This is a genomic window from Curtobacterium sp. MCBD17_032 (genome assembly GCF_003234855.1).
Classification (GTDB): Bacteria; Actinomycetota; Actinomycetes; order Actinomycetales; family Microbacteriaceae; genus Curtobacterium.
On sequence record NZ_QKTO01000010.1, the window covers coordinates 1 to 56015 of the forward strand.

Consider the following 56015-nt stretch of genomic DNA (forward strand, 5'->3'; position numbering starts at 1 on the left):
TTCAATCCAAAAGGAATTGCTTCATGACCCGACCGGAAAAAACCGACCAGGCACGAGGTCAATAAAATTGGCATTGACAATGTGCACGCTGTTGAGTTCTCAAGGACCAGACGCACTCCCCACTCCACACCACCAGGATGCTTCGCCAGAGAGGCTGTCGCTCTCGATCCCACCGATGTCGTCGAACCCGCCAACACAACCGTGCAGTCAGATCCAGTGGCTCATCCCGAAGGAGAGAACCGGTGGAGTAGTCATCCTAAGCGTCGAAGCGACCCAGCACAAGGCCAGATCTGAACTCCAGTGGAGGATGGTCCCGCTTGAGGGCCGACGTGCTCTGGGCTTCCGCTCCAGCCGCTCCGCCGCACCTTTGGGGTGACGAGGGATTACTTTACGCAGCCCCCACACCCACCACCAACCCACCCCACATCCCGGGCGTGTCGCACCATGCAACACCGGTGCCGCTCCCCGAGACGCCGAACGCCCGGCCCCTCTCGGGACCGGGCGTCGGGACTGGTCGGGACCGGCTGCGTCAGCCGAGCGTGACGCCGGCCAGCGTCTTCTTCCCGCGACGGAGGACGAGCACGCCACCCGGCATGGCGAGGGACGCCAGCGTCGCGGCCGCGTCCTCGGCACGCTCGTTGTTGACGTACACGCCACCCTGGTCGATCGCACGCCGTGCTTCACCGAGGGACTTGACGAGTCCGGTCTCCACGAGGGCTCGCGCGACATCGGCATCCCCGCCCAGCGACACCGTCCCGGGCAGTTCGGCGATCGCGGCGCGCAGGGTGTCGGCGTCGAGCGCGGTCAGGTCGCCGTTCCCGAACAGCGCTGCCGACGCGTCGATCGCGGCCTGTGTCGCGGCCTCCCCGTGGACCAGTGCGGTGACCTCGAAGGCCAGGGTGCGCTGGGCCTCCCGGCGGAACGGCTCGTCGGCGACGGCCTGCTCGAGGCGCTCCACCTCGGCGCGCGACAGGAACGTGAACTCGCGCAGGCGCGCGACCACGTCGGCGTCCGCCGTGTTGAGCCAGAACTGGTAGAACGCGTACGGCGACGTCATCTCCGGGTCGAGCCAGATCGCGTTGCCCTCGCTCTTGCCGAACTTCGTGCCGTCGGAGTTCGTGATGAGCGGCGTCCCCAGCGCGTGCGCGGACACGCCCTCGGTCCGACGGATGAGTTCCGTGCCCGAGGTGAGGTTGCCCCACTGATCGGAGCCACCGGTCTGCAGCGTGCACCCGTACTGGCGGTAGAGCTCGCGGAAGTCCAGGCCCTGCAGGATCTGGTAGCTGAACTCGGTGTAGCTGATGCCGGCGTCCGAGTTCAGCCGGGCGGCGACGGCGTCCTTCTTGAGCATCGAGTTGACGCGGAAGTACTTGCCGATGTCACGCAGGAAGTCGATCGCGGACAGCGGCGCGGTCCAGTCCAGGTTGTTCACCAGCCGGACGCCGTTGTCACCGTCGGCGCTGAGGAACCGGGACACCTGGCCCTGCAGCCGTCCCACCCACTCCTCGACGGTCTCGCGGGTGTTGAGCGTGCGCTCGGCCGTGGGGCGCGGGTCCCCGATGAGACCGGTCGATCCGCCGACGAGCGCGAGTGGCTTGTGCCCAGCCAGCTGCAGTCGACGCATGGTCAGCAGCTGGAGCAGGTTCCCGCAGTGCAGCGACGGGGCGGTCGGGTCGAACCCGCAGTAGTAGGTCACCGGTCCGGCGTCGAGGGCCTCTTGCAGCGCGGTCTCGTCGGTGGAGACGTGCACCAGACCACGCCAGCGCAGTTCGTCCCACACCGAGGCGAAGGTGGGGTCGTTCTGCTGGCGCGTCAGGACGTCGGGATCGGTATCACTGGACACCCCGTCATCGTACCGGCGCGCTCGGTACCGCCTCAGCCGATCGCACCCTTGTGCCGGCGGTACGCCGAGACGGTCGGGTCTCCCGCCAGCCAGTACCGCCACGGGAACGCTGCTCCCCCGGCGACGCCACCCACGCCGGTCCGCGGACCGCGGGCGACCAGGCCGCCGGACAGGAGTTCGTCGACGACCCGCGCCACCGGGGCGGAGGTGAGCCGCGCCTCCAGGCCGGGGTCCAACCGGAGTGTGTACGGACCGGAACCGTCGAGGACTGAGGTGCCGTCGTCCGCGCCGAGGACCGCGCCGAGCGCGACGCCGAGGTTCCCCGGCCCGCGCGCGAGGGCGACGTCGGCCACCATGGGCCCGCGACGATCGCGGGCGACGTCGGTTCCTGCCACCACCGCAGCCCCGCGGAGCAGGGACCCGGACGACTGGCCGACGGGGCCACTCACGACGTTCACGCACGTGTGGATGCCGTACGACCGGTAGGCGTACAGCGTCCCGGGCGGACCGAAGAGGTGCCGGTTGCGCGGCGTCACGCCGCGGTGCCCGTGCGAGCCCGGGTCGACCTCGCCGGAGTACGCCTCGACCTCGGTGATCCGGAGCGCCACGCCCTTGCCCGTGAGCGTCGCACCGAGGAGCGCGGGCGCGCACACCGGTGCCGGCTCACGCAGGAGCGCGAGCAGTGCTTCCGCGGCGGTCCCGTCAGTGGACACGGGTCACCGGGTGAAGGGCGTCCCGGCCGCGATCTCCCGGACGGACCGGGTCAGGGCGGCGAGCTGTTCGGCGACGCGCTCCGGGGCCGTGCCACCGATCCCCCGACGGGACGCGACGCTGCCCTCGATCGTGAGGACCGTGCGGACCTCCGGGGTCAGGTGCTCCGAGACGGCGGCGTACTCCGCGTCCGTCGGGTCGTCGAGGTCGATGCCGCGCTCCTCGCAGTACCGGACGAGCGCGCCCGAGACCTCGTGCGCGTCACGGAACGGGACACCCTGTCGGACGAGCCACTCCGCGACGTCGGTCGCCAGGGAGAACCCCTGCGGGGCGAGCTCCGCCATCCGGGCGGTGTCGAAGGACAGGGTCGCGATCATGCCGGTGAACGCGGGGAGCAGGACCTCGAGCGTCGCGACGGAGTCGAAGACGGGCTCCTTGTCCTCCTGCAGGTCGCGGTTGTAGGCGAGCGGCAGGCCCTTGAGGGTGGCGAGGAGGCCGGTCAGGTTGCCGATCAGCCGACCGGACTTGCCGCGTGCGAGCTCGGCGATGTCCGGGTTCTTCTTCTGCGGCATGATGCTCGACCCGGTCGAGAAGCCGTCGTGGAGCCGGACGAAGCCGAACTCCTTCGTGTTCCAGAGGATGACCTCCTCCGCCAGGCGGGAGACGTCGATGCCGATCTGGGCGAGGACGAAGGCGAACTCGGCGACGACGTCGCGCGCGGCGGTCGCGTCGATCGAGTTGTCGGCGGGTCGGTCGAAGCCGAGCTCCTGCGCGATGGCGGCCGGGTCGAGTCCGAGCGAGCTGCCCGCCAGCGCGCCGGCGCCGTAGGGGCTGACGCTCGCGCGGCCCGCCCAGTCGCGGAGCCGCTCGAGGTCCCGCACGAGCGGCCATGCGTGCGCGAGCAGGTGGTGGGCGAGGAGGACCGGCTGCGCGTGCTGCAGGTGCGTCCGGCCGGGCATGATCGCGCCCTCGTGTTCGGACGCCTGCTGGCTGATCGCGTCGACGAGGTCGATGACCATCCGGCCGATCCGACGGCCGTGGTCGAGCATGTGCATCCGGCCGAGGGTCGCGATCTGGTCGTTGCGGCTGCGGCCGGCGCGGAGCTTCCCGCCCAGCTCCGGGCCGACGTCGGCGATGAGCAGGCGCTCGAGCGCGCCGTGCACGTCCTCGTCGGACTCGTCCGGCTGCAGGGAGCCGTCGGCGTGCGCGTCCTCGAGCCGGTCGAGGCCGGCGGTCATCCGCTGGAGTTCGTCGGCCGTCAGGTACCCCGCCACCTGCAGCGCCCGGGCGTGCGCGCGGGAGCCGGCGATGTCGTAGGGCGCCAGCTGCCAGTCGAAGTGCGTCGACTTCGACAGGGCGGCGAGTTCCGCGCTCGGACCGTCGGCGAACCGGCCACCCCACAGGGCGCCCGTGTTCGTCGCGTCGGTCTTGCTGCTGCTGTCGTCCGGCCGGGAGGCTCGGGGGGCGTCCGTCATGAGGGTCCTGCGTCGTCTCGGGTCGGGTCGGTCGGGGGGTAGGGGACCGGTGCGGTCCGGGGTCGGCGCGGTCCGGGCGGCACGCCTGCCGGACCGCGCCGACGGGACGGGCGCGTGCCGCGCCTCCCGTCCGGCGAGGACGGCGGGACCGACCGGTCCCGCCGCCCTCGGTCGGTCAGTTCGCCAGGTCGCGGCGGGCGGAGATCTTGCTCGGCAGCGACCACAGTTCGATGAAGCCCTTGGAGAGCGACTGGTCGAACGTGTCACCGGTGTCGTACGTGGCGAGGTCGAAGTCGTAGAGGCTCTGCTCGGAGCGACGACCGGTCACCGTGGCACGACCGCCGTGGAGCTGCATGCGGATGTCGCCGGACACGTACTCCTGGGTCGAGTCGATGAAGGCGTCGAGGCTGCGCTTCAGCCCACCGAACCACAGGCCGTCGTAGACCAGGTCGGCCCACTCCGACTCGACACCGCGCTTGTAGCGGTTGACGTCGCGCTCGAGGGTCAGGCTCTCGAGCTCCTCGTGCGCGGCGATGAGCGCCATCGCGGCCGGGGCCTCGTAGACCTCGCGCGACTTGATGCCGACCAGGCGGTCCTCGACGACGTCGATGCGGCCGACGCCGTGCTTGCCGGCGAGGGCGTTGAGTTCCTGCACGACGCGCAGGACGCTGAAGCGCTGACCGTCGATCGCGACCGGCACACCCTGCTCGAACGTGATCGTGACCTCGTCGGCCTCACGGTCGACGGCGGGGTCCTGCGTGTACGCGTACAGGTCCTCGATCGGGGCGTTCCACGGGTCCTCGAGGAACCCGGTCTCCACCGCGCGACCCCAGACGTTCTGGTCGATCGAGTACGGCGACTTCTTGCTCTGCAGGATCGGCAGGTCGTGCTCCTGCGCGTAGACGATCGCCTTGTCACGGGTCAGCGCGAGGTCACGGACCGGGGCGACGCTCGTCAGGTCGGGGGCGATCGCGGCCACGGCGGCCTCGAAGCGCACCTGGTCGTTGCCCTTGCCGGTGCAGCCGTGCGCGACGCTGTCCGCGCCGAGCTGCTTCGCCGTGGTGGCGAGGTGCTTCGCGATGAGCGGCCGACTCAGCGCCGAGACGAGCGGGTAGCGCTTCTGGTAGAGCGCGTTGGCCTTGAGGGCCGGGACGAGGTAGTCGTCCGCGAACTCGTCCTTCGCGTCGATGACGACCGACTCGACCGCGCCGCAGTCGAGCGCGCGCTGCCGGATGGCGTCCATGTCCTCGCCGCCCTGGCCGACGTCGACGGCCAGCGCCACGACCTCCTTGCCGGTGGCGTCCTTGAGCCAACCGATCCCGACGGAGGTGTCGAGCCCTCCTGAGTACGCGAGTACGACGCGGTCTGCCATGGGTTCTCTCCTGTGTGGTGGTGGTTGTCAGTTGCCGGGGGTCGCCAGGTGTGCGGCGGCCGCCCCGTCTGCGGCGGTCGCCCCGTCTGCGGCGGTCGGGGCGTTGGCGGCGAGGAGCCAGGCGAGCAGGGCCTTCTGGGCGTGCAGGCGGTTCTCCGCCTCGTCCCAGATGATGCTGCGCGGTCCGTCGATGACCTCGGCGGTGACCTCGTAGCCGCGGTCGGCGGGCAGGCAGTGCATGAACACGGCGTCGTCCGCGGCGTGCGCGAGCAGGTCGTCGTCGACGCGGTACCCGGCGAAGGTGGCGAGCCGCTGCTGCTTCTCGTCCTCCTTGCCCATCGAGACCCAGGTGTCGGTCACGACGACGTCGGCACCGGCCACCGCGGCGACCGGGTCGGTCACGACGAGCACGGACCCGCCGGTCTCGGCTGCGCGGTGCTCCGCGTCCGTCACGACCTGCGGTGCGGGCGAGAACTCGACCGGCGACGCGACGCGCACGTGCATGCCCGCGGTCGCGCAGGCGAGCAGGTACGACTGCGCCATGTTGCTCGCGCCGTCGCCGACGAACGCGATGGTCTGCCCGGCCAACGCGCCGCGGTGCTCGCGGATGGTGAGCAGGTCGGCGAGGAGCTGGCACGGGTGGAAGTCGTCGGACAGCGCGTTGACGACCGGCACCGTGGTACTCGCGGCCATCTCCTCGAGCCCGGCCTGGCCGTACGTGCGCCAGACGATCGCCGAGACCATGCGCTCGAGCACGCGGGCGGTGTCGGTCGGGGTCTCCTTGCCGCCGAGCTGGCTGTTCGCGGTCGAGATGATGAGCGGGCTACCGCCGAGGTCGCTGATGCCGACGTGGAAGGACACCCGGGTGCGGGTGGACGACTTGTCGAAGATCACGGCGACGCTCTGCGGACCGGCGAGGGGCTTGGCGCCCCACCGGTCGCGCTTCATCTCGACGGCGAGGTCGAGGATCGCGGACTGCTCGGCCTGGGTCAGGTCGTCGTCCCGGAGGAAGTGGCGGGTCATGCGGGGGTCTCCTGGTCGGCGCCCTCGACGGCCGCCATGCTCTGGGCGAGGATCGCGAGGAACGCGTCGATCTCGGTGTCGGACACGATGAGCGGCGGCGCGATGCGCAGGCTCGACTCGTTCGGGGCGTTGATGATGAGGCCGCGCTCGAGCGCTGCGGCCGAGACCGCGGCGGCGACCGGACGGCGGAGACCGACACCGATGAGCAGGCCGCTCCCGCGGACCTCCGCCACCAGGTCGGAGCCGAGCGCGGTGATGCCGGCGCGGATGCGCTCGCCCTTGACGACGGCACCGGCCACCAGGTCGGCACGCTCGATCTCGGCGAGCACCGCGTTCGCGACGCGGGTGCCGAGCGGGTTGCCGCCGAAGGTGGAGCCGTGCTGACCCGCTGAGAACAGGTCGGACGCCCATCCGAAGGTCACGAGCGCCCCGATCGGGAAGCCGCCGGCGATCCCCTTGGCGACCGTGATCGCGTCCGGGACGACGCCGGTGTTCTGGAAGGCGAACCAGGCGCCGGTGCGGCCGATGCCGGTCTGGATCTCGTCCAGGATGAGCAGGGCGCCGTGCCGCTCGGTCAGGGCCCGCGCGGCCTGCAGGAAGCCCTCGGGCAGGTCGACGACGCCGGCCTCGCCCTTGATCGGCTCGAGGATGAGCGCCGCGACGGTGTCGTCGATCGAGCGCTCGAGGGCCTCGATCGACGTCTCGATGTGCTCGACGCCCGGGATCATCGGCAGGAAGTCCTGCTGCAGGGCGGGCTTGCCGGTGAGCGCGAGCGCGCCCATGGTGCGGCCGTGGAACGCCTGCTGCAGCGCGAGGATCGTCGTCTTGCGCCCGTCCGCGCCGCGGTTCAGCCGAGCCAGCTTGAACGCCGCCTCGTTGGCCTCTGCGCCGGAGTTGCCGAAGTACACGCGGCCGGCGTCGCCCGCGCCGGAGATGCGCTTGAGGCGCTCCGCGAGCTCGAGCTGCGGCGGCGTCGCGAAGTAGTTCGACACGTGCACGAGCTTCGCTGCCTGGTCGCTGATCGCCTCGACGAGCGCCGGGTGGGCGTGGCCGAGCGAGTTCACCGCGATGCCGGCGAGGAAGTCGAGGTACTCGTTGCCGTCGACGTCCCACACCCGGCAGCCCTCGCCGCGCTCGAGCATGATCTTCGGCGGGGTCAGGGATCGCATGAGCGACGCCCCGAACCGGTCGTTCCAGGTCTCGGTCTGCGTCTCGGTGCTCACCGTGCTGTGCCCTTCTCGTCGTCGTGCGGAGTCGTGGAGTCGTCGTCGCGTCGGGCGACGTGCTGGCCGCCCGGGGTGTCGTCGTGGCCGCTGCCCGGGGCGTGGACCGCCGCGCGTCGGCCGATCTCGGCGTGGGTGTTCTGGTTCTCGGTCCGCCGGCTCGGGTCCGGGATGACCTCGGTGCCGGCGCCGCGGAGCGTGAAGACCTCGAGCAGGATCGAGTGTGGGATGCGGCCGTCGATGATGGTCGCGCCGCCGACCCCGCCGACCACGGCGTCGAGGCACGCGGTCATCTTCGGGATCATCCCGGACTCGAGCGACGGCAGCAGCTGACGGAGTTCCTCGACCGCGATGAGGTCGATGATCGAGTCGCGGTCCGGCCAGTTGCGGTACAGCCCGGGCACGTCCGTCAGCATCATCAGCTTCGACGCGTTCAGCGCGATCGCGAGTGCGGCCGCCGCGGCGTCCGCGTTCACGTTGAGCGCCTGGTCCGGGTGTGCGTCGTCGATCGCGATGCTCGACACGACCGGGATGCGGTCGGCACGGATCGCGGCGAGGACCCCGGACGGGTCGACGTGGGTGATGTCGCCGACGTGGCCGAGGTCGAAGTGCTCGCCGTCCACGACGACGCCCTTCTTCTCGCCGGTGAACAGCGATCCGCCGTCGCCGAACACCCCGACGCCGAGGCCGTCGCCGTGCTCGTCGATGAGATCGACGATCTCACGGTTCACCTCGCCGGCCAGGACGTCGCGGACGACCGTGATCGCCTCGGTCGTCGTGACGCGGTAGCCGCCGCGGAACTCGGACTGGATGCCCTGCTCCTTCAGCGCCGCGGAGATCTGCGGACCGCCGCCGTGCACGACGACCGGGTGCAGGCCGGCGTACCGGAGGTAGACCATGTCCTCGGCGAACGCCCGCTTGAGGTCGTCGTTCACCATCGCGTTGCCGCCGAACTTGACGACGACGATCTTGCCCGAGAACCGCTTCAACCACGGCAGGGACTCGATGAGGGTCGCGGCCTTGACGGTCGCGAGCTCGTGCTCTTCTTCCTTCGAGAGGTCCGCGTCGCTCATCAGCTGGAGTACGCGCTGTTCTCGTGGACGTAGTCGTGCGTCAGGTCGTTCGTCAGGATCGTCGCCGCGGCCGTGCCGACCCCGAGGTCGATGAGCACGTGCGTGTCCCGCGGGGTGAGGTCGACGTCGTCGCTCGGCTGGTCCGGGGCACCGGCGTGGCACACCCGCACCCCGTTCATCGACACGTCGACCGCGTACGGGTCGAACTCGGCGTCGGTCGTCCCGATCGCGGCGAGCACCCGCCCCCAGTTGGGGTCGTTGCCGAAGACCGCCGCCTTGAAGAGGTTGTTGCGGGCGACGCTCCGGCCGACCGTCACGGCCTCGTCCTCGCTGACCGCGCCGACGACCTCGATCGTGATGTCGTGCGCTGCGCCCTCGGCGTCCTGCTGGAGCTGGCGGGCGAGGTCGGCGCAGACGCCGGTCAGGGCCTGTTGGAAGGTCTCGGCGTCGGGGGTCGCGCCCGAAGCACCGGAGGCCATGAGCACGACGGTGTCGTTCGTGGACATGCACCCGTCGGAGTCCACGCGGTCGAAGGTCACGCGGGTCGCCGCGCGCAGGGCCCGGTCGAGCTCGTCCGCGGGCAGTGCCGCGTCGGTGGTGATCACCACGAGCATCGTCGCGAGGCCGGGTGCGAGCATGCCCGCGCCCTTCGCCATCCCGCCGACCGTCCAGCCGTCGACCGAGACGACGGACTGCTTGGGCTTCGTGTCGGTGGTCATGATCGCGGCCGCGGCGGCCGGTCCACCGTCGTCCGCCAGGGCGTCGGCCGCCAGGGTCACACCCCGGAGCACGCCGTCGCGGAAGGTCTGGTCACCGACGCCGATGAGGCCGGTCGAGCAGACGACGACGTCAGCCGCTCCGATGCCCAGCGCCTCGCCCACCGCCTCCGCGGTGAGGTGGGTCGTCTGGAAGCCGAAGGGACCCGTGAAGCAGTTCGCGCCTCCCGAGTTGAGGACGACGGCACGCGCGATGCCGTCGCCGACCACCTGGCGGGACCAGATGACCGGGTGTGCCTGCGCACGGTTCGTGGTGAAGACGGCCGCCACGGCGTCCGAGGGGCCGTCGTTGACGACCAGCGCCACGTCCGGCTTGCCGGTCGTCTTCAGGCCGGCGGTGACGCCGGCGGCACGGAAGCCGGCGGCGGCGGTGACACCCTGCAGCGCACCGTCGGTCGCCGGGAGGCCCGTGGTCGCGTCGGCGCTGTCGTTGCGGTCGGTCACGGGGCGACTCCGTCCACGCTGAGGCCCAGGGTCTCGGGGAGCCCGAGCGCGATGTTCGCGGACTGCACGGCGGCACCGCCGGTCCCCTTGGCGAGGTTGTCGAGTGCGGAGACGGCGACCACCCGGCCGGCGGCCTCGTCGACCGCGATGCCCACCAGAGCGGTGTTCGCCCCGATGGTGTCGGCCACCCGGGGGAAGACGCCCTCGGGCAGCAGGTGCACGAAGGGCTCGTCGGCGTAGGCCTGCTCCCAGGCGAGCCGGACGTCGTGCGCGGTCACCCCGGGGGCGAGCCGAGCGGACGTGGTCGCGAGGATGCCGCGGGCCATCGGCACGAGGACGGGCGTGAACGAGACCCGGACGTCCGACGCACCGGCCACGCGGAGGTTCTGCTGGATCTCCGGCACGTGGCGGTGCTTCCCGCCCACGGCGTACGCGCTGGCGGACCCCATGATCTCCGCCGCCAGGTAGGTGGACTCGAGCTTCTTGCCGGCACCGCTCGGTCCGACGCTGAGGACCGAGACGATGTCGTCCGACTCGACGAGGCCGGCCTGCACCCCTGGCTGGATGCCGAGCGTGACCGCGGTGACGTTGCACCCGGGGACGGCGATCCGCTTGGTGGCCGCCAGTTCGGTGCGCTGCCGGCCCTGCGGCACGATGTCGTCGACGTCCCGCCACTCCTCGGCCGCTCCCGGGGCGGGCGGCGCGTGCAGGAGCTCGGGCAGCCCGTAGGTCCAGGCGCCGTGGTACTCGCCGCCGTAGAACGCGGCCCACGCGGCCTCGTCCGTCAGCCGGTGGTCAGCGCCGCAGTCCACGACGAGCGTGTCCGCGTCGAGCTCCGCCGTGATCGCGCCGGACTGACCGTGCGGCAGGGCGAGGAACACCACGTCGTGCCCACGGAGGTTCTCCGGGGTCGTCTCCACGAGGGTCAGGTGCGCGAGCGACCGCAGGTGCGGCTGCGTCGCGATGAGCGGCTGTCCGGCGTTCGAGAACGCCGTCACCGTCCGCACGTCGAACTCGGGATGAGCGGAGAGGATGCGCAGCAACTCGCTACCCGCGTAGCCGCTGGCACCAGCCACGGCGACGGATACGGACATGGGTTCCACCTTTGGTCGGACTGTTCGTCGAGGGAGTCGGAGGCGGCGACCCCGGGCGGTGATCCGTCGTGGATCAGTCGCGCAGGGTCGCCCCGAATCGCTCGCCGGCACGTCGGACAGCGCCGTCACGGGCCTCGGAGGCCTCGGCAGCGGTCAGCGTGCGGTCCGTGGCGCGGAACCGCAGCGCGAACGTCAGGGACTTCTGTCCCTCGTCCAGGCCGGCGCCGCGGTAGTCGTCCACGAGCCGAGCATACTCCAACAGCTCCCCGGCACCAGCGCGCACCTCGGCGAGGACGTCACCGGCCGGGGTCGCGACGTCGACCACGAGGGAGAGGTCCTGCGTCGCCGCCGGGTAGGAGACGATCGCCGCGACCTCGACCACGTCCGGCGCCGCGCCCACGAGGGCGTCGAGGTCGAGTTCGACGACCGCGACCACCCGGGGCAGGTCGGCGTCCGCCGCCAGCTCCGGGAGCAGCTCGCCGGCGACCCCGACGACCGTGTCCCCGACCAGGAGCGACGCCGCACGACCGGGGTGCAACGAGGGGTGGGTCGTCTGCGCCACGGTGAGCTCGACACCGACGGCCCAGGCGACGGTCCGCGCGGCGTCGAGGGCGTCGGCGATGCCGAACGGCTCCGCGACCACACCCGGCTGCTTGACGACCGCGTTGCCGAGCAGGAGCGCGCTCAGGTGGAAGGGCTGTGCGGGGAGGGCCGCGTCGAGCGCGGCGAGGGTCTCGGGCGTCGGACGCTGTGCGCCGACCGGGACGTCGGCGGTCCCGAGCGCGACACCCTGCGCTGGCAGGAAGACCCGGGACGTCTCGTACACGGCGACGTCGACGAGCCCGCGCGACACGTTGCGACGCGCCACGTCGACGAGGGCCGGCACTCCGCTGCGGCGGAGGTGGTCCTGCGCGCTGTCGAGCGCGTTCGCGAGCACGACGCTCGGTCCGCCGTCGGCGTCGATGCCCGGGTAGGCGGCAGCGGTCGCGGCGGAGACGAACGGAGCGGTCACGACCTCGGTCAGCCCGGCGGCGGCGAGTGCTGCCGAGACCCGACGACGGGCCTGCTGGTGCAGCGTGAGACCACGGCCGGGAGGCGCGACGGGCAGCACGCTCGGGATGCGGTCGTAGCCGACGATGCGCGCGATCTCCTCGACGAGGGAGACGTCGTCCACCAGGTCGGGGCGCCAGGTCGGCGGGGTGACGGTGAGCACGTCGCCGCCGACCTCCACCGTCGCGCCGATCGCCCGGAGCGTCTCGAGGACCTCGGCGTCGGTGTACCCGACACCGATGAGCTCTGCGGCCCGGCCGGCGCGCATCCGGACGGTCGGACGGGGGCGGTCGTCGACCAGGGTGGATCCGAGCGGGTCCGGCGTGCCACCGGCGAGGTCGACGAGGAGCTCGACGGCACGGTTCGCCGCGGCCTCGGCGACGAGCGGGTCGACGCCGCGCTCGAACCGGCGGGAGGCCTCGCTCGGGAGCTTGTGGCGCCGGGCGGACCGGGCGATCGACACCTGGTCGAAGCCGGCGGCCTCGATGAGGACGTCGGTGGTCGCCGACGTGATCTCGGTCCGGGCACCGCCCATGACGCCGGCGAGACCGACGGCACCGGCGTCGTCCGCGATGACCAGGTCCTCGGCGTGGAGCGCACGGTCGACGTCGTCGAGGGTGGTCAGGCGCTCCCCGACGGTGGCGCGGCGGACCGTCAGCCCGCCCTGCAGCGCCGCGAGGTCGTACCCGTGCAGCGGCTGCCCGAGTTCGAACATGACGTAGTTCGTGATGTCGACGGGCAGCGAGATGGAGCGCACCCCGGCCAGGGTCAGGCGGGCGACCATCCACGCCGGGGTCGGCCGGGACGCGTCGATGCCGCGGACGACCCGGGTGACGAACGTGTGCGCGCCGACACGACCGCGGATCGGGGCGGCGTCGTCGACGGTCACCGGGAAGCCGTCGCCGGTGCGCGGCAGGACCCGGTCGGCCGGGTCGGAGAACGTGGCGCCGGTGGCGTGCGCGTACTCGCGGGCGACGCCGCGCATGCTCATGGCGTAGCCGCGGTCCGGCGTCACGTTGATCTCCACCGCGGCGTCGTCGAGGCCGAGCAGCGCGATCGCGTCCGCACCGACCTCGGGCTCCATGCCGAGGTCGGCGAAGCGCAGGATGCCGTCGTGCTCGTCACCGAGGCCGAGCTCCCGCGCGGAGGCGATCATGCCGTCCGACACGTGGCCGTACGTCTTCCGCGCCGCGATCGGGAACGGGCCGGGGAGCACCGCACCGGGCAGGGTCACGACGACGAGGTCACCGACGTCGAAGTTGTGGGCGCCGCAGACGATGCCGCGCGGCTCGGGCTCGCCGACGTCCACCTGGCACCAGTTGATGGTCTTGCCGTTCTTCTGCGGCTCGGGCACGCGCTCGAGCACCCGACCGACCACGACGGGCCCGGTCAGGTCGAAGGTGTGCACGGACTCTTCCTCGAACCCGACCGACACCAGGGCGGCGTGGACGTGCTCGAGGGAGACGTCGTCGGGCAGGTCGACGGACTCGCCGAGCCAGCGGAGTGGGACGCGCATCAGACCACCGTTCCGAACTGCTGCGAGAAGCGGAGGTCGCCCTCGAGGAAGTCACGCATGTCGTTCAGGCCGTTGCGGAACTGGAGCGTCCGCTCGATGCCCATGCCGAAGGCGAAGCCCTGGTACTCGTCCGGGTCGATGCCGGCGGCGCGCAGGACGTTCGGGTTGACCATGCCGCACCCGCCCCACTCGACCCACCGCGGGCCGCCCTTTGCGTTGGGCTGCCAGACGTCCATCTCGGCGCTCGGCTCGGTGAACGGGAAGTAGTTCGGGCGGAGACGGATCTGTGCCTCGGTGCCGAACACCTGGCGTGCGAAGTGCTCGAGCGTGCCGCGCAGGTGCGCCATCGTCAGGCCCTTGTCGATCGCGATGCCCTCGACCTGGGTGAAGACCGGCAGGTGTGTGGCGTCGAGCTCGTCGGCCCGGTACACGCGGCCCGGTGCGATGACGTAGAGCGGGAGCTCCCGCGTGAGCAGCGAGCGGATCTGCACCGGCGACGTGTGCGTCCGCATGAGCAGGTGCCGGTCGACCGGCTCGACGAAGACCGTGTCGGCCATCGCCCGCGCCGGGTGGTCCTGGTCGAAGTTCAGGGCGTCGAAGTTGAACCACTCGTGCTCGAGCTCGGGGCCCTCCGCGACCTCCCAGCCCATGCCGATGAAGACGTCGGCCACGGTCTCGTTGAGGAGCGAGAGCGGGTGGCGGGACCCGGGGGTGCGCCGGGACGGCAGGGCGGTCACGTCGACGCGCTCCGACTCGAGGCGTGCGCGTTCCTCGGCCTCGGCGAGCACGGCCTCCTGCGCTGCGATCACCTGGTTCACCTGCGCGCGGGCCTGTCCGACGAGCTTGCCCGCGGCGGCCTTCTGCTCGGGCGGGACGCTGCGCATCGACGCGTTCATCCGGGCGAGCGTCGACTGCTCACCGGTGTGCTCGGCGCGGGCCTGCTTCAGCTCCGCGACGGTGGTCGTGGCGCGGACGGCGGCGAGGGCCGCGTCCACGGCGTCGGCGACCGCCGATCCGCTGATCTCGAGAGGTTCTGACACGAGGACCAAGCCTACCGGCCGATGGGATACCGCCGTCCTGCACCGGACGGACGGTGTCCGACCGCGGTCAGTCCGCCGCCGGAGCGGACCGGCTCCGCTGCGCGAACGCGCTCTCGTACAGGCACACCGAAGCCGCGGTCGCGAGGTTCATCGACTCCGCCCGGCCGTAGATCGGAACCTTCACCGCGCGGTCGACGAGCGCCAGGTCCTCCGCCGTCAGTCCGCGCGCCTCGTTGCCGAACACCCACACGGTCGGTCCGTCGAGCATGCCGTCGGCGCGGACGTCCGGCAGGTCGTCACCGGACACGTCGGCGGCCAGGATCGTGTAACCGAGCCCCCGGGCGCGTTCGATCGCGTCGGCCAGGGACACCCCGACCGAGACCGGCACGTGGAACAGCGACCCCGTGGTCGAGCGGACCACCTTCGGGTTGTACGGGTCGACGCTCCGACCGGTCAGCACCACCGCGTCGGCCCCGGCGGAGTCGGCGGCCCGGATGATCGTGCCGGCGTTCCCCGGGTCACGGACCTCCTCGAGGACCGCGACCAGTCCGGGCAGGGCGTCCGAGGCGTCGGCGTCGACGCGGGTTTCCGCGCGGGCGTCGGGGAAGACGTCCTTCACCGACGTCGGGAACTGCTGGCACACGGCGATCACGCCCTGCGGCGTGACGGTGTCCGCCATCGCGTCGAGCACCTGCTCGGTGACGAACCACGTGTCCACGGGGGCGTCGTCCAGCCCGTGGCGCGCTGCAGCGGTCGGGGTGACGTACAGCTCGCGGAGGAGCTCGGGGCGGTACTCGATCGCCTCGCGCACGGCCTGCGGCCCCTCGAGCAGGAACAGCCCGGTCTCGGCGCGGACGTCCTTCTTGGCCAGGGCGGCAACGGCCTTGACACGGCCGGCACGGGGGTTCTCGAGGAGATCGCTCACGTGCTCAGTCTAGGAACGACCCGTCCACGGGGACGACGCGGACCCCGGGGACGACGGGACCCCCACTCCGTTCGGAGTGGGGGTCCCGGTGCACGGTGACGTGGCTCAGGCTGCCTTCGGCGCCGAGGTGTCGGCCGGCAGGGCCTTCTTGGCGGTCTCGACGAGCGCCGCGAACGTCTCGGCGTTGTTCACCGCGAGGTCCGCGAGGATGCGACGGTCGACCTCGACGCCGGCCAGGTTGAGACCCTGGATGAGGCGGTTGTAGGTCAGGCCGTTCGCACGCGACGCGGCGTTGATGCGCTGGATCCACAGGCGACGGAACTCGCCCTTCTTCGCGTGACGGTCCCGGTACGCGTAGACGAGGGAGTGGGTGACCTGCTCCTTCGCCTTGCGGTACAGGCGCGAACGCTGGCCGCGGTAGCCCTCGGCGCGCTCGAGGATGACGCGGCGCTTCTTGGCGGCGTTGACCGCTCTCTTCACTCTTGCCATTGATCTGTTCCTTTACGTTCCGGGACGGCTCAGTGGCCGAGGAGCTTCTTGACGTTCTTGGCGTCGGCCTTCGAGAGGACCTGGTCCTCGTTGAGGCGGGCCTTGCGCTTGGCGGACTTGACCTCGAGGTTGTGGCGCATACCGGCCTGCTGCTTCATGATCTTGCCGCTGCCGGTGACCTTGAAGCGCTTCTTCGACCCAGAGTGGGTCTTCTGCTTGGGCATCGTGTGCCTTTCCGTGGGGTGGATGGGGGCCGCGCGAGCGCGGGATCGGTCTGGGAGGACCTATTCGGCCGACGAGTCGGCCGGGGTTGCTGCGGCGGTCCCGGACGTGGTCGCGTCCGCCGGCTTGGTCTTCGCGGAGTGCTCGGACGCCTTGCGCTCGGCCTTCTCGGCGGCGCGCTTGGCGTTGAGCTCGCCCTTGACGTCCGACTTGTTCTTCAGCGGCGCGATGATCATCGTCATGTTGCGGCCGTCCTGCGTCGGACGCGACTCGACGACACCGAACTCGGCGATCTCCTCGGCGAACTTCTGGAGGAGTCGGACACCCTGCTCGGGACGCGACTGCTCGCGACCGCGGAAGAGGATCATCGCCTTCACCTTGTCGCCACCGAGGAGGAACCCCTCGGCGCGCTTGCGCTTCGTCTCGTAGTCGTGCACGTCGATCTTCAGGCGGAAGCGGACCTCTTTCAGGTCGGTGTTGACCTGGTTGCGGCGGGCTTCCTTGGCCTTCTGAGCGGCTTCGTACTTGAACTTGCCGTAGTCCATGATCTTGGCGACGGGCGGCTTCGAGTTCGGCGCGACCTCGACCAGATCCAGCTCGGCTTCCTGCGCGAGGCGCAGTGCGACGGCGATGGGGACAACGCCGACCTGCTCGCCCTGGGGACCGACGAGTCGGACCTCGGGGACGCGGATTCGGTCGTTGGTACGGGGATCGGTGATGCGGAGCTCCTTCAATCAGGTGGTGGCCGTCCGGGGCGTGTGCCCGGGACGACGGCACGAGAGAGGAGATCTGACGCACGGATCGCAGACCCGTTCGGCAGCCGCCCGACGCCGACCCTTGCGGTCCGGCCGACCGGACCCACGTCGTGGGCTCCGGCGGAGCGGTGGTGACCCGGTAGCCTTGGTGCAGCCACGGGTGGGAGGAACTCCTCTTTCGTGACACCGTCCTGACTCCCGGAAGGCTCCGGGCGCGCGGACAGCGTCTGCCGTCGGCGAGTCTAGCAGAGGAGCACCGTGACCGACACCCCGAGCACCCCCACCCCCTTCGACGAGGACGGGTTCGACGGCGCGGACGCCGCCGCCCGGGACATCTCCGAGGTCCCCGCGATCGAGCTCGTCAACACCGTGGCCGTCCACCTGCTCAGCGCCGCCGCCGTCAAGGTCGGCCTGGCGGACGACCCCGAGCGCCAGACCGACCTGGACGAGGCGCGCAAGCTCATCACCTCGCTCGCCGGCCTGGTCACCGCCGCGGCCACCGAGATCGGCGACCAGCACGCCCGCCCGCTGCGCGACGGGCTGCGCTCCGTGCAGCTGGCGTTCCGCGAGGCCTCGGCCATCCCGGACGCGCCGGGCAAGGGACCGGGCGAGAAGTACACCGGTCCGGTCAACTAGACCCACCCCGACCCCGTCGGACGGGGTGGGGACGGACGGGAGGCCCGTGGCGGAGTCGCCACGGGCCTCCCGTCCGTCGGTCGCGTCAGCCCGCCGAGCGGGCGACCAGGCGCTCGACGGCCGCGACCGGGATGCCGACCCAGGTCGGACGGTTGCGCGCTTCGTACACGACCTCGTACACGGCCTTGTCGAGCTCGAACGCGTCGAGCAGTGCCCGGTGCGCGCGCAGGTCGGCACCGCTGCCCCGCGCGTAGCCGTCGAGGAACGCGTTCCGCGCCTCCTGCGCCCAGTCCCCGGTGTCCACGGGATCGTCGTCGTGTGCGAGCGCACCCGCGACGTAGTCGAACGAGCGCAGCATGCCGGCGACGTCCCGGAGCGCGACGTCCGGACGCGAGCGTTCGGGCATCGGGCGGAGCGGCTCGCCCTCGAAGTCGAGGAACACCCAGCCGCGGGGCTCCGGGGCCGACAGGACCTGCCCGAGGTGCAGGTCACCGTGGATGCGCTGCATGGTCGGCCACGGCACGGACGCCGCACGGTCGTACACGCGGGCGACGGCGGCGGCGTGGTCGGCGACCTGCGGCACCTCGGCCGCGGCGGTCTCGAGTCGGCGGCGCATGGTCGCGACGGCCTCGTCCACCTGCTCCGGGCCGGCGGTCGCGGTCGGCATGGCGTCGGCGAGGACGGTGTGCACCTCGGCGAGGGCCGCACCGAGGCGGTCCGCGGCGCTCGCGAAGGACTCGCCGCCACGGGCCGCGGCCAGGGCCACGCGCCAGGCGTCCTCGAGGCCGGGCAGGAACTCCTGCGCGAAGGCGAGGTGGCCGTGTGCGGTGCCGCCCGGCTGCCCGTCGTCCGGCCACTCCCCGGCGAGCGCACCGAAGGTCCGGGGCACGCGCTCGGAGCCGGCCGCCGAGAGCGCCCGCTGCGTGGTCACGTCGGGGTTGGCGCCGTCGTGCAGCACACGGAAGACCTTCGTGATGACCTGGCCGCTCTCCTCGGTCCCGCAGATCACCGAGGTGTTCGACTGCTCGCCGCTGAGCACACGGGCGTCGGTGACGGGGCCGATGGGGTCGCCGTCGGCCTCGATGCGTCCGAGCAACCAGCGTGCGTAGGCGACGTCGTGCGGGCCGTCGTAGACGTGTGCGCCGTCGACCTCGGCCACAAGGGCGTGCGCGAGCTCGGGGACGGGCGTCTGCCGGATCGTGAGCGGCACCTGGTACAGCACCGCTCCGGTCGGGGCGTCGTCGAGCACGTAGAGGGTGCGGATGCGGGCGTCGGCGGTGTCGTCGCTGTCCTCGGCGAGGACGCGGACCCGCGGGGTCCCGCCCTTCGCCGCGTACCAGCGTTGGTCGGCCATCCAGCCGGCGACGGCTGTCTCGAGGGGGTCGGCGTGCACGGCGTCGGTCATGTCGGGGACGGTACCCGTCGCGGCTGCACCGGTCCGGGGGTTCGGCCACTCCGTGCCGTCCGCCCGCCACTCCCGGGCGCTGTCCGGTCTGCCGACACCGCCTTTACATCGATGTACCGCACGACCAGCATGGAGCCATGAACGCGTACCCCGGCAACGACGCCGCACCCGCACTCCCCGTCGCGACCCGCCAGGACGGCGAGTACCCGCGGCCGCAGATGATGCGGTCCCACTGGGCGGACCTCGACGGCACCTGGTCGTTCCGGAACTCCGGCGACGACCCCGCGTGGCGGGCCGGCTTCCCGGACGCCCGGGACATCGTCGTCCCGTTCCCGCCGGAGTCCGTCGCGTCCGGGATCGACGAGCCGGGGTTCCACCCGGTGGTCTGGTACGCGCGGACGATCACCGCCGCCGACCTCGCGGCCGCCGGCCACGGCGCCGACGCCCCGCGCCTCCTCCTGCACTTCGGCGCCGTGGACCACCGCGCCCGGGTGTGGGTCGACGGCGCCTTCATCGGCGGGCACGAGGGCGGCCACACCCCCTTCACCCTCGACGTCACGGAGGCCCTGACCGGCGACGGCACGGGCACCGGCACCGGCACCGGCGCCGGGCACACGCTCGTCGTCCGCGCCGAGGACGACCCGCACGACCTCACCCAGCCCCGCGGCAAGCAGGACTGGCACGAGCAGCCGCACGACATCTGGTACCGCCGCACCACCGGGATCTGGCAGACCGTCTGGCTCGAGGCCGTGCCGACGACGTCCGTCCGGTCCCTGCGGTGGACGAACGTCGACCACGAGACGATGCGGCTCACCGTCCGGCTGGCCGGCCCGCACCCGGCCGGGACGCGGCTCCGGGTCGAGGCGCACTGGACGGAGCACGACGAGCACCTCGCCACGGTCGAGGTCGCCGTCCAGCCGACCGCGCACGAGGTCGACCTCGTCGTGCCGATCGCGCGGCAGGCGAACGGGCAGGCCGAGCAGGAGCTGCAGTGGAGCCCGGACGCACCGCACCTCGTCGACGCGGTGGTGTCGCTGGTGTCGGCCGACGGCGCGCCGCTCGACGCCGTGAGCTCGTACTTCGGCATCCGCACCACCGCGGTCGGCAGCGGCCGGTTCCTGCTCAACGACCGCAGCATCGACGTGCGCAGCGTGCTGAACCAGGGCTACTGGCCGGAGTCGCACCTGACAGCACCGACCCGGCAGGCCCTCCGCCGCGAGGTCGAGCTCATCAAGGAGCTCGGCTTCAACGCGGCGCGGAACCACCAGAAGATCGAGGACCCGCGCTTCCTGTACTGGGCGGATCGCCTCGGGCTCATGGTGTGGGGTGAGGCGCCCGGTGCCTACGCCTTCTCCCCGACGGCCGTGCAACGCCTCATGCGCGAGTGGATGGACGCCGTGGAGCGGGACGCCTCGCACCCCTCGGTCGTCACGTGGGTCCCGGCGAACGAGAGCTGGGGTGTGCAGCACATCGCCACGGACCCGGCGCAGCAGGCGTACGCCCGTGCCCTCGCGGACGTCACGCGGGCGCTCGACCCGACCCGACCGGTGATCTCGAACGACGGGTGGGAGCACCCCGACTCGGACATCCTGTCGGTGCACGACTACGAGGGCGACGGGGAGCGGCTCGCCCGCACGTACGCCGACGACACCGCGCGGGCCCGGCTGCTCGCCGGGATCGGTCCGGCGGACCGTCCGATCCTGGTCGGTGGGGCGGTGGACCGCGGCCAGCCGGTGATGCTGACCGAGTTCGGCGGCGTGAACCACCAGCCGGGCGCGCAGCGCGACGACGCCTGGGGGTACACGACCGCGGCCGACGGCGACGACTGGATCGCCAGGATCACCGCCCTCTACGACGCGGTGCGCGCGAGCTCGTTCCTCGCCGGCAGCTGCTGGACCCAACTCACCGACACGATGCAGGAGACGAACGGACTGCTCAACGCGGACCGGTCCCCGAAGGAGCCGATCGAGCGGATCCGCCGGGCCGTGCTCGGCCGCTGACCGCGGCTGTCCGCCGAACGGGAGGCGGAACCGACGGGTGGCGCAATGGCCGGGAGGCCCGGGACCAGTCGGTCACGGGCCTCCCGGCCGTCTGCCGGCACCGCGGCGCCGACGGACGCGCCTACCCCGCGAGGAAGCGGAGCACCGCCTCGTTCCACTCGTCGCGGTGCGACGCGAGCACGCCGTGCGGACCGCCCTCGATGACGTGCAGTTGCGCGTTCGGGATCGCCTCGGCGGTCCGCTTGCCGGACACCTCGAACGGCACGATGCCGTCGGCGTCGCCGTGGATGACGAGCGTCGGGACGTCGACCTTCGTCAGGTCGTCGCGGAAGTCCGTCGTCGCGAACGCCGCCGTGCAGTCGAGCGTGCCCTTCGGCGAGGCCAGCTCGGCGATCGCGAGGTCGTAGGCGCGCTGGTCCTCGCTCACGAGCGGCTTGTGGGTCAGCGAGACCTTGCCGCCCGCGGTGTAGAACATGTCGACGAACTCGTGCAGGAACGCCGGACGGTCGCCCGTGATGCCGTTCGCGAACCAGTCGGCGAGGTCCTGGTCGACGCCGCCCTCGGGGTTGTCGTCGGACTTCCACAGGTAGGGCGGGACGGCGCTGGCGAAGACGAGCTTCGCGACCTTGCCCGTGCCGTAGGTCGAGACGTAGCGGGCGAGCTCGCCGCCGCCCATCGAGAACCCGATGAGGGTCACGTCCGTCAGGCCGAGCTCGGTGATCAGCTTGTCGAGGTCCGCGGCGAACGTGTCGTAGTCGTAGCCGTTCCAGGGCTGCGAGGACTGCCCGAACCCGCGGCGGTCGTAGGCGATGACGCGGTGCCCGGCGGCGACGAGGGCCGGGACCTGGCCCTCCCACGAGCGGCCGGACAGCGGCCAGCCGTGGATGAGCACGACCGGGTTGCCCGTGCCGAAGTCGTCGTAGTGCAGGTCGATGTCGTGCCCGTTCTCGGCGCCGACGGTGATGAACGGCATGCTGCCTCCATGGTTGGTGGTTTCCAGGGAACGACGGCGATGCAACGCCCGGCCTCTGGACGCGACCTGGCCGGTGCGGCGAACGGACAGGGTGCGGTCTGCCAGGATCGGGCAGGTGACGGACCCCGCGGGAACGACCCGAGCCTCCCGGCGGGCCCGCCTGCGGCGGACGGTGACGGCCGTCCTGGAGGCACGCTCCAGCGGGTGGACCACGCCCCTCCTCCTGTGGCTGGCGTCGCGCGTCGTCAGCACGGTGCTCCTCGGCACCGTCTACTGGCTCGCGACGGCGAACGGGTGGCCCTTCGCGTCGTACCGGCGTGACCCGTCGTTCGCCACGTTCTCCGGCTCGTGGGACGCGTCCTTCTACCGGACCATCACCGAGCACGGGTACCCGCGCGAGCTGCCCACCGACGACGAGGGGCACGTCGTCCCGAACCCGTGGGCGTTCCTGCCGCTGTTCCCGGGCGTCGTCCGGGTCCTCATGGCACTGACGGGGTCGTCCTTCTGGACGGCGGGGCTCGTCGTCGCCACCCTGTGCGGTGCCGGGGCGTGCGTGGTCCTGTTCCGACTGGTCCTCGCGGTGGCGGACGCCCGCCGTGCGCGATGGGCGACCGCGTTCTTCGCCTTCGGAGCGACGGGCTTCCTGCTGCAGGTCTCGTACGCCGAGGGCATGTTCCTGCTCCTGCTGTTCGGCGGACTGCTCGCACTCGTGCGTCGGCGGTACCCGATCGTCGCGCTCCTGGGGGTGCTCGCGGCGTTCACCCGCCCGGGGGTGCTGGCGCTCGCGGTCGCCCTGGCCGTGCACCTCGTCGTGCGCTGGGTGGCGGCGCGGCGTGCTGCGGGCGGTCGACCCGGAGCGGAGGCGTTCCCGTGGCGGGAGCGCGCGGCGGTCGTCGTCGCCGGGCTCGTCGTGGCAGCGGCGGGGCTCGCCTGGCCGGTGGTCGCGACCGCGGTGACCGGGCGGCCGGACGCGTACCTCGACACGGAGCTGTCGTGGTGGGTGGGGTTCGTCGGTCGGCAGCACTTCGCTCCGCTGACGCCGTGGTTCCTCATGGCGGGGACGTGGCTCGGGCCGGCGGGCATCGTGCTCGTGGTGCTCGTGCTCGCAGGGGCGGCGTGGTTCCTCCGCCGACGGGACGTCCGTGCGCTCGGGCCCGAGGTCTCCGGCTTCGCGGTCGCCTACGTGGCGTACCTGGTGGCGGTGTTCCTGCCGCAGCAGAGCCTCCCCCGCCTGCTCATGCCGGTCGCGCCGCTGCTCGCCGCCGACACCTTCACCGCCACCCGGAGGCGGGCGACCGGGTGGCTCGTGGCCGGCGTCTGCCTGCAGGCGGTCGCAGTGGTGCTGCTCTGGTTCCTCGGCTTCCCGTGAGGCCGGGCTCGGCGCGGTCCGGCGTCAGGCGCCGCGCGCGGTCCCGGCCCCGCGGCCCGCGGCCGGGGTGCGGAGCGCGACCACGAAGCCGATGACGGCAGCGACCGCCACCGTCAGGGTGCACACCACGTTGAGGAGGAACGGCATGCCGTCCACGGTCTGGCTGCGGAACCCGAGGAACGCGTCGTACAGCAGGTGGACCAGCACCGCACCGAGGACCGACCCGGTGACCCGACGAGCCAGGTAGCAGGCCGAGCCGAGCAGGAACGTCGTCAGGACCTGGAACGCGGTGCCGTCGGCGTTGAGCGCGTGCGCGAGGGCGAACGCCGCGGTCGACACGAGCCACACCACCCACTCGGGTGCGAGCCGGCGGAACCCCACCACGAGGACCCCGCGGAACACGAGCTCCTCGACGAGGGCCACCGCGATCAGGCCGACGACGAGCGCGCCGAGGTAGCTGCCCGCGTCCGACCGCACGGGTGTCGTGAACGAGACCAGCGTGGCCACGGTGAAGACGACGAGTACGCCGATCCCCCACCACGACCGTGCGCGCGCCGGCTCGGCGAGGACGGACCGCCACCCGCCGAGCACGGACACCACCACGACGAGGACCACCAGCACGACGCCGTCGCCCAGGGCCTGGCGGAGCAGTGCGGCCGAGGAGCCGAGCGGGTTGCCGCCGGACCCGCCGAGCAACAGGCCGGCGACGAGCAGCAGGACCGGCAGGAGCACCGCCACCGCCGCGCTCACCGCGGCGGCGGCGACGTCCGACCGGATGCGGGCGGGGAAGACCGAGCCGGCGGTGCCGACGGTGTCACGGGGCGCAGGTGTGGGCATCGTGTTCCCTCTCGTCGCGGTACGAGGACACCGCGATGGTACCGAGGCGCCCGGTGCTACGCGTCGATCGTGTGGAACCAGGCGGTCCCGCCCGGGTGCTGCACGGTGATCATCTCGTCGAGGTCGCGGTACGGGCCGTCCTGGTTGTGGCTGGCCGACTTGATGCGGATCGTACCGTCGGCCTCGGTGAACACCTCGGACACGATGGTCGTGTGGTCCGGCGACCCGTTGCCGTTCCAGTCGAACATGACGATGTCGCCGACCCGGACGTGCTCGCGTTCGTCCGAGGTCCGGCGGGTGAGCCCGAACGCGGCCGCGTTCTGGTCGAGCCACGGGTCCATCGCCGGGCAGTAGGTCCACGTCGGGGAGTGCTCCGCGCCGCCGGCCCGGTTGTACCAGTCGGCGCGCTGCTCCCAGCCGCGGGCCTCGAGCGTCTGGTTGACGTAGTTCGCGCAGTCGCCGCCGATCGGGTTCATCGTCCCGTACTCCACGGTGTTGTAGTCCGCCCAGTGGCGCATCGCGTACTCGAGCTGCCGGTCGACCGGGGTCTGGGCAGCGTAGGAGACCGTCGTGGTGGCGACGGCGGTGCTCGCGTCCGGGGTCGGTGCAGCGGTGGGGGTCGGCGTGCTCGCAGCACCGTCCTGCGTGGCACCCACCTGGCCGTCGTTCGCCTGGCTGCCGTTGCCGTCCGAGGTCTGGTTCGCCGAGGGCACCGGTTCCACGGGCTCGGCGAAGAGCGCGACGTCGGCCGACCCGGCGGTGTACATCGCCTGGTGCGGCGCGGTGAAGGTGACCTTCCCGGCCCCGGCGACCACGTCCCGGGCAGCGACGCCGCCGACCGTGACGCCGGACACGGCGGACAGGCCCGTCCCGGTGACGGTCACGGTGACGCCGCCGGCGAGGGGCAGCTCGGCGGGCTCGATCCCGGTGGCGGACGGCCGCTCGGCAGCCGCTCCCCCGGTGGCGGACCCCGTCGCTCCGGATGATCCCGGCTCCGTGGAGGACCGCGCGCCCGGTTCGTCCGCGGAACAGGCCGCGGCGACGAGCCCGACCCCGGTGATGCCGGCGAGGGACAGGAGGGTGCGACGCGTGATCGGAGCAGTCATGACCCGACCAGGCTATGCGACGTGGTCCCCGGATCCCCCGACCGCACCGCCGGGAGCCCGCGCGGTGTCGGCGCCCCGTGCGGTGTCGGCGCCCCGTGCGACGTCAGGCAGCGGCGGCGCTGACGTTGACGAGCCAGGTGATCCCGAACCGGTCGGTGACCATGCCGAACTCGTCGCCCCACGGCGCCTGCGTGAGCGGTTCGAGGACCTTCCCCCCGACGGACAGTGCCGCGAAGTACCCGCGCAGGTCCTCGGCGTCGTCGGCGTCCCCGGAGACGGACAGGGAGATGTTGTTCGTCTCGGACCGCCCCATCGACAAGGGCGTGTCCGACGCCATGAGCACGTACCCCCGCGCCGTCTCGAGCTGCCCGTGCATGACCTTGTCGGCGTCGGCGGGGTCGCCGTCCGCGCCCATCTCGGCGAAGGTGCCGATCCGCAGGTCACCGCCGAACACCGACTGGTAGAACTCAAGCGCCTGTCGGGCGTCGTCGCGGAAACCGAGGTAGGGGTTGAGTCGTGAGGTCATGATGGGCTCCTTCGTCCGTCGCCTCATCGTGACAGCCGGCCTGGAGCCCTGCAAGACGCCGGGCCCGGACGACGCCGGGCCCGGCGGAGGACGGGCACCTGCCGCAGGAACGACGAAGGCCCGGGTCGTGGGACCCGGGCCTTCGTGCTGTGGTGGAGCTAAGGGGATTCGAACCCCTGACCTTCTCATTGCGAACGAGACGCGCTACCAACTGCGCCATAGCCCCAAGTGCTCGACAACGATAGCACCGGGGGGCAGTGATCCGGAAATCGGGGCGTGGCAGTCGGGCGTGCCGTCTGGTCAGACCGCCCGACGGCGACGCATGATCGCATCGAGGTCCGTCTGTCCGTAGGCGTCGTCACCGATCACGCCCATGCCGGCCCACCGGCTCGGCGCGGCGGGGGGCTCGGGGGCGGCGGGCGCGCTGGTGGCCGGAGCGACGACGTCGGTCGCGGTCGTCGGCTCCGTCGTGGCAGCGCGGAGACCGAGCCGCTCGGCGAGCCGCCCCTGGTCGTGCGAGGACAGGGCCGACGCGGCTTCCTCGACATCGGCGCGCATCCGCGACACACGCGCGAGCGACGGGTCCGCCTCTGCGGCCCGCACGGCGGCGGCTTCCGCGTCCGCTTCGGCCTTCGCCTGGGCCACGCGGTCGCGCAGCCGGGCGGCGAGTTCGGCAGACGACTCCGGCGAGGGCTGGGACCGCGTGGGCGTCTGCACGTAGAGCGGCTTCGGGATCGGGCCCGGCGTCCAGGTCCGGTCCGCGGGTGCGGCCGGCGACTGGTCGGTCGAGAGCGGCGGCGCCGGGTCGGTCCACGCGGTGGCCGGCCGGGAGGCCCGTGTCTGCTCCGTCGCACCGGCTGCGGCCCGTCGACGTCGGGCGGTCGCGACCTGGTGCAGCTGCGCGAGGACGGCCGCGGAACCACCGGCGGCGACGAGGCCGGCCACCGCGAGGAGCCAGGCGCCGGGGGCGACGACGAGGACGACCACCGCGAGCACGAGCCCGAGCGTGCCGAGCGTCGTGGCACCGAGGCGCGAGCGACGCATCCGCATCGCGGTCAGGGCGGGCACCGAGGAGACCTTCTCGAGCACGGGGGCCTGGGCGGCGAGACGACGGGTGATCTCCCGTTGGCGCGCTGCCTCGTGGGCGCGGACGATCGCGGCGCGCTTGGCCTCCTCCGACCGTGCGACGCGCTGCGCCTCGGCCAGGGACTTCGCGTTCAACTCGACGCGCACCTCGTCCGGCAGCTCGGCGGTCTGCGCGAGGATGCGGAGGGTCTGCTGCAGTCGGATCGCGTTCCGCTCGGTGGCGAGGTACTGCCGCCGGGCCGCCCACGCGGGCATCAGGTACACGACCCAGAGCACGGCCGCCACGAGCAGCACGACGCCGCCGCCCCAGGTCCCGATTCCCATGGGGCAACGGTAGGGGGCAGGTGCGCTGGGACGGCCCATTGCCGGGAGCGTGTCGAGCGAGTCGCGGCGGATCCGTCGGACGTGCTGCGGGCCTCCCGGCCGGTGCGCCCGCGGGCCGCGTCAGCCGCGCGGGGAGGTCGGCAGCGGCACCGCCGCCTCGTCCCAGGCCTCCTGCGGCACGCGGCCGGCGTCGTGCGGCACCTGCCCGCGGACCCAGCGGTCCAGGACGCCTTCGCGGATCTCCTCCGCGACCAGGCCGAAGCAGAAGTGGTCCCGCCAGTCGCCGTTGATGTGGATGTACCGGCGGCGGAGGCCCTCGTACCGGAACCCGAGCTTCTCGACGACCCGGAGGCTCGGGGCGTTCTCGGGCCGGATGCAGATCTCGAGCCGGTGGATGCCGACGGAGCGGAAGCAGTGGTCGGTCGCGAGCGCGACCGCGGTCGGCGTCACGTTGTGCCCGGCGGCGTCCTGCACCACCCAGTAGCCGATGGAGGCGCTCGCGAGCGACCCGTACGTGATGCCGGACACGTTGAGCTGGCCGACGAAGCGCCCGTCGAGTTCCATCGCGAACGGGAGGCCCAACCCGGCCCGGGCGTTCGCCTGCAGGGCTCGGATGCTCCCGCGGACGTCCGCGGACACGAGTCCGGAGGGGTTCGTCGCCTCCCACGTGCGCAGCCAGGAGCGGTTGCCGGCCAGCGCGAGGTCGAGCTCGCGGGAGTCGCGGACCCGGAGGGGGCGGATGGTGACCCGCCCGTGGGTGAGGGTCGGGATCGTCGTCATCGCTTCTGGTTCCTCCGGGGCCCCGCGCTCGGCGGGACGGGTGTCCCGCTCGGGTCCGGGATCACCGGACCCGAGCGGGATGGGTCGACTCATTCGCCCGCGTTGAACTCCTTGAGCCAGGACTTGAGGTCCGGGCCGAGGTCCTCGCGGTCCGAGGCGAGCTGCACGATCGCCTTGATGTAGTCGAGTTTGTCACCGGTGTCGTAGCGACGTCCACGGAACACGACGCCGTACACGCCTCCTGTCCATTCCTCCGCGCTGGCCATCTTCATGAGCGCGTCGGTGAGCTGGATCTCGCCGCCCTTGCCGGGCTCCTGCTTCTCGAGGACGTCGAAGACCTCGGGGCGGATGACGTAACGGCCGATGATGGCCAGGTTCGACGGAGCCTCGCCCTGCGCCGGCTTCTCGACCAGGCCGGTGATCTTCACGACGTCGTCGGTGTCGGTCTCCTCGACGGTCGCGATGCCGTAGAGGTGCGTCTGCGACGCCGGGACCTCGAGCAGGGCGACGACCGTGGCCTTCTTCTCGCCCTGGACCTCGATCATGCGCTTGAGCAGCGGGTCGCGGGCGTCGATGATGTCGTCGCCGAGGAGCACGGCGAACGGCTCGCGCCCGACGTGCATCTTCGCGCGGAGGACCGCGTGCCCGAGGCCGAGCGGGTCACCCTGTCGCACGTAGTGCATGTCGGCCAGGTCCGTCGACTGGTTGACCTTCTGCAGCTTCTCGTGGTCGCCCTTCTTCTTGAGGGTCTCCTCGAGCTCCGAGACGTGGTCGAAGTGGTTCTCGAGCGCGTTCTTGTTGCGCCCGGTGATCATCAGCACGTCGGTGAGGCCGGCGTCGACCGCCTCTTCCACGACGTACTGGATCGCCGGCTTGTCGACGACGGGGAGCATCTCCTTCGGCATCGCCTTGGTCGCGGGGAGGAAGCGCGTGCCCAGCCCTGCGGCGGGGATCACTGCCTTCGAAATCTGGAAGCCCATGGACCGACCGTATCTGAAAGCCTTTTCCGGGGCATGTCAACCGATAGGAGGACAGGAAGATCGGCGGGAAGCCGCATTCCCGGCGCTCGCTACACTCGTCGCCATGACCGCCGATCTCGGGAACGAGAAGCGTGCCCTCCGAGCCGACCTCCGGCAGCGGCGACGCAGCCGGACCTCGACCGTCCGCGACGCCGACTCCCTCGCCCTGACCGCCACGCTGCAGCGATTCGTCGAGGAACGGCAGGTCAGCTCGGTCGCCCTCTACCTGTCGGCACCCGACGAACCCGACGTGCGCCCCTTCCTGGCCTGGGCGTTCGAGCGGGGGATCCGCGTGCTCCTGCCGATCACCCGCGAGGACGGCCTGCTCGACTGGGCGGTCGGCGACGGCTCCTCGGAGCGGGAAGGCCCGTTCGGCATGCCAGAGGTCGTCGGCGAGGTGCTCTCCCCGCTCGCGATCAACGACGTCGACGTGATCATCACGCCGGCCGCCGCCGTGGGGCACGACGGCGTCCGGATGGGCTGGGGCCGCGGCTACTACGACAAGACCCTCGGGTCCATGGCGAACCGCCCGCCCGTCTATGCTGTGGTGTTCGACACGGAGTACCTCGACGAGGTCCCGCGCGAACCCCACGACGAACCCGTCGACGGCATCATCACGCCGTCGCGCATCATCACGTTCCGGAGCTGACGTGCCCACCTACTCGTACCGCTGCACCGAGTGCGGCAACGCGTTCGACATCAAGCAGGCCTTCTCCGACGCCACGCTCACCGAGTGCCCGGTCTGCGGCGGGGTCCTGCGGAAGGTGTTCTCGCCTGTCGGGGTGACCTTCAACGGCGGTGGCTTCTACCGGACGGACTCGCGCACGACGCCGTCGGGCGGCGGCTCGTCGTCGGGCTCCGGCTCGTCGTCCGGCTCGGGCTCGTCGTCCGGGTCCGGTTCGTCGTCCGGGTCCGGCGCCTCGTCGTCGTCGGGGTCCGGCTCGTCGTCCGGGTCTGGATCGTCGTCGGGGTCCGGCTCGTCGTCCTCGTCCTGACCCGGCCCGCGCCTCCTCGGTAGGTTGGAGCGGGCCACCGCGCGGTGGCCGTCCACGACAGAAGGGGGCTCGCGTGAAGGGCTTCAGGGAGTTCCTGCTCCGCGGGAACGTCATCGACCTCGCGGTGGCCGTCGTCATCGGCGCCGCGTTCACCGCCATCGTCACCGCGGTCGTCACGGCGTTGATCAACCCGCTCATCGGTGCGGTCTTCAACGCCTCCAGCCTGGACAAGGCCCTGATCGTGTCGTTCCCGACCGTGTCCGGCGGCCACACCGAGCTGCTGTTCGGCAAGGTGATCGGCGCGGTCCTCAACTTCGTGATCGTGGCCGCGGTCGTGTACTTCGCACTCGTCGTGCCGGTGAACCACCTCAAGAAGGTCGCGTTCGACCGGACGAAGCGCCACGAGGAGCAGCCGCCGGCGGACGTCCCACCGACGGACGTCGAGGTGCTCCTCGAGATCCGCGACCTGCTCCGCGCGCAGCAGCAGGGCGGCGACGCCGGTGCGGGCGGCCACGGGGCACACGTCGCTCCCGCGGACGCGCCAGAGGGCGCCGGCGTCGCCGGCACCACGAAGCTGTAGGCGATCGGGGGCGTCCGGGAGGTGCGCCGCCGGGCTGGTCTACGCCGGCGCGCGCTGCGCCCGGTGCTTCCGGGACATCTCGCCGGCGTACTGCATCCCGGCCAGGACGTGCCCGACCGTCCCGAGCCAGACGAACACGAGACCGACGTCCCGGACCCAGGAGTGGTCGGCGGCGACCGACGTCGACGAGAACAGCAGCACCGGGAGCCCGACGAACAGCAGCGCGGACCGGACCTTGCCCGTCCACGTCACGCGGAGGTCCGGGTTGCCGCGGAACCACGCGCTCGAGAGCGCCAGGAGGGCGAGGTCGACGGCCACCACGACGACGACCACGATCCACGGCAGCAGGCCGACCAGCACGAGCGACAGCACGATCGCGACGATCGCCAGCCGGTCCGCGATCGGGTCGAGCGCCTTCCCGAGCTGGGACTCCTGGTGCAGGCGTCGCGCCAGGAACCCGTCGGCCCAGTCGCTCACGCCGAGGACGACCAGGGAGGCCAGCGCCCATCCCGGGTGTCCGGCGACGACCAGGCCGACGTAGACCGGGATGAGGGCGAAGCGCACCAGCGTGATGAGGTTCGGCAGCGTCTGCCAGTCGGGCCGGGTCCGCCGGGAGGGCTCCGTCATCACACGCTTCCGTTCGAGGTGGGTCACTGCAAGGGTACCGGTCCGACCCGTGGACTCGTCGGTCACGCCCGACCGTCGGGACGCCGCACCCCCGTGCGCCGGACGGTCACTGCCAGTGCGGCGGTCGGTCGCGGAGGAGCCGGTCGTCGTTCTCGCCGGCCGCGTGCCGCGCCGGCTCGGGTGCCGGAGTCGGGTCGCTGCCGGGGACCGGGCGGGTCGTGACGCGCCTGCCGGAGCGGATCGCGCCTCCCGGCCTGGTCGACGACGGGACGACGTCCGGCGGCGTCACGGGACCGGTGGTCGGCGTCTCCGCGGCGGACCGCGCGGGGACGGGAGGCCCGTCACCAGCCGGCGACGCGCCTCCCGTCCGCACGGCGGTCGCGTCCGGTGCCCACGTCCCCGTCAGGTGGTCCGTGGTCGGGGTCACCGGGCCAGCCTGCCGCGAGGCGCGGCGGGGAACCCTGGCGGTCATCGGCGTGCGGGTACCGGCGGGATCGAGATCTCCTGGGTGGCACCGCGGTCGACCCCGAGCACCTGCGCGACCGTGTCCGCGACGCGGTCCGGGTCGGAGAACAGCTGGAACGCGTGCACGCGGACGTAGTGCCAGCCGAGACGGCGGAGCACTTCGGGACGGAGCCGCAGCGACTCGCGGAGCGATCCCTTCACGAGCGACGCGTCCGTCTCGATGGTGACGCAGACGCCGCCGTGCGCGGCGACCAGGCCGAGCTTGCCGCGGTGACCGAGGGCGACCGGGATGCCGCGCATCTCGAGGCGCCGCGCCAGGTCGACGAGCAGCGGGTCGGAGTCGTCCGGCACGTACTCGGCGGTGGTGCGGGCACGGACCTCGGCCAGGATCTCGGCGAGGGCGACGGTGCCGTGGCCCATCCGCTCGGCCTCGATGTCCGACGGCTGGAAGCAGGTGACGATGACCATGGAACGCCGGGCACGGGTCATCGCGACCGCGAGCAGGCGCTCCCCACCCGGCTTGCCGAGCGGACCGAAGTCGCGGAGGACCCGCCCGTGCGGCGTGCGTCCGTAGCCGATCGAGAACACGACGCGGTCGCGGCTCTGCGCCACGGACTGCTCGAGCGTGGCGACGATGAACGGCTCGGGACGGTCACCGATGACGAACTCGGTGAGGTCCTTGTGGCCCTGCGCCGCCGCGAGCACGGCCTGCTCGACGCGGACGGCGTGCTTCGCCGACGCGGTGATGACCATGAGCGACTCGGTCGGACGGGTGCGGGCGTGCTCGATGACGTGCCGGACCACCCGGTCGACCTCGGCGTCCACGCTCTCCACGGCACCGGACTCGGGGTCCGGCACGGCCTTGCCGTCGCTGACGTAGTCGAGCGCGATCGACCCGTGGCCGAGGAACGAACCGGCCCACGGCAGCGACTCGATCCGCCCGCCGTAGAAGCGGCGGTTGACGAGCTCCGCCAGGTCCTCGCCGCCGGCGCGGTACGAGCGCGTGAGCGAGAGGGTCGGCAGGAGCGTGGACAGCTTCGCGAGCGCGGAGTCGGCGTGCAGGGCGTCCAGCGTCTCCTCGTCCACCTGCAGCGCGCGGTGGTCGGGGTCGACGGCGATCCGGAACGGCGACGGCGTCTGCGTGACCGGGTCGCCGAACACGACGGTCTGCCGCGCACGACGGACCGCGCCGACGGTCTCGGCGATCGTCACGGCTCCGGCGTCGACCAGGATCACGGTGTCGAACGGCATCGTGTCGGCGATCTGCGGGACCTCGTACGGCGATGCGAGCCAGACCGGGGCGATGGCGCGGGACAGGTGCGGCGCGGAGTCGTGGAGCAGACGCGAGGTGATCGCGCCCTCCTTGAGCTGCGTCTTCAGTGCAGAGGACTCCTCCGGCCAGTCGACGAGTCCGACCTTCCAGTTCTCGGCGAGCTGCCACGCGAGGCCCTGGGAGACGCCGGCCGCGTGTGCGTCGTCGACGAGCCGGAAGTCGGCCTCGACCCGGTCGAGCATGTCGGTGTTCGCGCCGAGCAGGGCCCGGTCGGACTCGAGCATCGTCTCGAGCGCGGACTGCCACCACGCGAGTTCCAGCTCGGCGGGCACCTGCACGTCGGGCACGTGGCGGTTCGCCAGGTCGGTGAGGAGCGGCTCGAGCTGCAGGTCGCGGAGGGTCTGCATGAGCTCGGTGCGCTCCTGCAGGTTGTGCAGCACGTCGGACTCGGCGGCGAGTTCGGCGATCGTCGGGACGAGCTGGTCGATCGGCAGGTTCGCGAGCTGCTGGTCGCGGCTGGTGCGGCCGAGCGGCTCGTCCAGTCGGGCCAGGTCCTCGACGACGTTCGAGAACAGCACCTGGACGTCGGCGATGCCGGTCGGCACCTCGGGGTTCACGCCCGCGGCCACGTAGCGCTGCCAGAGGACCCGCTGCTGCTGGACGCGGGTGAGGGCCTCGTGCAGGTCGGACACGTGCACGCCGGGACGGACGTACTCGCGGGCGAGCTTCTTGAGCCGACGGCGGTTCGTGCTCGACATCGGCGCGCCCTCGCCCCGGGGAGCGGTCGCGGCGACGAGTTCGGACACCGAGCGGTCGAACACGACCGGCAGGAAGCGGTCCAGGGTGTCGCGGATCTCGGTGAGCAGGCGGAGGTAGATGCCGAGCTCGTTGATCGTCGTGAACTGCCGCATGTGCGTCGACGCGACGAGGTCGTGTGCCCGCTGCAGGAGGGTCGGCAGCGATGCGCCGTCGAGCTCCCGCGCGGTCGCGTGGGCGCGCTGGGCACCGTCGCTCGTGCTGAACTTCGCGCCGTACCAGGGCGAGTCGTCCGGGCCGTAGCGGAACTCGCCGAGGTTCGCGGCGCTGACCATCGTCTCGGCGACGCGGGCGCGACCGGTGACCATCGACACGACGGACTGCTTCGAGAGCCGTGCCGTCGTCGACGGGGCGACCGGCAGCAGGGACAGGCGGGAGAGCTCGACGAGGCAGTCGAGCACGCTGACGCCGAAGTCGGGATCGGTGCGGGTGAGGGCACCGCGGTAGTCGGTGAGGACCTTGCGGAGGCGCACCAGGGCGTCGTCGACCTCGCGGAGGTTCGGCCGGCTCGCCTTCTCGTTCCGGGCGATGGCACGGACGACGTCGCGGCGGAGGGTGCCCGGCGTGACGGCGACACCCGGCAGGTGCACCTCGCCGAAGCGGGCCGCGATGCCGCGGAGCGTGGCGCGCCGGGGGCTCACGACGAGGACGCGCTTGTTCGCCGCGACCAGACCGCCGAGGGCGTTCACGATCGTCTGCGTGCCGCCGGTGCCGGGCAGCGTCTTCACGACGATGGAGTTGCCGGCCGTGATCTGCGCGATCACGTTCTCCTGCTCGTCGTCGGCGTCGAGCAGCAGGGTGTCCGTCTCCGGGCTGCGCTCGTCCGACGGGGTCTGCTCGACCGGGTGGTAGGACTGCTCGACCTGCCACTTCGCGCTCGGGTTGCCGGCGAGGGCGTCGAGCACCGGGTGGGCGAGGTCCTCGGTGTCCTCGACGAGGCCGGTGGCGACCTCGGCGAACGTCGACACGACGAGCCGGGCGTGCACCGAGAAGCCGGGGATGTGTGCGGTCAGCCCGCGGAGCCGGTCGATCACCGGGTTCGGGGTGAAGGACCCGTCCTGCTGGGCGAGGGCGACGAACGACTGCGCGTCGAGGGTGATGCCGAACTGCTCGCGGAGCGCGTCGGCGAGACCGGGGTTCAGCACGGGTTCGCCGAGCAGTCGGACCTCGAAGTCGCGGCCGTGCCGACGGATCGCCAGCGGGCGGAGCAGGACCGGGCCGCGGTGGTGCTCGTCGCCGTGCTGCCAGTCGGCGATGCCGATGCCGAGCTTGACGGCGTCGATCCCGCGGACCGTGGCGAGCTCGGTGCCCTTCGCCTCGACGTGACCGGCGGCGACGCGGGCAGCGCGCAGGGCGACCTCGTCGCGGATCAGGCTGGACAGCAGCGTGGTCTTGCCGGTGATGAACTGTGCGAGGCCGCCCGGGTGCGTCGTGGAGAGCTCGATGCGCGCACGGGGGTGGTCGGCGAAGTGCACGAGCGGACTCGTCCCGCCGACACCGGCGAGCTGCTCACGCCAGGCGTCCCACGCGGGCTCGGCTGCGTTGCCCGCGGTCAGGCGCGGGTCACCGAGGCTGATCGCGTGTGGGCTCGTGACCTGGAGCTCGGGACGCAGCGGGGACTGCTCGTCGGGCAGGTCGGTGCCCTCGACGGGGGCGTCGTCGTTCACGTCGTCCTCATCGTCGGTCGCCCTGTCCACTCTCCACACCCGCCCACTGTAGGCGGAAGCGCCGGGGCACTCCGGCAATGACCGCGCTGTTTCGGCGTTTCACCCCGGCCGGTCACGCGGCGCGGTCCCGCTGTACGCGGCCACGGGCGTCCGGTCGCGGGTGCCGCGCCGGGGTCGGGAGCGCCCGGTGTGGTACCAACGGTGCATGGCCACCGACGACCGTCCTGCTCCGCCCACCCCTGCCGTCTCCCGGCGTCGATCGGTCCCCGCCGAGATCTCGCGCTCCTGGCTCCTCGTCGCCGGCACCGCGGCCGAGCGGTTCGACCGGGCCACCCGTTCCCGAGCCGACCAGGTGATCCTGGACATCGAGGACGCCGTCGACCCGGCCGCCAAGCCGTCCGCCCGCACCACCGTCGCCGCCTGGTTGGCCGGTGGCGGGGAGGCCTGGGTGCGGATCAACGACGTCACGACCGAGTTCTGGGCGGACGACGTCGAGGAGCTCCGCGGCCTGCCCGGGCTGCAGGGCGTGATGCTCGCGAAGACGGAGTCCCCCGCGCAGGTCACGGACACCTGGCACCGGCTCGGCGGGCAGACCCCCGTGATCGCCCTGGTCGAGTCGGCGCTCGGCATCGAGGAGTCCGTCGCGATCGCCCGCGCACAGGGCGCGTTCCGTCTGGCCTTCGGGAGTGGCGACTACCGCCGGGACACCGGCACGAGCGCGGACACCCTCGCGATGGCGTACCCGCGGTCACGGCTGGTGGTGGCGTCCCGGGTCGGTGACCTGCCCGGACCGATCGACGGCCCGACGGTCGGGTCCTCGCACCCGATCCTCCGCGAGCAGTCGCAGGTCGCGGTGTCGCTCGGCCTGACCGGCAAGCTCTGCCTCGACACCGAGCAACTCCCCGTCATCAACGAGGTCATCTCACCGACGCCGACCGACGTCGCATGGGCGCAGGACTTCCTCGACGACTTCGAGGCACGCGGGCGGGTCATCCGCGACGGGTCCGACCTGCCGCGACTCGGGCGGGCGCAGAAGATCCAGCGGCTCGCCCAGGCGTTCGGGGTGGAGCCGCGGTAGGAACGGTGCCATGACCTGGTCGAACGTCCCCGGATCCGGACCCCGGCAGCACCCGGACCCCCGGCAGCACAGCGAGGCCGAGCGCGTCGCGTGGGAGCAGGGCGCGTCGTCGCTGTTCCCCCCGGCGAAGATCGCGGACCGGGTGTCCACCGTGCTGCTCCTGGCGGCCGGTGCGGTCCTCACCACGATCGCCGCCGTCGCGGGCGTCGTCGCCGTCGCCTCCACGACGACGTCCTGCGGTGCCGCGGGTGACTGCTCCCCCGGCGGGGCCATCGCGGGCGCTGCGCTCGCCGTCGGCGGAGCGTTCGTCGTCGGGGTCGTCACGCTCGTGTTCGCGATCCGCGCGTGGATCCGGCGACGGACCTCGTGGTGGATCGCCGGGATCGGCTTCGTCCTGACCGTCGCCGTCGTCACGTCGGGGACGGTGCTCTTCGTGCGGACGCTCGACGAGCAGGGCGTCCGCTCGGGTCGCGGGTTCGACACCGCCCGGTTCCCCGTGCCCTGAGTCGGACCGCGTCGCACCGGCGGCTGGACGCCCGCTGACCGGTGCGGCGCATGCTGGGCCCATGAAGCAACGAGTCATCGGAGACACGTCCGTCAGCGCGATCGGACTCGGCGGCATGCCGATGTCCATCGAGGGGCGACCGGACGAAGCGCGCTCCGTCGCCACGATCCACGCCGCCCTCGAAGCCGGCGTCACCCTCATCGACACCGCCGACGCGTACCACCTGGCCGCGCATGACGAGGTGGGCCACAACGAAGAGCTCATCGCCCGGGCCGTGCGCGAGTACGGCGGGGACACGTCGGCGGTGTTCATCGCCACGAAGGGCGGGCACCTGCGGCCGGAGCCCGGGGCTTGGGCACAGAACGGCGACCCGGCGTACCTCAAGGAGGCCGCGAAGGCCTCCGCGAAGCGTCTCGGCGTCGAGGCGATCGGCCTGTACCAGTTCCACCGCCCGGACCCGGCGGTCCCCTACGCGGACTCGATCGGTGCGCTCGCCGAGCTGCTCGACGACGGTGTCATCCGGATGGCGGGCATCTCGAACGCCTCGGTCGACCAGATCCGGCAGGCGAACGAGGTCCTCGGTGGACGCCTCGCCTCGGTGCAGAACCGGTTCTCCCCCGTCTTCCGGTCCAGCGAGCCGGAACTCGAGCTCTGCGACGAGCTCGGCATCGCGTTCCTGCCGTGGAGCCCGCTCGGCGGCATCGCCGGCGCAGCCGATCTCGGCACCACCGCGGAGGACTTCGCCGTCCTCGCCCAGGAGCGGGACGTCACCCCGCAGGTCATCGCGCTCGCGTGGGAGCTCGCGAAGAGCGACGTCGTCATCCCGATCCCGGGAGCGTCCCGTCCGCAGTCGATCCTCGACTCCGTCACGGCGGCGACGGTGAAGCTCCGTCCCGAGGAGGTCGAGCGCCTCGACGCGTCGCGGCCGGAGCAGGCCGCGTAGGTCCACCGCGCGCCGCGGCGAGCCGACCGGATCGCGCACCACGGGCCTCCCGTCCGGATGACGGGAGGCCCGTGGTGCGTCCGTCAGCGGACGGCGCCGCTCAGGACGCGCAGGTCGAGTCGAAGTCGGTCCCGGCGGTCTGGACGGCCGTGGCCGAGTCCTGGAACGCACCGAGGTCGGCGGACTGCGGGTCGTTCGTGATCGCCTCGAGCCGCGTGACCATGTCGCCGTAGGCGCTCTGGAACGCCTCGGCCTTGCCCTTGACCTCGGAGTTCGTGACCGAGGCGACGCCCTCGTCGATGCTGGCGTCGAGTTCCTTGAGCTTCGCGACCGCGGCGTCGGGGTCGGACTGCAGCTTCGTGGCCTCGGACTGCAGCCCCTCGGCCGCGGATCGGACCTTGCTCTCGAACGCAGCGCACGCGTCGGCCTTGGACTGCGACCCCGACTGCTCCTCGGCGGCCTTCGCCGGCGCGCTCGAGGAACCGCTCGTGGCGCCCTGGCCCTGCGTCCCCTCGGCCGTGGTGCTGCCGCCCGACGAGCAACCGGCGAGCAGGACCGCGGCGAGCGCTGCGGTCGCGAGGACGGAGACGTGCTTCGTGGACATGGGTTCCCCCCTGGTTCGCGACGGGCCGCTGATCGCAGGCCCGTTCCGGCCCGACAGTACTGATCGGATGCTCAGGGAGTACGGGACGGCCGCGACGGTCCACGCCGAGCCGACCGGGGACGCGCGTACGGTCGAGGGATGCGTGCCATCACCATCTCCCAGCCCGGCGACGTCGACGTCATGTCCCTCGGCGAGCTCCCCGACCCGGTGCCCGGCGACGGCGAGGTCCTCGTCGAGGTCGCGGCGGCCGGCGTCAACAACGCGGACCTGCAGCAGCGCCAGGGGAACTACCCGCCGCCGCCCGGAGCGTCCGACGTGCTCGGGCTCGAGGTGTCCGGGACGATCCGTGCGCTCGGCGACGGCGTGACGGGCTGGTCCGTCGGAGACCGCGTGTGCGCGCTCCTCAGCGGCGGTGGGTACGCGTCGCTCGCCGTGGTGCCGGTGGCACAGCTCCTGCCGGTGCCGGACGGGCTGGACCTGGTGTCCGCCGCCGCGCTCCCCGAAGCGGCCTGCACGGTGTACTCGAACATCGGGATGCTCGCCGGACTCCGGCCGGGGCAGACCCTGCTCGTCCACGGTGGGACCGGGGGCATGGGGTCGCACGCCGTCCTCTGGGCGAAGGCCCTCGGAGCCCGGGTCATCGCGACGAGCGGCGGCGCCCGCAAGGTCGCGGCCTCCCGCGAGCTCGGCGCGGACCTGGTCGTCGACCACCGCGAGGAGGACTTCGTCGAGCGTGCCCTGGCCTTCACGGACGGTGTCGGCGTGGACGTCGTCCTCGACGTGGTCGGTCCCTCGTACCTGCACCGCAACCTCGAGGTCCTCGCATCGAACGGGCACCTCGCGATCATCGCCACCGGGTCCGGGCCGGACGCGACCCTGCCGATCGGGCAGCTCATGCGCAAGCGTGCCTCGGTCAGCGGGACGACCCTGCGGGCACGACCGGCTGCCGAGAAGGCCGAGATCGTCGCCGCCGTGCGCCGGGACGTCTGGCCGTTCGTCGAGGACGGTCGGGTGCGTCCGGTCGTCGACACCGTGCTGCCACTCGCCGACGCAGCCGAGGCGCACCGACGCCTGGCATCCGGCGACGTCGTCGGGAAGCTGCTGCTCGCCGTGTAGCGGGTACCGCGCGGCGGCCGCGCCGGCGTCAGGCGTGCACGCGCGCCAGGAACGCCCGGAGCGCCGGGTGCTGCGGAGTGTCGAGGACGGCCGCGGGAGCGCCCTGCTCGACGACCTCACCCTCGTGCAGGAAGACGATCCGGTCGGCGACGTTCCGGGCGAAGTGCATCTCGTGCGTCGTCATGAGGATCGTCGACCCCTGCTGCTTGAGCTCGGTCACGAGGTCGAGCACCTCGCCGACGAGCTGCGGGTCGAGTGCGCTCGTCACCTCGTCGAGCAGGAGCAGCTCCGGGTCCGACGCGACGGCCCGGACGATCGCGACGCGCTGCTGCTGGCCACCCGACAGACGGTCCGGGTACGAGCCGGCGAAGTCGCCGAGCCCGATCCGGTCGAGCAGGCGCCGAGCGGTCGCCTCGGCGTCCGACCGGGAGGCCCGGTGCACCTTGCGCGACGCGAGGGTCACGTTGTCGAGGACGCTCATGTGCGGGAACAGGTTGAACTGCTGGAAGACGACGCCGATCCGCGCGCGGGTGGCGTCGACGTCGACGCGGGGGTCCGAGACGTCCTCGCCCTGCAGGAGGACCTGCCCGTCGTCGATGCCCTCGAGCAGGTTCACGGTCTTGAGCAGCGTCGACTTGCCCGACCCGGAGGCTCCGATGACGCAGATGACCTCGTGTCGGTGCACGGTCAGGTCGATCCCGCGCAGGACGGGGCGGTCACCGAAGGACTTGCGCAACCCGCGCAGCTCGAGGACGGGAGCGGTCTGCTCGGTCACACCGTGCCTCCGATCTGTTCACGCTGCTGCTGCTTCCGGGCGATGGCGTCCGTGACCCGGATGAGCGGCAGGCTGATGAGGACGAAGAGCAGGCCGGCGACCAGGTACGGAGTGAAGTTCGTCTGCTCGGCCTGGGCGATCTGCGCGCTGCGGACGGCGTCGACCGCGCCGAGGATCGAGACGAGTCCGACGTCCTTCTGCATCGACACGAAGTCGTTCATGAGCGCCGGCGTGACCTTGCGGATCGCCTGCGGCAGCACGACGAGCCGCAGCGTCTGCGCGTGGGACAGGCCGAGCGACCGGGCGGCCAGGCGCTGGGACGGGTGCACCGCCTCCATGCCGGCGCGGAGCACCTCGGCGACGTACGACGAGTAGGTCAGCACGATCGCGATGGTGCCCCAGAACTCCGGCGCCAGGCGCGGGAAGACCCCGAGCCCGGGCAGGCCGAACCCGACCAGGTACAGCACGATGATGAGCGGCAGGCCGCGGAACAGGTCCGTGTACCCGGTCGCGAGCATCCGGAGCGGGAAGAACACCGGGCTCCGCAGGCCGCGGACGACCGCGATCAGGGTGCCGAGCACGGCGACGCCGACGCTCGCGAAGAACAGGATCCGGACGTTCAACCAGAGCCCGAGCAGGATGTCGGGCAGCGTCTCCCACGCCACCTGCGGGTCGAAGAACGACCGCTGCACGGCGGCCCACCCGGGGGTGTTGACGACGCCGATCCAGACGAGCGCGACGACCACGACCGTCGAGACGACGGACACCGCGACGGACCGACGGCCGCGCTGCTGTCGGTAGAGCTGCCGTTCGCGCTCGACCTGGCTGGGCGCCGGCACGCCGACGGGGGTGCCGACACCCGCGGGGCCACCCGCGCCTGCGGGCAGGGTCATGCCTGGGTCACCCCAGGACCGGGGTGTTCGTCTCGGACGACAGCCACTTCGTCTGCAGGTCCTCGAGCGTGCCGTCCTCGTCCAGGGACTCGAGCGCGTCGTCCACCTTGCTCGTCAGTTCCGAGTCCTTCGGCAGGACGATGCCGAACTGGTCGCCCTTCCCGTCCGCCGGGAACTGCGCCGAGACCGTGCCGTCGTCCACCTGCGAAGCGGCGATGAAGAACGCGGTCGGCAGGTCGGTGACGATCGCGTCGATCTGCCCGGACTGCAGGGCGAGGACGGCGTCGTCGTTCGAGTTGAACACCTGCGGCGTGACGCCGAGGACGTCCTTGACGCTCTGGATGCTCGTCGACCCCGCGGCGACACCGATCGGGTCCTGCTTGAGCGCGGCGACGGTGGTGTCACCGGCGGCGTCGGACTTCCCGGACGTCACGACCGCCTGCGTCGTCGTGTAGTACGGGGTCGACATGTCGACGGCCTTCTTGCGCTTGGCGTCGATGGAGAACTGCTGGAGGTTGAGGTCCCAGTCCTTCGCGCCCGGTGCGATCGCGCTGTCGAAGGTGCTGCGCTTCCAGACGACGTCGTCCTTGTCGTACCCCATCTCCTCGGCCACGGCGTAGGCGAGCGCGGCCTCGAAGCCCTTGCCGGATGCCGGGTCGTCGTCCTCGACCCACGGGGAGTACGCGGGCTGGCCGGTGGCGATGGTGAGCTTGCCGTCGGTGACGGTGCCCTCCGCGTTGTCGCTGCCGCCATCCGCGGAGCAGGCAGCGAGGGCGAACGCGGCGACGGCGGTGGTCGCGACGGCGATGGTCAGGCGGAGGGGACGGGTCACGGTCTGGCCTTCGTCAGGGGAACAGGGCAGGAACCGAGTCTACCGGGCCGTGGGATACCAGGGACCGGTCGACGCGGGTCCTGCCCTGCCGACGCTCGGCTGGCGTCAGCGACGCTGGTGCGCGTCGATCGCCGCGCCGGTGTACAGGATCGCCAGGAACAACGCCCCACTCGCCGCAAGCCCCGCGGCGAGACGACTGGACACCAGCGGAACGGTCATGACGGCGACACTGACCGCGACCAACCCCGCACTCACCGGGAGCGCGACCGGAAGCCGGAGCAGGAGGCCGACGAAGCCGCGCGTAGGGAGTCGTGCCACGGGCGGTTCCTTCCGGAGCGATCCCGGCCGGACGGCCAGTGACGTCACCCTAGGACCGCGTACTTCATGGGTCAAGTACGGTATGTCAGTCCGCCATCGTGAAGTCCTCGAACGAGAACCCGGGCGACACCAGGCAGCTGAGGAGCACCTCGCCGTCTCCCGGGATCGTCCGCTGCCACACGCCGCCGCGGACGAACGCCTGCGCGTCGTTCACGCGGTCACGACCGGCGTCCGGACCGAGGGTGATCCGTGCGCCGGGCTCCGGCTGGTCGCCCGACCCGCCGAGTTCGAGCTCGACCGTGTCCGGCCCGTGCCACATCCAGATCTCGTCGCTCGTCACGCGGTGCCAGGCGGAGGCTTCGCCCGGCGGCAGGAGGAAGTGGATGAGCGTGGCGGCCGGGCGTTCGCCGGCAGGCGTGGTCACGGTCGCGGGCGACGTCCACGTGCGGACGTACCAGCCGCCCTCGGGGTGCGGTTCCATGCCGAGGGCGGCGGCGCGCTGCGGGACGTCGAGCCACTCGACGACGTCGCCGGAGACGGTGCGTCGGGCGACCATGCCGGGGCGGGGTGCGGTGTCGGTCATCGGGTCTCCTTGACGGGGTCGGGGATCGTGGGGGCGGACGGGATCGAGGGGACGCGGGCGCTGTCGGCGGTCCGGACCTCCCCGCGGACCACGGTGGCGACGGCACGCCCGGCGCCGTCCTCGACGAGTTCGGCGAGCGCGTCCGGCACGGTCCGGGCGTCGACGTCGAACACCGCGAGGTCCGCACGGGCGCCGACCGCCAGGTGCCCGATCCGGTCCGGTCCGACCGCGAGTCCCATCGCGTGCGCGCCGCCGAGGGTGACCGCGGCGAGCAACCGCTCGTGCAGGTCCCGCCCGCGGTAGCCCTGGGCGCGGGCGATGCGGTACAGCGCGGTGACGTCGGCCATCGGGTCGAGGGACGGTGAGGACGACAGCGAGTCGGTGCCCACCGCGATCGGGCTCCCCTCGCGCAGGTAGTCGGCGACCGGCGGCGGGTCGAGCCCGATGACGGCGTTCGAGCGGGGGCAGAGTGCGACCGCGGTGCCCCGTGCCCGGAGCAGTGCCCGGTCGGCCGCGGTCATGTACACGCCGTGCGCGACGTGGCAGTCCGGTCCGAGGACGCCGAGGCGGTCCACGAACGAGGTCGCACTCGCGCCGAAGCCGAGCGCGCGCATCGCCCGGAAGGACGGCACGTTCGCCAGGTGCCAGTCCGTACCGTGGCCGACGCCGACGACGCCCTCGAGCCCGGGGACCGGTTCGATGGCGGTGCGCTCGCCCTCGAAGGCCGCTTCGCCGAGGTGCAGGTGGAGGCGGAGCCCGCGCTGTCGGACGATGTCGGGGAGTTCGAGCAGCGGCGCGACGTCGAGCGAGTACGGCGCGTGCGGGGAGAGTCCGGCGCCGGGGGTGGTCGGGATCCGCTCGAGTTCGGCGAGGACCTGGGCGCGCCCGTGCTCCTGCCAGGCGGCGTTCTCCCAGTCCATCACCTCCCAGTACGCGATGCCTCCGAGCCCGGCGTCCTCGAGCGCCGTCGCGGCCTCGATGTCGGTCACCACGTCGGCGATGCTCGTGACGCCGGCCGCGATCGACTGCGCCGCTCCGGTCGCGGCCTCGGCCCGCCAGTCGTGCGGCTGCGCGTAGACGTCGTTGAACGCGGCGGCCCAGTCCTCGAACCCGGCGTACTGCACGCGCCCAACACTGCCCATGCCGGTGTACTGCAGATGCGTGTGCGCGTTGACGAGCCCCGGCAGGAGGGCGCCGCGCCACCGCCGCTCGGTCACCGGCACCCCGTCGAGCTGGTCCACGACCCAGGAGCGCTCGCCGACGTGCAGGATCCGGCCGTCGCGCACCGCCACGGCACCGTCGGCGATCGGCGGCGCGGTCATCGGCACGACGATCCGCGCGGAGTGCACCGTCGTCGGCGTGGGGGTCGTCGGCAACCGACCGGTCACGACGGGTCCCCGAAGCGTCGGGTCCGGACGTCCGGCTCGCGGTCCGCGGGCTGCGCAGCGAGCGTCGCAGCGGACGTCCCGTCCGCGTCGGCGCCACCGCCGGGAGGCCCAGCGAGCGCCCCGAACGCGGCGAGCGCCACACGGGCGGTCGCCTCGTCCACCTCCGGGTCGATCGGCACGACGGCACGGTCCAGCTCGTCACCCCGCTCGACGAGCATCCGCACCGCACCGAGCTGCGCCGCGAAGGACAGGTCCATGACCTCGATCGGGTTGCCCTCCGCCGCGGTGATGTTGATGCAGCCGCCGCCGTCGAGCAGCAGCACGGCGGGACCGTCCGGGAGCGTCAGGCGCTCGACCCGACGGCCGACGGTCGCCCGCTCCGCCCCGGCCGCGTCGGCGCCCTCGACCGCGATCTCCTGGTCCACCCCGCCCGCGACCGACAGCACCGCTCCGGGAGCGCACGCGCGGAGCACCGTCAGGCTGATCGTGTCCGGCACCCCGGTCGCACTCAGCACCAGGTCGGCGGTCCGCACGGCCTCGACCAGCGGCGCGACCGCGTACCCGGCGAACACGGCCTGCAGCGCCCGGACCGGGTCGGTGTCGGCGACGGTGACCCGGAACCCGAGCGCCCGGAGGACCAGGGCGACCCCCTCCCCCACGTGACCGAACCCGGCGACCACTGCCGAGCCTCCTGTCAGGTCGGGCCGCACGCCGGGGTCCAGCGCGTCGACCAGGTCGAGCGTCGCGAAGACCGCGGACTGCCCGGTGCCGTACCGGTTGTCGAAGAACGTCTTGGTGCGGGCGTCGTTCACCGCGACGACCGGGATCCCGAGCTGCCCGCGGGCAGCCATGACCCGCAGCGGGCGGAGGCCGCTCGTGGTCTCCTCGGCGGCTCCGAGCATGGTCGGCAGCAGGTCGGGGCGTTCCTGGTGCACGAGCCGGATGACGTGCGACCCGTCGTCGACGAGGACGTGCGGCCTCGTGTCGAGCATCGCGAGCGCGAGCGCACGCTGTTCCGCCACGGTCGCGGTGCTGCTCGCGTGCACGGGGACGCCGACCCGGCGGAGGACCGCGGCGACGGCGTCGTCGGTCTCGTCGGCATGCGCGTAGCCGACCACCTCGGCGCCGGCGTCCTGCAGCAGGAGCGAGAGCACGGCGGTCTTCGGCTCGAGGAACAGACTCACCCCGACGCGGGTGCCCCGGAGGAGCCCGCCCCGCCGGAGCTCGTCGGCGACGGCGCGGGACATCGGCATGGAGCGGCGGGCCCAGCGGATGCGGGCCTCGGCGGCGGGGTCGTCCTCGGGCTCGCGGCCGGTGGACACGAGGAACACGTCGTCGGAGAGCGTGGGCACGGCCAGGACGCCCGGCCGTGCCGGGGTCGTCGGGCCGAAGGCGTCCTCGTCGACGGCGGGGACGTGGCGGCCGGCGTCCACGACGAGGAGCATCGCCCCGCGGAGCCGACCGGCCGTGGCCGCCTCGACCGCCGCGCTGCTCTGCTCGGGCGTGCCGAGACACCAGAGCTGGTCGACGGCCGCGTGGACGTCGGTGTCGGCCGGTCGGGAGCCGAGTCCGACGAGCATCGCGTGCAAGGCGGCGGTGTCGCGGGGGTCACCGCCGACGATGCGGAAACGCCGGGCCGCGAGCAGCATGTTCGTCACCCGGGCGGTGTGCCGCACGGCAGCGGATGCCCAGGCGAGCGTCGCGGCATCGGCGCGGGTCGGGTCGGCGCGCGGCATGCGCCCATCGTAGGGCGGACGGGTGCCCCGGCCGTGCCGCCCGTCGCAGCGCCGGGGTCAGAGCACGTGCGGCGGCGGCGTCCGGTGCCAGACCTGCTCGGCCCCGTCGTCGGGGACGCCCCACGGACCGGCGGGCACCTGCCACGAGCCGACGGCCGCCACCTGCTGCGCCTCGATCTGCCGCGTCCGCCGTCGGTGGTGCAGGAGCACCCCGACGAGGACGGCGACGCCGATCACCGACACCACGGCGAGCCCGGCGACGTACAGCGTCGTCACGACGCCGCCGAGCGCGGGCGGCACGGTCCCGTCCTGCGCTGCCGAGAACGGGGTGCCGGTGAGCACGAACGCGAGCAGGGTCGAGATCGTCGAGTTCGAGTCCCACAGCCCGTGCAGGACCGACACGACGACGTAGGCGACCAGCACCGACCACGTCCACCGGAACCGCGGACGACCGTGCGCCGCCCCGAACAGCACCGCGCCGAGGATCGCCGTCCAGAGCACGTGCCCGACCGGTGAGAGCACGGCGCGGACCACCTCGGTCTGCAGCAGCGACACCAGGTCGATGCCGCGGGTGGTGATCGCGGCGTTGAACGCGTACCCGGCGGACTCGAACGCCGAGAAGCCCGCCCCCACGGTCGCCCCGAGGAGCGCGCCCTGCCGAGCCGTCTTCGGGCGGACCCGCCACCCGACGACGACCAGCAGCAGGCCCTTGACGAGTTCCTCGGCGAACCCGACGAGCAGGTACAGGGTCGCTCCGGGGCGCAGGTCGGACTCGAGCAGTGAGGCGCCGAGCACCCCGAGCACCCCGCCGACGAAGAACGCGGTGACCAACTGCATCGTGCTGACCGTCCCGGTCACCCGTTCGATGACGAACAGCACCACGGTGAAGGGCACGAGGAAGCTGCCGAGCAGGATGATCGTCGGCACGAGGTTCGTGTTCTGCGTGGCGACGGTGACGACGATCGTCACGACCCAGAGCAGGAACCCGCTGAGGAGGGTCTTCCACCACCAGCCGTGCCGGTGGTGGGGGTGGGCGCCGCCGTGCGCGGTCTCGAGCGTCATGGTCCTCATCGTGCTCCGCCGTGCGCGGCGAGGGTCTCCGGGAATACGGAAGACGCGGTCCGCGTAGTCCTCCACATGACCGATGAGACGTTCGACAAGGTGACGATGTTCGGCGCGGACTGGTGCCGCGACTGCCGCCGTTCCAAGGCGTTGCTGGACCGACTGGGCGTGGACTACGAGTACGTGGACGTCGAGGCCGACCTGTCCGCGGCCGACCGCGCGCAGGCGATCAGCGGCCGGAAGAACATCCCGGTCGTGGTGCTGCCGGACGGGAAGCACTTCGTCGAGCCGTCCGACGCCGAGCTGCAGTCCGCGCTGGAGTCCTCGGGGGCGGTCTGACCGTCCGCCCGGTGCACCTGGGAACGCGCTGAGCCGGAGGCGTGTTCACTCGGGCGTCGGCCCTGAGCTCGGTGCACCGCCGAGGCCTCGGACCGGCCGTAGAACAAGGAGGACACCGTGATCGGTCTCATCATCAGCCTCATCATCGTCGGGCTCATCGCCGGCGCCCTCGCCCGCCTCATCATCCCCGGCAAGCAGCACATGTCCATCCTGATGACCATCGTCCTCGGGATCGTCGGCTCGTTCGTCGGTGGTCTGCTCGGGTTCCTGATCTTCCAGCACGACCCGCAGGACGGCTTCTTCCAGCCGGCCGGCATCATCGGCTCGATCATCGGTGCCGTCATCGTGCTGTTCCTCTACACGCGCTTCGCGGGTCGGGGTGCCAACCGTCGCTGACGGCGCACCTCGCGACGCGCTGACCACGCGACGGGAGGCCCGGTACCAACTGGTACCGGGCCTCCTGTCCGTCTGTGCCCCGGAAGTCGGAGCCGCGCGCAGGCGCCCGGCGTACGGTCCAGGCCATGACTGATGCGAACGACACCCGTCGCCCGGAGCAGGACGCAGCGAAGCTCGGCCTCGTCGTGGTCGGCGAGGCCGCCGCCCTCCAGTCCGGAGACGAGGCCGCGATGGACGCCAGCGAGGCGAACATCCGCGAGACCGTCGACGAACTCGTCGACGTGCCCCTGACCGACCGTCAGGAAGAGGTCATGGAGCGACTCGCGCAGGCCGGCGGCACCCTCACGGCAGGGCTGAGCGGCGCGCTCGCCGCCCGCACCGGCACCAGCGTCGACGACGTCCTCGAGGGCGCTGCCCGCAGCATCGTCTGGCAGGAGCGCCTCACCGAGGAGCGCGAGGACGCCGGCCCCTCGGACATCGGTCGTCAGGACGACCAGGACGGCCAGCAACCCGCCTGACGCGCGGGTCCACGACACACGGGAGGCCCGTCACCAGCTGGTGACGGGCCTCCCGTGTGTCTCCGGTCGGTCTGGTGCCTCTGTCAGCGACGCCACCACGTGTCGAACGGCGACGCGGGCACCTGGCGCTTGTGCTCGGTCGCGCGGTACCGGGCCTCGATGGCCTCGGCGACCTCGTCCGGGACGTCGTGCCCCTGCAGGTAGGCGTCGAGCTCGGCGTAGGTGAGGCCGAGGTTCGCCTCGTCGGTCTGGCCGGGCAGGTCGTCGAGCAGGTCCGCGGTCGGCGCCTTCTCGTAGAGGCGGGCCGGCGCACCGAGGTGTTCGAGCAGCTGCCGCCCCTGGCTCTTCGTCAGACCGGTCAGCGGCGTGAGGTCGACCCCGCCGTCGCCGTACTTCGTGAAGAAGCCGGTCACGGCCTCGGCCGCGTGGTCGGTGCCGATCACCAGGAGCCCGCGCTGCCCGGCGACGGCGTACTGCGCGACCATGCGCATGCGGGCCTTCACGTTGCCCTTCACGAAGTCACTCAGGGCGACGCCGGCTTGCGCGGTGTCCTGCACCACGCCGTCCACCCCGTGCTCGATGTTCACGACGATGCCGGGGTCCGCGGCGATGAACTGCAGGGCGAGCTGCGCGTCGTCCTCGTCGGCCTGCACCCGGTAGGGCATCCGCACGGTGACGAACTCGGCGGCGTGCCCCTCGGAGCGGAGCGACTCGACCGCGAGCTGCGTCAGGCGGCCGGCGAGCGTGGAGTCCTGCCCTCCGCTGACGGCCAGGACGTAGCCGTTCGCGCCGGTGGTCAGCAGGTAGTCACGCAGGAAGCCCACGCGTCGGGCGATCTCCTGCTCCGGGTCGATGGTCGGCTGGACGTTGAGGTCCGCGGCGATGGCGGCTTGGAGTTCTCGCACGTCCCCAGTATCCGCCCGAGCCGCGCCGGGCGCACGGGACACGACCCGGTGTGCTCGCTAGAGTGGCGCGCACACCCGGCGAGCGCCCTCCCGTGCCGCCGACGACGGAGGGTGATCGTGACGGACGCGCACCGGACCGGTCTGCTCGCGATCACCGTCACCTCGCTGCTCTGGGGCACCACCGGCACCGCGGCGACGTTCGCCCCCGACGTCGGCCCGCTCGCGATCGGTGCCGCGGCGCTCGGCATCGGCGGCCTCCTGCAGGCGGTCGTCGGCGCACGGTCCCTCCGGACGAGTGCTCCGGTGCTCGCGCGGAACCGCGCGCTCGTCCTCGTCGGGGCGGTCGCCGTCGCGGTCTACCCGCTCGCGTTCTACGGCTCCATGCACATCGCCGGGGTCGCCGTCGGGTCCGTGGTGTCGTTGGCGTCCGCGCCCCTGGCCGCCGGGGTCCTGGAACGGATCGTGGACCGGCGGCCGCTCGGCCGGCGCTGGACGGTCGCCGCAGCGCTCGGCGTCCTCGGGAGCGTGCTGCTCTGCCTGTCCGGCGTGGCAGCGTCGGACGGTCCGTCCGGCGTCGGGACGTCGGGGGCGACGGTGCTCGGCGTCGTGCTCGGTCTCGTGGCCGGGGCGACGTACGCGGTGTACTCGTGGGCGTCCCGGCGGCTCATGGTCGACGGCGTCCCGCGTGCGGCCGCGATGGGCGCCGTGTTCGGCGGCGGTGGGTTGCTCCTCATGCCGGTGCTCGCCGTCACCGGAACGCCCCTGCTCGCGTCGCCGCAGAACGCCGCGGTCGGGGTGTACATGGCGCTCGTGCCGATGTTCCTCGGGTACCTGCTCTTCGGGTACGGCCTGTCACGTGTGCCCGCGAGCACCGCCACCACCGTGACGCTCACCGAGCCGGCGGTCGCGGCCGTGCTCGCGGTGGTGGTGGTCGGCGAGCGACTGACCGCGGTCGGCTGGGCCGGACTGGGCGTGATCGCGGTGGTGCTCGTCGTCCTGGCGGTGGCGCCGGCCGACGGAGCGGACCGAGCGCGCTCCGGAGAGCGGGGGGCACGGTGACGTCCGCTGTCGAGCAGTCGGTCTTCGTGTCGGCTCCTGAGCGAACTCGCCAGCGCTGATCGGCCGGCGCGAACAGCTCGGGTGAGGACGAAGGAGCGAGCACGACCATCAGTCCACGACGAGCGGTGCAGCGCGGCTCCTGGCCCCGATCGCCGCTGTTGAGTATGGTTCTCAGGAGTTGTGATGAGCCGGAGGAGGACCCACATGACCACTGGATCGGCATTCGATCGAGCAAGCCGAGCGCGACCAGCGGGCTGGCATGAGGACCCCGAGGACCCCGGCCGACAGCGCTGGTTCGACGGATCGACGTGGACGGACATCACTCGTCGGCCACCTGGGAAACGGCGCGCATCCTGCCGGTGCTGCTGATGCAGCCGATCGCACCACCCGGCTCCCGCGAGCGTGCGGTCGTCCGCTCCGGAGTGTCGACTCAGGTCAGTGCGCGATGTACAGTCAGCGGGTGCTGACTCTTGCTTCTCGCCTCGACGTGATGAACCGGCTGGGGCGGGCTCTGTCCGATCCGACCCGGTCGCGCATCCTGCTCCGCCTGTTGGACGAGCCCGGGTACCCGGCCGCGCTGGCGGACGAACTGGACCTGACGCGGACGAACGTGTCGAACCACCTCGCGTGCCTCCGCGGCTGTGGCATCGTCGTCGCGGTCCCGGAAGGGCGGCGCACCCGGTACGAGATCGCGGACCGACACCTGACCCGAGCGCTCGACGCACTCGTCGACGTGGTCCTCGCGGTCGACGACGGGGAGACGCCGCCCAGACTGCTCGAGCAGTCTGGCGGCGAGCTCGCGACCGCCGGCGAGTGCGCCGCCGACTGTGCGGCGGACCGGTGACGGCGACAACGCTCGACGGCGCGCTGTCGACCTCGCGACGAAGCATCCTGCAGCGGCGCATCAGGTGGATCGTCGCCGCGACCATCGCCTACAACGTCGTCGAGGCCGTCATCGCCCTCGCTGCCGGGACGGTCGCCTCGTCCACCGCGCTCATCGGTTTCGGGCTCGACTCCATCGTCGAGGTCCTCTCCGCCGCGGCGGTGGCATGGCAGTTCGCCGGCCGTGACCCGGAAGCGCGGGAACGTACCGCGCTGAAGGTCATCGCAGTGTCGTTCTTCGGTCTGGCGCTCTACGTCACCGCCGACGCCGCGCTCACCTTCGCTGGCCTCCGCGAACCCGAGCACAGCACCGTCGGGATCGTCCTCGCAGCGGTCAGCCTCGCCGTCATGCCCTTCCTCAGCCTGCTCGAGCGCCGCACCGGGAAGGAACTCGGTTCGGCGTCAGCCGTCGCCGATTCGAAGCAGACGCTCGTGTGCAGCTACCTGTCGGCGGCGGTCCTGCTCGGGCTGCTGTGCAACACCCTCTTCGGCTGGACATGGGCCGATCCGATCGCGGGCCTCGTGGTCGTCGTCTTCGCCGTCCGTGAAGGACTCGAAGCCTGGCGCGGCGACGCGTGCAAGCAGCCCGTCACAGCGCTCACGGGCGAGCGCGAGGTCGACACCTGCGACTGTTGCTGACGGGTCTCCGACGCAGAGTTCCCCCAGATGACGACGCCGTTCCCGTGGTCGGTCCGGGACGCGAGGGGTCGTGGCCGGTCGGATGTGGGGAGGACTCCCCCGCTGGAGAGCTCCCCGAGGTGCCCCTGGAGGGACTCGAACCCCCAACCCTTTCCTTAGGACGGAACTGCTCTTCCATTGAGCTACAGAGGCCGGCCCGTCCACTCTAGCGGGAGCCGGGACGCGCCGGACGGGAGGCCCGGTGTCCGCACACCCCGGGCCTCCCGTCCGGCGCCTGCCGCGACCGGCGCCGCCTACGCGGCGACCAGGTACTCGTCCCAGTCCGGCTGCGGCCGCTCGATGCCGCGGACGACCCAGGCGGAGCCGTGCGGGGCCTTCGGCGGGAAGCGCAGCGTCCAGCCCATCTCGCGCGGGGTGCGGTCGCCCTTGGCGTTGTTGCACGCGAGGCAGCACGCGACGAGGTTCTCCCACGAGTCGCGACCACCGCGGGACTTCGGCTGGACGTGGTCGATCGTGGTCGCGTTCCGGCCGCAGTACGCGCACCGGTTGGCGTCCCGGCGGAGCACACCGCGCCGGGACACCGGGATCAGCCGGGACTGCGGGATCCGCACGTACCGGGTCAGGATGATGACGGAGGGTCGGTCGTAGCTGACGGCGGCACCGGTGACGGGGTGCAGGGTGTCGGCGGCGACGACGGAGGCCTTCTGGTTCATGACGAGGACCAGGGCTCGACGGAACGAGATCACCGCGAGGGGCTCGTAACCGGCGTTGAGGACGAGAGTGCGCATGGGTTCCCTTCCGACGTGCCTGGACGGCTTCCAGGCGGTGCGGGCACCGGGTCGGTCGGCGTCGAGCGGGTGGTCACGGCCTCCGGACCCGAGGGCGGGCCCGACCGGTCCGTCCCCGTCGAGCGGGCCGTCCTGCCGGAGCGGGGCGGTCCGACCGTCGTGGAGGGCCGGATACACGAAGAGCACCACCCGTCAGGGCAGTGCTCCGGTCAGTCGCGCGCGAGTTGCGGCTCGCAGGCTGTGGTCGTCCGTATGTCGACATGCGCGCGCCGACCCATGGTGCGGGTCGTGCGTGACGTCGACATGTGGTCTCCCGTTCGGGTCGAGTCGATCCGATGCGTGCAGGCTAACCCAGAAACCGGCCCCGCACGAGGGGTGCGGGGCCGGTTCGGACGCTGTTCACATGCGCACCCTCGGAGTGACGTCCCCGAGGTCAGATCCCGAAGCGGACGATGTGGTAGCTGCTCGACCAGATCGGGCGGATGGACACGGAGCCGCCGGGCTTCGGCGCGTCCATGATCATGCCGTTGCCCATGTAGAAGCCGTCGTGCGAGCCGTCGTTGAACACGACGACGTCCCCCGGCTGCGCTTCCGACTCGGGGATCGTCGTGCCGGCCTGGTCCTGGAGCGTGACCGAGTGGGCGAGGCTGATGCCGTGCTGCGCGTAGACGTACATGACGTAGCCCGAGCAGTCGAACCCGGCGGGGGTGGCGCCGCCGAACACGTAAGGCGTCCCGATGTACTGCTTCGCCGTGGCGACGACGGCCGGCAGCGAGAACGGGGTGCCCGCGGCGGGAGCCGCACCCGTCGCGGCGGCGCCTGCTGCCGAGGCGGTCGTCGCGGAGTCGGCGGCGAGGTAGTCCTCCGCCGTCTTGCCGTCGTAGGCATACTCGGCCGCCTTCGCTGCACGGGCGGCCTCGACCTCGGCGGCCCGGTCGGCTGCGGCCTTCGCCGCTGCCTTCGCAGCGGCCTGCGCCTCGAGGGTCTCGGTGGAGGTGGCGCCGAATCCGTCGCGCGAGGTGTCGGCGGTGCCCGCGGCGGCGGAGACGTCGAACTCCTGCGTCTGGACCGGGGCTGCGGCGCGGGCGTCGGCCGCGGGCGTCGGCTGGGTGCTCGCGAAGGCGGCGGGGACGGCCATCGTGCCGAACATGCCGGCGGCGACCGCGAGCACGACGGGCGCCATGAACTTCCGCTTGCGCGAGGAGGTCGTCGGCGCTGCTGCCGAGCGGGTGGCGGCGGTGCGGGTGGCACCGAGGGCACTGCCGGTGCGGGCCGCCGTCGGGCGGGCCGCGGTGGTACGGGCGGGGGTGGACGCCGTGCGGGCGAGCGGTCGGCGCGTGGCACGCTCGGCTGCTTCGCGTACTGCCCTGCGGGTCAGGGGAGCTGCGGTGGCGTCACCGGAGGTCGTCGGGTTCGCGGTCGTCGAGTCGTCCGCGGCGGTACCGGTGTGGGTCAAGTGGGTCTCCGGCGTCTCATCGACACGCACCCGGTGGTCGACCGAGCGTGTGCAACCCCATCCGTTCGTCATCGTTTCCGATCCAGGCAGGAGACGGGTCGTGAGACGTCCTGCCACGGGTCCCCGCGATCGCTGCTCCCGGAGACTCGTCGAGTGTACGGGCGCTCGGTCACACTGTCGAGATGAAACCGTGATCTGGTAACGAACAGGTGAAGAAGCCCTGGTCAGAGCGCTACTGACGGCGTCACACTGGTGCGTCCGGTTCTTGTACGTCCGTAAAGGCGTTGTACCCCCGACGTGTACCCCCTATAGTTCGCCCACCACGAGGACCAAGGCGCGAGCTCACCGCGGCGATCCCGGTCCACCGACGGACCCTCGTGCTGTGACGCCCGGCACCTGTACCGAGCGATCGCAGCGACAGCGCACGACCGACCGGCCGGTCCAGGACGGGTTGCGGAACGTCGACAGGGACGGTCACGGGATCGCGGTGCACATGTGACGAGGACGGGATGCAGGTACCCCGGAGTGCGGGCTCCGGTGCACCCCCGACGCAGCGCCTGGCCCGGGCTGTGCCGGCGGGCGACAGGTCACTCGCCGGAGAGGTCCTCGGCGATGTCGTCGGCGGTGCCGGGGAAGCACAGCGAGACCGCCTGCACCGTGTGGTTCCCGGGGTACGCGTACGCGCTGATCGACGCGGTCTTCCCGCCACCGCTGCCGATGACCGCCGGACCGTCGCTCGACTCGCGGCGGACGACCTGCATCCCCTGGGACTTCCAGTGCTCCTCCATGCGGGTGGCGTCCTCGTCGGGCGACCCCTCGAGCGTGCTCCCGGTCAGGTAGCGCCACTGCGCCCCTCGCGTGCCGTCCTCGAGTTCGCAGTCTTCCGGGTAGTCCGGGCCGGTGCGCGCCTTCCACTCCCCACCGAGTCGCTCGGTGGCGTCGTCGACGGCTTCGATCATCTGCTGCTTCGCGGTGTCGGCGTCCACGGTCGGCTCCGTCCGTCCTGGTGCTGCGGTGTCGGGTCCCCGCAGGACACAGCCTGCGAGCACGGTGGTGGTGGCCGTCATGACGAGGACGCCCGCGACGGCGCGCCTCGCCGTGGTCCATCGTGCGGTGGTCGTCGTCATCGTCCCGCCATCCACCAGGGCTTCCCGTCGATCAGGTCCTGGTCTCGCTTCGTCGGTGGTTCCGGGTGGTACGCGGTCGCATCGTCCTCGTGCCCCGTCGTGACCCGCCCCACGTTGTACACGGACTCGGTGTCGGCGTCCAGGTAGCCGGACCTGTCACGGGTGGGCGGGTCGTGGTCGAGGACCGGCTTCCGGTCCGCCGCGTCGGCGGGGTTCGAGTCCGTCCCGAAGACCGTCGCACCGAAGGCCTCTCGGGACGGATCCACGTGGTGCCCGGATGCCGTGCGTCCCAGCGCTGCGGGGTGGTCGCCCTGTCCGGCCTCGTCGGGGAGGACGTTCCGTGCCTGGCCGACGGAGACGTGCTCGGCGTGCACCTTGCCGGCCGAGTCGACCGCGTTCGGCAGGCCGGCGGACCCCAGCGCGACGAACCGGTCGACGTGCGCGTCCGTCGTCGAGAGCGCCTGTGCCGAGACGGTCGTGCCGTACGAGTGCGCGACGACGTTGGTCTCGGGCATCCGTCCGGCTCGCACGGCGCCGAGGCCGTTGATCGACGCGGCC

57 protein-coding genes and 2 tRNA genes (1 of these 59 running past the window's edge) are annotated in these 56015 nt (G+C 72.2%); 17 read left to right on the forward strand and 42 right to left on the reverse strand.

All coding sequences use genetic code 11. The features are described from left to right. Positions 1-529: 529 nt before the first annotated feature. The 15 genes from tyrS to infC all read right to left on the reverse strand — a co-directional run bounded on the left by tyrS (position 530) and on the right by infC (position 17010). The gene (gene tyrS / locus DEI91_RS12280) at positions 530-1843 is read right to left on the reverse strand and encodes a tyrosine--tRNA ligase (protein WP_181439591.1); all 1314 of its coding nucleotides are present in this window, start codon (positions 1841-1843) and stop codon (positions 530-532) included. 32 nt (positions 1844-1875) lie between these two features. Then, positions 1876-2556 (reverse strand): DNA-3-methyladenine glycosylase, encoded by a 681-nt coding sequence (locus tag DEI91_RS12285; RefSeq protein ID WP_258374416.1) that lies wholly within the window; start codon positions 2554-2556, stop codon positions 1876-1878. A gap of 3 nt (positions 2557-2559) precedes the next feature. After that, positions 2560-4029, reverse strand: a complete 1470-nt coding sequence (argH, locus tag DEI91_RS12290) for an argininosuccinate lyase (protein ID WP_111052575.1) — start codon at positions 4027-4029, stop codon at positions 2560-2562. A gap of 175 nt (positions 4030-4204) precedes the next feature. After that, complete coding sequence (locus DEI91_RS12295) at positions 4205-5401, reverse strand: argininosuccinate synthase (RefSeq protein WP_110824039.1); 1197 nt, start codon at positions 5399-5401, stop codon at positions 4205-4207. A gap of 27 nt (positions 5402-5428) precedes the next feature. Next, on the reverse strand, positions 5429-6424 hold the full coding sequence (gene argF / locus DEI91_RS12300; protein WP_111052576.1) for an ornithine carbamoyltransferase: 996 nt from the start codon (positions 6422-6424) through the stop codon (positions 5429-5431). Further along, on the reverse strand, positions 6421-7647 hold the full coding sequence (locus tag DEI91_RS12305) for an acetylornithine transaminase (RefSeq protein ID WP_111052577.1): 1227 nt from the start codon (positions 7645-7647) through the stop codon (positions 6421-6423). Before DEI91_RS12305 ends, argF begins: the two co-directional genes overlap by 4 nt. Next, positions 7644-8720 (reverse strand): acetylglutamate kinase, encoded by a 1077-nt coding sequence (argB, locus tag DEI91_RS12310; protein WP_258374417.1) that lies wholly within the window; start codon positions 8718-8720, stop codon positions 7644-7646. The genes DEI91_RS12305 and argB overlap by 4 nt, the downstream gene beginning before the upstream one ends. Continuing rightward, the gene (argJ, locus tag DEI91_RS12315) at positions 8720-9880 is read right to left on the reverse strand and encodes a bifunctional glutamate N-acetyltransferase/amino-acid acetyltransferase ArgJ (protein ID WP_111052639.1); all 1161 of its coding nucleotides are present in this window, start codon (positions 9878-9880) and stop codon (positions 8720-8722) included. The genes argB and argJ overlap by 1 nt, the downstream gene beginning before the upstream one ends. Positions 9881-9936: 56 nt before the next feature. After that, positions 9937-11034 carry an N-acetyl-gamma-glutamyl-phosphate reductase gene (locus DEI91_RS12320; RefSeq protein ID WP_111052578.1) on the reverse strand — a complete coding sequence of 366 codons (1098 nt, stop codon included), beginning with the start codon at positions 11032-11034 and terminating at the stop codon, positions 9937-9939. A gap of 73 nt (positions 11035-11107) precedes the next feature. After that, the gene (gene pheT / locus DEI91_RS12325) at positions 11108-13600 is read right to left on the reverse strand and encodes a phenylalanine--tRNA ligase subunit beta (RefSeq protein WP_111052579.1); all 2493 of its coding nucleotides are present in this window, start codon (positions 13598-13600) and stop codon (positions 11108-11110) included. Then, the gene (pheS, locus tag DEI91_RS12330) at positions 13600-14640 is read right to left on the reverse strand and encodes a phenylalanine--tRNA ligase subunit alpha (protein ID WP_111052640.1); all 1041 of its coding nucleotides are present in this window, start codon (positions 14638-14640) and stop codon (positions 13600-13602) included. Before pheS ends, pheT begins: the two co-directional genes overlap by 1 nt. 67 nt (positions 14641-14707) lie before the next feature. Next, positions 14708-15565 (reverse strand): RNA methyltransferase, encoded by an 858-nt coding sequence (locus DEI91_RS12335; protein WP_111052580.1) that lies wholly within the window; start codon positions 15563-15565, stop codon positions 14708-14710. A gap of 105 nt (positions 15566-15670) precedes the next feature. Then, on the reverse strand, positions 15671-16054 hold the full coding sequence (rplT, locus tag DEI91_RS12340; protein WP_110824044.1) for a 50S ribosomal protein L20: 384 nt from the start codon (positions 16052-16054) through the stop codon (positions 15671-15673). Between the two features lie 29 nt (positions 16055-16083). After that, positions 16084-16278 carry a 50S ribosomal protein L35 gene (gene rpmI, locus DEI91_RS12345; protein ID WP_065961871.1) on the reverse strand — a complete coding sequence of 65 codons (195 nt, stop codon included), beginning with the start codon at positions 16276-16278 and terminating at the stop codon, positions 16084-16086. A 60-nt stretch (positions 16279-16338) separates the two neighbouring features. Continuing rightward, positions 16339-17010: a translation initiation factor IF-3 gene (gene infC / locus DEI91_RS12350; protein WP_111052581.1), complete on the reverse strand. Its 672-nt coding sequence runs from the start codon at positions 17008-17010 to the stop codon at positions 16339-16341. A 279-nt stretch (positions 17011-17289) separates the two neighbouring features. Here infC and DEI91_RS12355 point away from each other — a divergent pair, with 279 nt between their 5' ends. Further along, positions 17290-17667, forward strand: coding sequence for a DUF1844 domain-containing protein (locus DEI91_RS12355; protein WP_375537688.1), 378 nt, complete (start codon positions 17290-17292; stop codon positions 17665-17667). A gap of 85 nt (positions 17668-17752) precedes the next feature. On the opposite strand, the gene DEI91_RS12360 is transcribed toward DEI91_RS12355, so the two are convergent. After that, complete coding sequence (locus DEI91_RS12360; RefSeq protein ID WP_111052582.1) at positions 17753-19072, reverse strand: phosphotransferase; 1320 nt, start codon at positions 19070-19072, stop codon at positions 17753-17755. 137 nt (positions 19073-19209) lie between these two features. On the opposite strand from DEI91_RS12360, the gene DEI91_RS12365 reads away from it, so the two are divergent. Next, the gene (locus DEI91_RS12365) at positions 19210-21072 is read left to right on the forward strand and encodes a glycoside hydrolase family 2 protein (RefSeq protein ID WP_111052583.1); all 1863 of its coding nucleotides are present in this window, start codon (positions 19210-19212) and stop codon (positions 21070-21072) included. Positions 21073-21193: 121 nt separating this feature from the next. On the opposite strand, the gene DEI91_RS12370 is transcribed toward DEI91_RS12365, so the two are convergent. Further along, the gene (locus tag DEI91_RS12370; RefSeq protein ID WP_111052584.1) at positions 21194-22045 is read right to left on the reverse strand and encodes an alpha/beta fold hydrolase; all 852 of its coding nucleotides are present in this window, start codon (positions 22043-22045) and stop codon (positions 21194-21196) included. Between the two features lie 115 nt (positions 22046-22160). On the opposite strand from DEI91_RS12370, the gene DEI91_RS12375 reads away from it, so the two are divergent. Beyond that, positions 22161-23414: a hypothetical protein gene (locus tag DEI91_RS12375; protein ID WP_258374418.1), complete on the forward strand. Its 1254-nt coding sequence runs from the start codon at positions 22161-22163 to the stop codon at positions 23412-23414. A gap of 24 nt (positions 23415-23438) precedes the next feature. Here the strand turns inward: DEI91_RS12375 and DEI91_RS12380 are convergent, their stop codons facing one another. The 7 genes from DEI91_RS12380 to galU all read right to left on the reverse strand — a co-directional run bounded on the left by DEI91_RS12380 (position 23439) and on the right by galU (position 29053). Then, positions 23439-24251, reverse strand: coding sequence for a CPBP family intramembrane glutamic endopeptidase (locus DEI91_RS12380; RefSeq protein ID WP_111052585.1), 813 nt, complete (start codon positions 24249-24251; stop codon positions 23439-23441). Between the two features lie 56 nt (positions 24252-24307). Beyond that, positions 24308-25357, reverse strand: coding sequence for an amidase domain-containing protein (locus tag DEI91_RS12385; RefSeq protein ID WP_111052586.1), 1050 nt, complete (start codon positions 25355-25357; stop codon positions 24308-24310). A gap of 103 nt (positions 25358-25460) precedes the next feature. Beyond that, positions 25461-25883 carry a VOC family protein gene (locus DEI91_RS12390; protein ID WP_111052587.1) on the reverse strand — a complete coding sequence of 141 codons (423 nt, stop codon included), beginning with the start codon at positions 25881-25883 and terminating at the stop codon, positions 25461-25463. A 150-nt stretch (positions 25884-26033) separates the two neighbouring features. Next, positions 26034-26109: transfer RNA gene (locus tag DEI91_RS12395), tRNA-Ala, on the reverse strand. A gap of 74 nt (positions 26110-26183) precedes the next feature. Continuing rightward, positions 26184-27293 carry a hypothetical protein gene (locus DEI91_RS12400; RefSeq protein ID WP_111052588.1) on the reverse strand — a complete coding sequence of 370 codons (1110 nt, stop codon included), beginning with the start codon at positions 27291-27293 and terminating at the stop codon, positions 26184-26186. Positions 27294-27413: 120 nt separating this feature from the next. Further along, positions 27414-28073: a GNAT family N-acetyltransferase gene (locus DEI91_RS12405; RefSeq protein WP_111052589.1), complete on the reverse strand. Its 660-nt coding sequence runs from the start codon at positions 28071-28073 to the stop codon at positions 27414-27416. Positions 28074-28162: 89 nt separating this feature from the next. Beyond that, positions 28163-29053, reverse strand: coding sequence for a UTP--glucose-1-phosphate uridylyltransferase GalU (gene galU, locus DEI91_RS12410; protein ID WP_110890996.1), 891 nt, complete (start codon positions 29051-29053; stop codon positions 28163-28165). Positions 29054-29156: 103 nt separating this feature from the next. Between galU and DEI91_RS12415 the strand changes: the two genes are divergently transcribed. The 3 genes from DEI91_RS12415 (at position 29157) to mscL (ending at position 30667) form a co-directional block, all read left to right on the forward strand. Beyond that, the gene (locus tag DEI91_RS12415; protein WP_111052590.1) at positions 29157-29741 is read left to right on the forward strand and encodes a 5-formyltetrahydrofolate cyclo-ligase; all 585 of its coding nucleotides are present in this window, start codon (positions 29157-29159) and stop codon (positions 29739-29741) included. A gap of 1 nt (position 29742) precedes the next feature. Further along, positions 29743-30087 carry an FmdB family zinc ribbon protein gene (locus DEI91_RS12420; RefSeq protein ID WP_111052591.1) on the forward strand — a complete coding sequence of 115 codons (345 nt, stop codon included), beginning with the start codon at positions 29743-29745 and terminating at the stop codon, positions 30085-30087. A 73-nt stretch (positions 30088-30160) separates the two neighbouring features. Beyond that, on the forward strand, positions 30161-30667 hold the full coding sequence (gene mscL, locus DEI91_RS12425; RefSeq protein WP_111052592.1) for a large conductance mechanosensitive channel protein MscL: 507 nt from the start codon (positions 30161-30163) through the stop codon (positions 30665-30667). Between the two features lie 39 nt (positions 30668-30706). Here mscL and DEI91_RS12430 read toward each other — a convergent pair whose 3' ends face one another. From DEI91_RS12430 to DEI91_RS12440, 3 genes are all read right to left on the reverse strand, one after another. Continuing rightward, a complete protein-coding gene (locus tag DEI91_RS12430; RefSeq protein ID WP_146244289.1) occupies positions 30707-31294 on the reverse strand; it encodes a CDP-alcohol phosphatidyltransferase family protein in 588 nt (195 codons plus the stop codon). 106 nt (positions 31295-31400) lie between these two features. After that, positions 31401-31721 (reverse strand): hypothetical protein, encoded by a 321-nt coding sequence (locus tag DEI91_RS12435; protein WP_111052594.1) that lies wholly within the window; start codon positions 31719-31721, stop codon positions 31401-31403. 41 nt (positions 31722-31762) lie between these two features. Next, entirely contained in the window at positions 31763-35515 is a 3753-nt protein-coding gene (locus tag DEI91_RS12440; protein WP_375537689.1) for an AAA family ATPase, read from the reverse strand. 205 nt (positions 35516-35720) lie between these two features. On the opposite strand from DEI91_RS12440, the gene DEI91_RS12445 reads away from it, so the two are divergent. The 3 genes from DEI91_RS12445 (at position 35721) to DEI91_RS12455 (ending at position 38041) form a co-directional block, all read left to right on the forward strand. Continuing rightward, complete coding sequence (locus tag DEI91_RS12445; RefSeq protein WP_111052596.1) at positions 35721-36593, forward strand: CoA ester lyase; 873 nt, start codon at positions 35721-35723, stop codon at positions 36591-36593. Between the two features lie 10 nt (positions 36594-36603). Beyond that, complete coding sequence (locus tag DEI91_RS12450) at positions 36604-37098, forward strand: DUF6264 family protein (protein ID WP_111052597.1); 495 nt, start codon at positions 36604-36606, stop codon at positions 37096-37098. Positions 37099-37159: 61 nt separating this feature from the next. Further along, a complete protein-coding gene (locus DEI91_RS12455) occupies positions 37160-38041 on the forward strand; it encodes an aldo/keto reductase (protein ID WP_111052598.1) in 882 nt (293 codons plus the stop codon). 100 nt (positions 38042-38141) lie between these two features. On the opposite strand, the gene DEI91_RS12460 is transcribed toward DEI91_RS12455, so the two are convergent. Then, the gene (locus tag DEI91_RS12460; RefSeq protein WP_111052599.1) at positions 38142-38645 is read right to left on the reverse strand and encodes a hypothetical protein; all 504 of its coding nucleotides are present in this window, start codon (positions 38643-38645) and stop codon (positions 38142-38144) included. Positions 38646-38783: 138 nt separating this feature from the next. Here DEI91_RS12460 and DEI91_RS12465 point away from each other — a divergent pair, with 138 nt between their 5' ends. Then, on the forward strand, positions 38784-39761 hold the full coding sequence (locus tag DEI91_RS12465; RefSeq protein WP_111052600.1) for an NAD(P)H-quinone oxidoreductase: 978 nt from the start codon (positions 38784-38786) through the stop codon (positions 39759-39761). Between the two features lie 28 nt (positions 39762-39789). On the opposite strand, the gene DEI91_RS12470 is transcribed toward DEI91_RS12465, so the two are convergent. The 8 genes from DEI91_RS12470 to DEI91_RS12505 form a co-directional block, all read right to left on the reverse strand. Beyond that, a complete protein-coding gene (locus tag DEI91_RS12470) occupies positions 39790-40536 on the reverse strand; it encodes an amino acid ABC transporter ATP-binding protein (protein ID WP_111052601.1) in 747 nt (248 codons plus the stop codon). Next, on the reverse strand, positions 40533-41429 hold the full coding sequence (locus DEI91_RS12475; protein ID WP_111052602.1) for an amino acid ABC transporter permease: 897 nt from the start codon (positions 41427-41429) through the stop codon (positions 40533-40535). The genes DEI91_RS12470 and DEI91_RS12475 overlap by 4 nt, the downstream gene beginning before the upstream one ends. Before the next feature lie 7 nt (positions 41430-41436). Continuing rightward, a complete protein-coding gene (locus DEI91_RS12480) occupies positions 41437-42261 on the reverse strand; it encodes an ABC transporter substrate-binding protein (RefSeq protein ID WP_111052603.1) in 825 nt (274 codons plus the stop codon). A gap of 105 nt (positions 42262-42366) precedes the next feature. Continuing rightward, on the reverse strand, positions 42367-42579 hold the full coding sequence (locus tag DEI91_RS12485) for a hypothetical protein (RefSeq protein WP_111052604.1): 213 nt from the start codon (positions 42577-42579) through the stop codon (positions 42367-42369). 85 nt (positions 42580-42664) lie between these two features. After that, a complete protein-coding gene (locus tag DEI91_RS12490; RefSeq protein WP_258374419.1) occupies positions 42665-43162 on the reverse strand; it encodes a cupin domain-containing protein in 498 nt (165 codons plus the stop codon). Continuing rightward, the gene (locus DEI91_RS12495; RefSeq protein WP_111052644.1) at positions 43159-44484 is read right to left on the reverse strand and encodes an amidohydrolase family protein; all 1326 of its coding nucleotides are present in this window, start codon (positions 44482-44484) and stop codon (positions 43159-43161) included. The genes DEI91_RS12490 and DEI91_RS12495 overlap by 4 nt, the downstream gene beginning before the upstream one ends. Positions 44485-44546: 62 nt before the next feature. Beyond that, entirely contained in the window at positions 44547-46286 is a 1740-nt protein-coding gene (locus DEI91_RS12500; protein WP_111052605.1) for an adenosylhomocysteinase, read from the reverse strand. A gap of 57 nt (positions 46287-46343) precedes the next feature. Continuing rightward, positions 46344-47348 (reverse strand): PrsW family intramembrane metalloprotease, encoded by a 1005-nt coding sequence (locus tag DEI91_RS12505; protein ID WP_258374420.1) that lies wholly within the window; start codon positions 47346-47348, stop codon positions 46344-46346. A 75-nt stretch (positions 47349-47423) separates the two neighbouring features. On the opposite strand from DEI91_RS12505, the gene DEI91_RS12510 reads away from it, so the two are divergent. The 3 genes from DEI91_RS12510 to DEI91_RS12520 all read left to right on the forward strand — a co-directional run bounded on the left by DEI91_RS12510 (position 47424) and on the right by DEI91_RS12520 (position 48601). Beyond that, positions 47424-47687 carry a glutaredoxin family protein gene (locus DEI91_RS12510; protein ID WP_111052607.1) on the forward strand — a complete coding sequence of 88 codons (264 nt, stop codon included), beginning with the start codon at positions 47424-47426 and terminating at the stop codon, positions 47685-47687. Between the two features lie 117 nt (positions 47688-47804). Beyond that, complete coding sequence (locus tag DEI91_RS12515; protein WP_110824076.1) at positions 47805-48083, forward strand: GlsB/YeaQ/YmgE family stress response membrane protein; 279 nt, start codon at positions 47805-47807, stop codon at positions 48081-48083. 125 nt (positions 48084-48208) lie between these two features. Further along, a complete protein-coding gene (locus DEI91_RS12520) occupies positions 48209-48601 on the forward strand; it encodes a hypothetical protein (RefSeq protein ID WP_111052608.1) in 393 nt (130 codons plus the stop codon). An 83-nt stretch (positions 48602-48684) separates the two neighbouring features. Here DEI91_RS12520 and nadE read toward each other — a convergent pair whose 3' ends face one another. Beyond that, complete coding sequence (gene nadE / locus DEI91_RS12525; protein ID WP_111052609.1) at positions 48685-49506, reverse strand: ammonia-dependent NAD(+) synthetase; 822 nt, start codon at positions 49504-49506, stop codon at positions 48685-48687. 117 nt (positions 49507-49623) lie between these two features. Here nadE and DEI91_RS12530 point away from each other — a divergent pair, with 117 nt between their 5' ends. The 4 genes from DEI91_RS12530 (at position 49624) to DEI91_RS12545 (ending at position 52086) form a co-directional block, all read left to right on the forward strand. After that, entirely contained in the window at positions 49624-50565 is a 942-nt protein-coding gene (locus DEI91_RS12530) for a DMT family transporter (protein ID WP_111052645.1), read from the forward strand. A 204-nt stretch (positions 50566-50769) separates the two neighbouring features. Further along, entirely contained in the window at positions 50770-50934 is a 165-nt protein-coding gene (locus DEI91_RS16920) for a DUF2510 domain-containing protein (protein ID WP_181439592.1), read from the forward strand. 91 nt (positions 50935-51025) lie between these two features. Continuing rightward, positions 51026-51409 carry a helix-turn-helix transcriptional regulator gene (locus tag DEI91_RS12540; protein ID WP_111052646.1) on the forward strand — a complete coding sequence of 128 codons (384 nt, stop codon included), beginning with the start codon at positions 51026-51028 and terminating at the stop codon, positions 51407-51409. After that, the gene (locus DEI91_RS12545; RefSeq protein WP_111052647.1) at positions 51406-52086 is read left to right on the forward strand and encodes a cation diffusion facilitator family transporter; all 681 of its coding nucleotides are present in this window, start codon (positions 51406-51408) and stop codon (positions 52084-52086) included. The genes DEI91_RS12540 and DEI91_RS12545 overlap by 4 nt, the downstream gene beginning before the upstream one ends. 120 nt (positions 52087-52206) lie before the next feature. On the opposite strand, the gene DEI91_RS12550 is transcribed toward DEI91_RS12545, so the two are convergent. From DEI91_RS12550 to DEI91_RS12570, 5 genes are all read right to left on the reverse strand, one after another. Continuing rightward, positions 52207-52278, reverse strand: a tRNA-Arg gene (locus tag DEI91_RS12550). A 101-nt stretch (positions 52279-52379) separates the two neighbouring features. Then, complete coding sequence (locus DEI91_RS12555; protein WP_111052648.1) at positions 52380-52874, reverse strand: HNH endonuclease; 495 nt, start codon at positions 52872-52874, stop codon at positions 52380-52382. 433 nt (positions 52875-53307) lie between these two features. Then, positions 53308-54330, reverse strand: coding sequence for a C40 family peptidase (locus DEI91_RS16865; RefSeq protein WP_181439594.1), 1023 nt, complete (start codon positions 54328-54330; stop codon positions 53308-53310). A gap of 587 nt (positions 54331-54917) precedes the next feature. Then, on the reverse strand, positions 54918-55457 hold the full coding sequence (locus DEI91_RS12565) for a hypothetical protein (protein WP_111052612.1): 540 nt from the start codon (positions 55455-55457) through the stop codon (positions 54918-54920). Next, on the reverse strand, positions 55454-56015 hold the 3' portion of the coding sequence (locus DEI91_RS12570) for an alpha/beta hydrolase (RefSeq protein ID WP_111052649.1). 419 nt of this gene lie beyond the right edge of the window; 562 of the gene's 981 nt are visible here — the last part of the coding sequence; its start codon lies off the right edge, out of view — the gene reads right to left on this strand; its stop codon occupies positions 55454-55456. The genes DEI91_RS12565 and DEI91_RS12570 overlap by 4 nt, the downstream gene beginning before the upstream one ends.

What these genes read in the sequence shown, in the direction of transcription:
- argH (WP_111052575.1), bottom strand. Translation starts at nt 4,029, where the DNA reads ATGACGGACGCCCCCCGAGCCTCCCGGCCGGACGACAGCAGCAGCAAG.
- DEI91_RS12295 (WP_110824039.1), bottom strand. Translation starts at nt 5,401, where the DNA reads ATGGCAGACCGCGTCGTACTCGCGTACTCAGGAGGGCTCGACACCTCC.
- argF (WP_111052576.1), bottom strand. Translation starts at nt 6,424, where the DNA reads ATGACCCGCCACTTCCTCCGGGACGACGACCTGACCCAGGCCGAGCAG.
- argB (WP_258374417.1), bottom strand. Translation starts at nt 8,720, where the DNA reads ATGAGCGACGCGGACCTCTCGAAGGAAGAAGAGCACGAGCTCGCGACC.
- DEI91_RS12320 (WP_111052578.1), bottom strand. Translation starts at nt 11,034, where the DNA reads ATGTCCGTATCCGTCGCCGTGGCTGGTGCCAGCGGCTACGCGGGTAGC.
- pheT (WP_111052579.1), bottom strand. Translation starts at nt 13,600, where the DNA reads ATGCGCGTCCCACTCCGCTGGCTCGGCGAGTCCGTCGACCTGCCCGAC.
- rplT (WP_110824044.1), bottom strand. Translation starts at nt 16,054, where the DNA reads ATGGCAAGAGTGAAGAGAGCGGTCAACGCCGCCAAGAAGCGCCGCGTC.
- rpmI (WP_065961871.1), bottom strand. Translation starts at nt 16,278, where the DNA reads ATGCCCAAGCAGAAGACCCACTCTGGGTCGAAGAAGCGCTTCAAGGTC.
- DEI91_RS12360 (WP_111052582.1), bottom strand. Translation starts at nt 19,072, where the DNA reads ATGACCGACGCCGTGCACGCCGACCCCCTCGAGACAGCCGTCGCCGGC.
- DEI91_RS12365 (WP_111052583.1), top strand. Translation starts at nt 19,210, where the DNA reads ATGAACGCGTACCCCGGCAACGACGCCGCACCCGCACTCCCCGTCGCG.
- DEI91_RS12370 (WP_111052584.1), bottom strand. Translation starts at nt 22,045, where the DNA reads ATGCCGTTCATCACCGTCGGCGCCGAGAACGGGCACGACATCGACCTG.
- DEI91_RS12380 (WP_111052585.1), bottom strand. Translation starts at nt 24,251, where the DNA reads ATGCCCACACCTGCGCCCCGTGACACCGTCGGCACCGCCGGCTCGGTC.
- DEI91_RS12385 (WP_111052586.1), bottom strand. Translation starts at nt 25,357, where the DNA reads ATGACTGCTCCGATCACGCGTCGCACCCTCCTGTCCCTCGCCGGCATC.
- DEI91_RS12390 (WP_111052587.1), bottom strand. Translation starts at nt 25,883, where the DNA reads ATGACCTCACGACTCAACCCCTACCTCGGTTTCCGCGACGACGCCCGA.
- DEI91_RS12400 (WP_111052588.1), bottom strand. Translation starts at nt 27,293, where the DNA reads ATGGGAATCGGGACCTGGGGCGGCGGCGTCGTGCTGCTCGTGGCGGCC.
- DEI91_RS12405 (WP_111052589.1), bottom strand. Translation starts at nt 28,073, where the DNA reads ATGACGACGATCCCGACCCTCACCCACGGGCGGGTCACCATCCGCCCC.
- galU (WP_110890996.1), bottom strand. Translation starts at nt 29,053, where the DNA reads ATGGGCTTCCAGATTTCGAAGGCAGTGATCCCCGCCGCAGGGCTGGGC.
- DEI91_RS12415 (WP_111052590.1), top strand. Translation starts at nt 29,157, where the DNA reads ATGACCGCCGATCTCGGGAACGAGAAGCGTGCCCTCCGAGCCGACCTC.
- DEI91_RS12430 (WP_146244289.1), bottom strand. Translation starts at nt 31,294, where the DNA reads ATGACGGAGCCCTCCCGGCGGACCCGGCCCGACTGGCAGACGCTGCCG.
- DEI91_RS12445 (WP_111052596.1), top strand. Translation starts at nt 35,721, where the DNA reads ATGGCCACCGACGACCGTCCTGCTCCGCCCACCCCTGCCGTCTCCCGG.
- DEI91_RS12450 (WP_111052597.1), top strand. Translation starts at nt 36,604, where the DNA reads ATGACCTGGTCGAACGTCCCCGGATCCGGACCCCGGCAGCACCCGGAC.
- DEI91_RS12455 (WP_111052598.1), top strand. Translation starts at nt 37,160, where the DNA reads ATGAAGCAACGAGTCATCGGAGACACGTCCGTCAGCGCGATCGGACTC.
- DEI91_RS12460 (WP_111052599.1), bottom strand. Translation starts at nt 38,645, where the DNA reads ATGTCCACGAAGCACGTCTCCGTCCTCGCGACCGCAGCGCTCGCCGCG.
- DEI91_RS12465 (WP_111052600.1), top strand. Translation starts at nt 38,784, where the DNA reads ATGCGTGCCATCACCATCTCCCAGCCCGGCGACGTCGACGTCATGTCC.
- DEI91_RS12475 (WP_111052602.1), bottom strand. Translation starts at nt 41,429, where the DNA reads ATGACCCTGCCCGCAGGCGCGGGTGGCCCCGCGGGTGTCGGCACCCCC.
- DEI91_RS12490 (WP_258374419.1), bottom strand. Translation starts at nt 43,162, where the DNA reads ATGACCGACACCGCACCCCGCCCCGGCATGGTCGCCCGACGCACCGTC.
- DEI91_RS12495 (WP_111052644.1), bottom strand. Translation starts at nt 44,484, where the DNA reads ATGACCGCGCCGCCGATCGCCGACGGTGCCGTGGCGGTGCGCGACGGC.
- DEI91_RS12500 (WP_111052605.1), bottom strand. Translation starts at nt 46,286, where the DNA reads ATGCCGCGCGCCGACCCGACCCGCGCCGATGCCGCGACGCTCGCCTGG.
- DEI91_RS12505 (WP_258374420.1), bottom strand. Translation starts at nt 47,348, where the DNA reads ATGACGCTCGAGACCGCGCACGGCGGCGCCCACCCCCACCACCGGCAC.
- DEI91_RS12510 (WP_111052607.1), top strand. Translation starts at nt 47,424, where the DNA reads ATGACCGATGAGACGTTCGACAAGGTGACGATGTTCGGCGCGGACTGG.
- DEI91_RS12520 (WP_111052608.1), top strand. Translation starts at nt 48,209, where the DNA reads ATGACTGATGCGAACGACACCCGTCGCCCGGAGCAGGACGCAGCGAAG.
- DEI91_RS16920 (WP_181439592.1), top strand. Translation starts at nt 50,770, where the DNA reads ATGACCACTGGATCGGCATTCGATCGAGCAAGCCGAGCGCGACCAGCG.
- DEI91_RS12555 (WP_111052648.1), bottom strand. Translation starts at nt 52,874, where the DNA reads ATGCGCACTCTCGTCCTCAACGCCGGTTACGAGCCCCTCGCGGTGATC.
- DEI91_RS12565 (WP_111052612.1), bottom strand. Translation starts at nt 55,457, where the DNA reads ATGACGACGACCACCGCACGATGGACCACGGCGAGGCGCGCCGTCGCG.